Origin of the sequence: Arthrobacter sp. FW306-05-C (assembly GCF_021801725.1) — a bacterium.
In the GTDB taxonomy this organism is placed as follows: Bacteria; Actinomycetota; Actinomycetes; order Actinomycetales; family Micrococcaceae; genus Arthrobacter.
The window spans coordinates 1,131,317-1,188,832 of record NZ_CP084556.1 but is presented as its reverse complement, the minus strand read 5'-3'; the positions used below and the strand labels follow the sequence as shown (position 1 = coordinate 1,188,832).

Sequence of the window (57,516 nt, the reverse complement as noted above, 5' to 3'; positions counted from 1 at the left end):
GTCTTCCAGCCTTCCCAGTCGTTCTCGTCCAGCGGGTCCTCGATGGAAACCAGCGGGTACGCGTCCACGAGCTCGGCGTAGTAGGCGCTCATCTCGGTGGCGGACAGGGCCTTGCCTTCGAACTGGTAGGCACCGTCCTTGTAGAACTCGGAGGAGGCCACGTCCAGGGCCAGGGCGATGTCCTTGCCCGGGGTGTAGCCGGCGTTCTTGATGGCTTCCTGGATCAGGTCCAGCGCCGCGCGGTTGGACGGCAGGTTGGGGGCGAAGCCGCCTTCGTCGCCGAGGCCGGTGGACAGGCCCTTTTCCTTCAGGACGGACTTGAGGTTGTGGTAGACCTCGACGCCCCAGCGCAGGCCTTCGGAGAAGGTTTCAGCGCCGATGGGGGCGATCATGAATTCCTGGATGTCGACGTCGGAGTCGGCGTGCGATCCACCGTTGAGGATGTTCATGAGCGGCACGGGCAGGACGTGCGCGTTGGGACCGCCCAGGTACTTGTAGAGCGGCAGGTCAGCGGAGGCTGCGGCTGCGTTGGCGACGGCCAGGGAGACGCCCAGGATGGCGTTGGCGCCCAGCTTGCCCTTGTTGGGGGTGCCGTCCAGGTCCAGCATGGCCTGGTCGATGCTGCGCTGGTCCGTGGCGTCGAAGCCGGTCAGGGCGGGGGCAATCTGGTCGATGACGGCGTCGACGGCCTTCTGCACGCCTTTGCCCAGGTAGCGGCCCTTGTCGCCGTCGCGCAGTTCGACGGCCTCGTGCTCACCGGTGGAGGCGCCGGAGGGCACCGCCGCGCGGCCGATCTGGCCGTCGGACAGCAGGACTTCAACTTCTACGGTGGGGTTGCCGCGGGAATCGAGGATCTCGCGGGCGTGGATGGCATCGATAAGCGCCATGAATTTGCTCCTTATGGGCGATTAACGGGGGGAATCAGGCAGAAAACTCGACGTACTCGTCACCGACTAGCGTAGTCGAGAGTGCTCCGGGTTACTCAAACCGGTCAAGGGCCGGACGTCATGATGGCGCCGGGTCGCTCCGGTCGCCGTGCCCGCCCTCATCGCCCTGGCCGTCCTGATAGCGGCGGACGGCGCCACGCAGCGCGCGCTCGGCGTCCATGCCGTTCTCCCGCGCGGAACGGACGACGGCGAGCAGCAGGGTTCCGAGCCCGTCCTCGCTTTCGGGGACGGGCACTCCTGCGGGGAGCTCCAGGCCGGCACGGGCAGCGCGGTCCAGCGACTTTTGCGCCTTGGCCAGTGCAGGGAGGGCCTCCGGGATTCCTTCGAAGGCGCCACGCCGCTCCGGGCGTTCGGCCCGCTTGACCGCATCCCACTTCTGCTCGATCTCCGCCACTGTGGCGGGGAAGCTGTCCTGCAGGGAACCGTCCGGCCTGAAGACATGGGGGTTGCGGCGGACCATCTTGGCAGCCAAACCGCGCGCCACGTCGTCGAACGTGAACGCACCCCGCTCCTCTGCCAGGCGGGCATGGAGCACCACCTGGAGCAGGACGTCGCCAAGCTCGCCCTGGAGTTCGGCGTCCGGGTGGCCCTCCTCGATGGTTTCAGCCACCTCGTAGGCCTCCTCGAGGAGGTACTCCACCAGCGATGCGTGGGTGAGGGCGCCCATCCACGGGCAGTGCTCCCGCAGCTGCCCGATCACCTGGACGAGGCGTTCAACGGGTGTTTCAGCCAAGGTTGGCGTAGGCGTCGTTGATGTACTCCACCAGCGCTTCCTTTTCCTCCAGGGGCAGGAAGGACGCCTCGGCGGCGTTCAGGGTCAGTTCCAGCAGGTCGTCGAGGTCGTAGTCGAAGGTTTCCACCAGCAGGTTGAACTCGTCCGTGAGCGTGACGCCGCTCATCAGGCGGTTGTCCGTGTTGATGGTGACGTTGAAGCCCAGCTGGTAGAGCATGTCCAGCGGGTGGCTTTCGATCCCCTCACCAAATTGGGCGATCGCGCCGGTCTGGAGGTTGGAGGACGGGCAGATTTCGAGGGCGATGCCGCGGTCGCGCACCCAGCTGGAGAGGTCGCCGAGGGTGACCAGGCCAACGGTGTCGCCGGCTTCCTCGTCGTCGTCGAACTCCACCATGATGTCCTCGGCGATGCGGACGCCGTGTCCCAGCCGCAGGGCGCGGCCGTCCACCAGCGCGGACTGGATGCTTTCCAGCCCGGCTGCTTCACCGGCGTGCACCGTGGCGGGGAAGTTGTGCTGGGCAAGGTAGGTGAAGGCGTCCTTGAAGCGGCTGGGCAGGAACCCGTCCTCGGCGCCGGCGATGTCAAAGCCCACGGCACCCTTGTTGCGGTGGCGGACGGCAAGTTCGGCGATCTCCTGGCCGCGGTCGGCGTGGCGCATGGCAGTGATCAGCTGTCCCACCTGGATCTCGCGTCCCGTCTCGGACACAGCCTCGACGCCGGCCTCCAGGCCTTCCTGCACTGCTTCCACCACTTCATCCAGGCTGAGCCCCTTCTGGAGGTGCTGCTCGGGCGCCCACCGGACTTCGCCGTACACCACGCCGTCGTCAGCGAGGTCCTCGACGAACTCCTTGGCCACGCGGAACAGGCCGTCGTACGTCTGCATGACGGCTACCGTGTGGTCAAAGGTCTCCAGGTAGCGGACCAGTGATCCGGAGTCGGCTGATTCGCGGAACCACTGCCCCAGGGCCACCGGATCCGTTGAGGGGAGCGTGTGGCCAACGGCCTCCGCCAGCTCGATGATGGTGGCCGGACGGAGTCCTCCGTCCAGGTGGTCGTGAAGGGAGACCTTGGGCAGGCTCTTCAGGTCAAAATCGATGGCAGGGGCGGCGTCAACAATGGGCTCAGTCACGTTCCCACCTTAGGGTGGGGCGGAGTTCAAAGCCAGCGGGTCAAAGCCAGCCGTCCGAGGGCGGCCGGGGCCGCCTGCTACTTCACGACGGGACCGGCCTCTGCCGACGGCACCACGAAGGCCTGGGTGCCGGGGCGCCCCTCGTGGCCGGAGTCGGAGGATCCTTCGGTCCAGCCGTCCGGATCCGGCGTATCATCGCGGCCCAGCCGTTTGTGCCACCAGCGCAGCAGGTGGTCGATGACAACGCCCAGGACGATGGCGAACACCACCGCGATGCCCGCGCTGAGCAACGGGTTGTGGTGCAGCCACGGGAAGGAGCTGGCCAGCAGGCCGATGCCAAGGGAGTAACCCACCCAGGTCACGCAGGCGAAGGCGTCGAATACGAAGAACCTGCGGTGCGAGAAACCCGTGCTGCCGGCAACGTAGTTGACGGCCACCCGGCCCCAGGGGATGTAGCGGGCGGTGAAGATCAGCACGGCCCCGCGCTTCTCCAGTTCATAGCGTGCCCAGGCAAAGACTTTCCGGACCTTGGGCCGGCGCATCCACCCCCACCGCTCCAGGCCGATCTTGCGGCCGAGCATGTAGGCCATGTTGTCACCGGCAATGGCGCCTACCAGCGCCGTGACGCCGAGGATCCAGAGATTGGGTTCGCCGCTGTGCCGCGAGAAAGCGGCAAGCGCCACAATGAGGGTCTCGCTGGGGACCACCATGGCGAACCCGTCCACAAAGAAGAACACCAGCAGGACGGGGTAGATCCACCACTGGCCCGCTGCATGGAGCACGGCCTCATTAATAAACTCCACGCGGTGTTGCTCCTGTATGAAAAATGACACGGCCAGTGTGCCGCAGCCAAATGCGGAAATCGTTCCTAAGTGTCCCACGCGCCGGGGGTTTCCGCTACGCCCTGATGCCCGGAATTACCCACTAAACGCGCCGGTCAGGCCCCGGGTTCCCGGATCCGTTCCACCACGTTGGGCTTGCCCCGGAATTTGTTGATCACCAGGTCCACCACGATGCCCAGCGCCACGGCGCAGACGATGGCGATTGCTGCACCCAGGAGGTGGTTGTCCTCAAACCACTGGCCAAAGAAAAGCCCGATCGCCACCGAGTAGCCGGCCCACAGGCTGGCGGACAGGACGGTCAGGCCCACGAACCGCAGGTGGGGATATCGGGTGACCCCGGCGGTCAGGTTGACGGCCACCCTGCCGATCGGCACAAAGCGTGCCACGAGGATCAGTGACGCCGGCCGCTTCCGCAGCTCACGGCCTGCCCAGCGGAACGCGCTTTGCATCCGCGGCCCGCGCATCCACCCCCATCGCGTGGTACCCACGCGGCGGCCCAGGAGGTAGGCGATATTGTCGCCGGAGAAGGCCCCGGCTGCAGCCACCAGGGCCAGGAGCAACGGATTGGGAACGTCGGCGGTGGCCGCCACAGCCGCGAGGCCCACCACCACCGACTCGCTGGGGACCGGCGGAAAGAAGCCGTCGATGATGCAGCAGGCCAGCACCAGGACCAGCACCCACGGCTGTCCGGCTGCGGCGAGGATGAAGTCATTGATGGCCTGCATTGGTCACTATGCTATGCGGTCGATGATGAGCTGCTGGGCAGGCCGTGAACCTTCCGGAGCAATAACCACGGCGTGCTCCAGGGCTTCGCGGGCACGGGCGAACCGCTCCGGGGTATCGGTGAGCAGCGTCATCAGCGGCTCCCCGGCCCGGACTGTGGCACCGGGCTTGGCGTGCATGCGCACCCCCGCCCCGGCCTGGACGGGGTCCTCCTTCCGCGCACGGCCGGCACCCAGGCGCCACGCGGCCACGCCAACGGCGAGCGCGTCCAGTTCCACCAGCACCCCGTCGGCGGGGGCGTATACGACGTCGGATTCCCTGGCCTTTGGCAGCGCTGCCTGTGGGTCGCCGCCCTGGGCGGAGATCATCCGGTTCCAGACGTCCATGGCCCGGCCGTCCTTCAGCGCGGCAGCAGGATCGGCGTCGCGCACTCCTGCCGCGGCGAGCATTTCTTCGGCGAGCCTCACAGTCAGCTCCACCACGTCATCAGGACCGCCGCCCGCCAGGACCTCCAGCGATTCCTCGACCTCGATGGCATTGCCGGCGGTAAGGCCCAGCGGGGTGTCCATGTTGGTCAGCAGCGCAACAGTGTTGACTCCTGCGTCCTTGCCCAGCGCCACCATGGTTTCGGCGAGTTCGCGGGCTGTCGCTTCGTCTTTCATGAACGCCCCGCTGCCCACCTTGACGTCCAGGACCAGCGAGCCGGTGCCCTCTGCGATCTTCTTGCTCATGATCGATGAAGCGATCAGCGGGATGGCCTCCACTGTGCCGGTGACGTCCCGGAGCGCGTACAGCTTCTTGTCGGCGGGGGCAAGCCCGGCGCCGGCGGCGCAGATCACTGCGCCAACGTCCTGGAGTTGGGCCAGGATCTCGTCGTTGCTGAGGTTGGCCCGCCAGCCGGGAATCGACTCCAGCTTGTCCAGGGTGCCTCCGGTGTGCCCCAGGCCCCGACCGGACAGCTGGGGAACGGCGACCCCGAATACCGCCACCAGCGGGGCCAGCGGCAGGGTGATCTTGTCCCCCACCCCGCCCGTGGAATGCTTGTCCGTGGTGTACTTCAAGCCGCCGTCGGGACGCCGGAGGCTGGAGAAATCCATCCGCTCACCGGAGGCGATCATGGCCGCCGTCCAGCGGGCAATTTCGGTCCGGTCCATTCCGTTGAGCAGGATGGCCATGTTCAGGGCCGCCATCTGCTCGTCGGCCATGGCCCCGCGGGTGTACGCGTCGATGGTCCAGTCGATCTGTTCGGGGCTCAGCGTCCCTTTGTCCCGCTTGGTGCGGATGATGTCGACGGCGTCGAACGCTTCGGCGGTACTGTTCGGTGTTTGGTTCTCGGTCACCGGGTCTCCTCCAGATGTTCAGGACCAAAGGCGTCGGGCAGCACCTGGTCCATGGTCTTGATGCCCTGGGTAGTCATGAGCTGCATGTCCGGGGCACGGAATTCGTACAGCAACTGGCGGCAGCGGCCACAGGGCATAAGGATGTTTCCCGCCCCGTCGACGCAGTAGAACGCCCGCAGCAGCCCGCCACCGGTCATCTGCAGGTTTCCCACCAGGGCACATTCGGCGCAAAGCGTCAGCCCATAGCTGGCATTCTCCACATTGCAGCCGCTGACGATCCTGCCGTCCCCGGTGAGCGCCGCAGCGCCGACGGGAAACTTTGAGTATGGGGCGTACGCGTTCTTCATGGCTGCGACGGCGGCGGTTTCGAGGGCTGCCCAGTCCACGGCCTGTGCGTTGTCCAACTGTGCATTGTCCATGGCGGTCATCCCTTGACGTAGGGGATGCCGTCGGCCGCGGGCGGCCTGGAACGACCCACCAGGCCGGCGACGGCGAGCACGGTTACCAGGTAGGGCAGCATGGCCATGAACTGGCTGGGCACGGGCGTACCGATGATGGTGACAATGCTCTGGAGGTTATCGGCGAATCCGAACAGGAGTGCCGCGAAGAAGGCACCCACAGGGTTCCAGCGTCCGAAGATCAGGGCGGCCAGGGCAATGAAGCCGCGGCCTCCGGAGATTTCCTTGGTGAAGCTGTCGATGGCAACAAGGGTGAAGAACGAGCCGCCGATGCCGGCTACAGCACCGCCCAGGGTGACGTTCCAGAACCGGGTGGCGTTGACGTTGATGCCCAAGGTGTCCGCCGCCTGGGGGTGCTCCCCCACTGCGCGGACACGCAGGCCCCACCTGGTCTTGAACAGGCCCACCCAGACCACCGCGACAGCGACGTACATGAGGTATCCCACCAGCGACTGCCGGAACAGGATGGGCCCGATGATCGGGATGCTGGAGAGCACCGGGATGTCGATGACGTCCAGGCCGGGCGGCGAGTTGAACTGGGCCTTGTTGGCCTGCATCACGGTGCTGAAGAGGAAGCCGGTCACGCCGGAGACCAGCACATTCAGGACGACTCCGACAATGATCTGGTTAACCAGGTACTTGATGCTGAACAGCGCCAGGACCATGGACACCACCGCGCCCGCTATAGCGGCCGCCAGCAGCCCGACCAAAGCGCTCCTGGTCATGCTGGCAACAATGGCCGCGGTGAAGGCCCCGCCAAGGAGCTGCCCTTCGATGGCGATGTTCACCACTCCAGCGCGCTCGCACAGGACACCGGAAAGTGAACCGAACACGAGCGGGACGGCAAGCGTGACCGACCCGGCGATGAGACCCGCCAATGAGATGGCGGGAGTGCGGGCGCCGCCCACTACCCAGATAAGGAACGCGGCCACGAAGACCACGATGAACGTGACGGGGAGCCAGCCGGGAACCGCCTGGTTCCTTGTCTTCAAATAGACGGCGTAACCGGCCAGTGCAACAAGGAGTACCGACAGCGTGATGCCGCCGGCAAAGGCGTTGATTTCCAGTGCCGGGAGCTGGAAGAAATCACCCTCGGTGGAGATGCCGAAGCTTGCCGTCTGGTTGGGGGCCAGGAGGCCGAAAAACACCAGGGAGATCAACGCGAACACGGCGAGCAGGACCGGGGTTTTCCAGGTGGCCGGTTTGCCCGAAGGCGCCGCGGAGCGGGTGTCGGCCGCGGAGCCGCCGGGCTGGGGGTTGCCGGACCTGGACGATGAAAGTGTTGTGCTCATGCGGCACCTCCGGTTGTGGCTGCCTGCCCGGACTTGGCTGTGCGCGCGGGCTTCCTGCGCCTGGGGTTCAGGCCGAAGACGGCCCGGACCAGCGGCGGTGCGGCGATGAAAAGGACAATCAGGGACTGGACCACCAGGACGATGTCGATGGGGGTGCCGGTCTGGATCTGCATCTGGACCGCTCCGGCGCGGAAAGCGCCGAACAGCAGGCCGGCTGCGAAGGTGCCCCACGGCGTCGAACGTCCCAGCAGGGCAACCGTGATGGCGTCAAACCCGTACGTAGCGGCCACGCCGTCGGTGAGCACCTTTTCGGTGCCGGCAACCTGCGCCACGCCGGACATGCCGGCGAGGCCGCCTGCGATGGCCATGACCAGGATGGTGGAGCGGGAGACGTTGATGCCGGCGGTCTGCGCAGCCTTGGGGTTGGCGCCCACGGCCCGGAACTCGAAGCCCACCGTGGACCGGTTCAGGAGCCACCACACCACAAAGGTGGCGGCGATCGCCAGGAGGAAGCCCAGGTGCAGCCGGTACTGGCTGCCCAGGATCTGCGGGTATACAGCACTGGGGTCCAGGATGGGTGAAATGGGGTTGGACTCCCCCGGACGCTGGAACGCCGGGGTGTTCAGCAGGTAGCGCAGGAAGTAGAGCGCAATGTAGTTGAACATGATGGTCAGGATGACTTCATGGGCTCCGGTCCGGGCCTTGAGCAGGCCCACCAGTCCGGCCCAGAGGGCACCGCCGACGATGCCGGCCACGAGCACCAGCAGCAGATGCAGGCCAACCGGCAGGTGCAGTGCGAAGCCCACCCAGGCCGCCAGGATGCCTGCCACGATGATCTGGCCCTGCGCACCGATGTTGAACAGGCCAGCCCGGAATGCCAGCGCCACGCCCAGGCCGGCAGTGATCAGCGGCGTGGCGATGGTGAGGGTTTCCATGAAGGGGGCGAACTGCGCGGCCAGGCCGTTGCCCCGGGGGTTGAACACCGATCCTTGGAACAGTGCGATGTAGGACCGGGTGGCGGCATTCCATACCGCCGTCAGCATGTCCGTGGGCCTGGCAAAGAAGTAGCTGGAGGTGGCGGCCACCTGCTTGTCCGTGCTTGCGATGAGCAGGCCGCCGATGATCAGCGCCAGCAGCACCGCCAGGACCGAGACCACGCCGCTCCCGGTAAAGATCCGGCGCAGCACGGTATCGGGGCCACCCGGCAACTGTCCGCTTTGGGCCGTGGCCGGAACCGCGGAAGGCTGCATGGCTCCGCCGGCAGTGTCGACGGCTACCACCGCTGCGGTTTCCTCGGCGGCCGGAGGCACGGTAGCCTCCGGGGTGTCGGCCGCGTGCCGGCGCTTGTCAGCACCAGGGTTTTCTTCAACCGACTGGTTTTCAGCATGCTGGTTCTCTTGGGCATGTTTGGGGGAAGGCTGGTCAGGCATGGTCGGCTCCCTCGGCGTTGGAGGTGGGGGCCGGGGTACCGGCCTGCGGGGTGTGTGCGTGCTGCGGTGCGTGCTCTTCCGGCGGTATGCCCGCCATCATGAGACCCAGGACGTCCCGGCTGGTCCCGCCCGGAACGGTGCCCACCAGCCTGCCCTTGTAGAGCACTGCGATCCGGTCGGCCAGCTCCATGACTTCGTCCAGTTCGGTGGAAATAATCATCACCGGGGTTCCCTGGTCGCGCTCTGCCACAATCCGCCGGTGCAGGAACTCGATGGAACCCACGTCCACGCCGCGGGTGGGCTGGGAGGCGATGAACAGGCGCAAGGGACGGGAGAGTTCGCGGGCCATCACGAGCTTTTGCTGGTTGCCGCCGGAAAGTGTTCCGGCGGCAGCTGCAGCCGAGGGCGTCCGCACATCGAATTCACCGATGCGTGCCTTGGCGTTTTCCATGATCTTCGCCGGGCTCATGCTGATCCCCTTGGCGAACGGCGGCTTGTCATAAAGGTCCAGGATCAGGTTCTCGGCCACGGAGAAGGTGCCCACCAGCCCGTCCACTTTGCGGTCTTCCGGAACAAAGCCGACGCCCGCGTCGAGGACTTCCTTGACGGACCGGCCCACCAGTTCCTTGCCGTCCAGGACGATGGAGCCGGTAACCCGGTCCTGCAGGCCCAGGATCGCTTCGGTGAGTTCGGTCTGCCCGTTGCCCTGCACCCCGGCGATGGCCAGGATCTCCCCCCGCTTGATGTGGAAGCTGAGGTGGTCCACCACGTGCTGGCCGTTGGGTGCGACGACGGTGAGGTCGGTGACTTCGAACGTGGTTTCCTTGGGCTGGGCGGGGGCCTTGTCCAAATTCAGGCTGACCGCCCGGCCCACCATCATCGAGGCAAGCTCGGTGGTGGAAGCGGCAGGATCGGCGGTGCCCACCACCTTGCCGCGCCGGATAACAGTGATGGTGTCCGAAACTTCCTTGACCTCGCGCAGCTTGTGCGAAATGAACACGATGGAAGTGCCGCGCGACTTGAGCTGGCGCATGATGTCCAGGAGTTCGTCGGTCTCCTGCGGCGTCAGGACGGCCGTGGGTTCGTCGAGGATGAGGACCTTGGCGTTGCGGACCAGGGCTTTGATGATTTCGACCCTTTGCTGCACGCCCACCGGCAGGTCCTCCACCAGGGCGTCCGGGTCAACGTCAAAGCCGTACTGGTCCGAGATTTCCTTGATGCGCTGCCTGGTCTGGTCCAGGTTGAGGAAGCCGGCGGCTTTGGTGGGCTCGGCGCCCAGCGCCACGTTTTCCGCCACGCTGAACACCGGCACCAGCATGAAGTGCTGGTGCACCATGCCGATTCCCGCGGCCATGGCATCGCCTGGGCCGCGGAAGGCAACCGGCTTGTCATCGATGAGGATGTCGCCCTCGGTGGGCTCGTACAGCCCGTAAAGCACGTTCATCAAGGTGGACTTGCCGGCACCGTTTTCGCCGAGGAGGCAGTGGATCTGTCCCGGCTCAACCACCACATCGATGTGGTCGTTGGCCAGCAGCGCGCCAAAGCGTTTAGTGATCCCTCGAAGCTCAAGTTTCAAAACTCTGACCAATCTCGAAGCGTCCGGTGATCAGACCGGACGGGATATCTGGCTGCAGCACCAGCCTAGTGGCTGCAGTCCCGGGAGGAGCCGGCCGTGCGGGGTAAACGTTCGGCCAGCAAAAAGCGCCACCGCCCGGCCAGTGGGTGACGGGCCGGCGGCGGCGCTTCCTGTGGTGGATCAGGCCTTGGGGCTTGCTGCGGACTGAACCTTCAGCTTGCCGGCCACGATGTCCTTCTTGATCGTCTCGAGATCGGACTTCAGTTCCGCAGGGACCTGGGAATCGAGGTCGTGGAAGGGTGCCAGCTGCACGCCGTCGTTGGCAAGGGTGCCGACGTACGGGGTGTTGTTGAACTTGCCGTCCTTGTCCTCGGTGACCACGGTTTCCACGGCCTCGCCCATCTGCTTCATGACGGAGGAGAGCATGATGCCCTTGTAGTCCGGGGCGGTGAGGTAGCCGTCGGAGTCAACCCAGATGAGCTTGACGTCCTTGCCGGCGGCCTTGGCCTCGTTCAGCGCGGCGCCCGCGCCCTTGCCCACCGGGCCCGCCACGGGCATGACGATGTCCGCGCCCTGGTCCAGGAAGTTCTTGGTCAGCTGCTTGCCGACGTCCTGCTTTTCGAAGTCGCCGGTGAAGCTGCCGTCCTGGGCGTCCTTGTTCCAGCCGAGCAGCTTGACGTTCTTGCCCTTCTGCTGGTTGTAGTACTTCACGCCGTCGGCGTAACCGTCCATGAAGATGGTCACGGTGGGGATCTTGATTCCGCCGAAGGTGGCCACGGTGCCGGTCTTGGTGGTTCCTGCTGCCAGGTAGCCGGCCAGGAATGCGGCCTGTGCGGTGTCATAGATGATCGGCTTGACGTTGCTGATGGGCTGGTCGTAGCCGAAGTCGATGATGGCGAAGTGCTTGTCCGGGTTAGCGGTTGCCTGGGCCTTGGTGGCGTCACCGAGCAGGAAGCCCACGGTGATGGTGAGGTTGCAGCCGGCCGTGACCATGGCGCGCAGGTTGGGTTCGAAGTCGTTGTTGGTCTTGGACTCGATCTGGTTGACCTTGATGCCGAGGTCCTTCTCCGCTTTCTTCAGGCCCTCGTAGGAGGACTGGTTGAAGGACTGGTCGTCGAATCCGCCGGAGTCCGACACGATGCAGCCGACGTAGTCGCTGGCCCCTGCTGACGGGGTGCTTCCGGCTTCGGGGGCGGCACCGCAGGCAGTGAGCACAAGCGCGGACGCACCAAGGGTGGCCACGCCTGCCATTGAACCGCGCTTGAAGACGGCACGCAGTGATTTGTTCAATTTTCCTCCAGGGATGATGCGAGTGGCGCTACGGGCTGTAGTTCAATGAGTGTCCGTTTCGGCGCTGAAATTCTGTTTTCACTGAAGGCACGCAGCACTGCGCCGGAGCGCACTGATGGCACCCACTTTAGTGGCCTGCGCCACGTCCCCATAGCATGCCGGGAGCCCATCCGGAGGATTGTTTACAAGTTGTTACCAAGCAGTAGGGGCACCGCTGGATGCGGTGCCCCTACTGCTGATGGATAGCCCGGTGGCGCCTAGAGCCGGACGAGCATTTTTCCGGTGTTTGCGCCGTCCAGGAGGTCCATGAAGGCCTGCGGCGCGTTCTCGAGGCCATCGACGATCGTCTCGTCGTAGCGCACGGTGCCGTCGGCCAGCCAGCCGGCCATTTTCTCCGCGAACTCGGCGGCGTGCTGGCGCTGCCCGCCTACCAGGAATCCGCGCAAGGTGAGCTGCTTGCCGATTGCCTGCATCAGGTTGTGCGGTGCCGGGGTGGGCTCGGTGGAGTTGTACTGTGCGATGGCGCCGCACATGGCCACCCGGCCGCCCACGTTGAGGACCGCCAGGGCGGCCTCAAGGTGTTCGCCGCCCACGTTGTCGAAGTAGACGTCGATGCCGGCCGGGCCGGCAGCCTTCTCCAGCTGCTCCAGCACAGGACCGTCGTGGTAATCGAAGGCGGCGTCGAAGCCGAGTTCGAGGAGGCGCGCCACCTTGGCCGGGGACCCGGCAGAGCCGATGACCCGGGAGGCGCCCATGGCTTTGGCGATCTGGCCCACCAGGGAGCCGACCGCGCCGGCCGCCCCCGAGACGAAGACGACGTCCCCGGGCTTGAACTCCGCAACCTTCAACAGTCCGGTGTAGGCCGTGAGCCCGGTCATGCCCAGGGCGCCGAGGAAGGCGGAAGCAGGTGCCAGGTCGGTGCGGGCCGGGGTGGCAGCGCTGCCGTCCACCACGGCGTACTCGCGCCAGCCCAGGGAATGGACGACGACGTCGCCCTCCTTGTGTGCCGACGAACGGGATGCGACCACCTCACCCACCGCGCCGCCGTCGAGCGCCTTGCCGACGGCGAAGGGTGCGGAGTAGGACTTGACGTCGTTCATCCGGCCGCGCATGTACGGGTCTACCGACATGAAGAGGTTGCGTACCAGGACCTGGCCGTCTTCAAGTGCGGGCAGCGGTGACTCTGCCAGTTCGAAATTGTCGCCGGTGGGGCGCCCGACAGGGCGCGAGGCGAGCCGGATTTCACGGGTGGTGGTTGCCAGGGCTGTGCTCATGCTGCGTACTCCAGGATCTTGAGGTCGACGTTGATGTTGCCGCGGGTGGCGTTCGAATAGGGGCAGACCTGGTGCGCCTTGGCCACCAGGTCCTCCGCGGTGGCGAGGTCGAGGGCGGGGAGGGCGATTTCCAGTTCGGCGGCCAGCCCGAAGCCGGCTCCGCCGTCCAGTTGTCCCAGGTGGATCTTCGCTGCCACTGCCGAGTCCGTCAGGTCGGCACCCGCCTTGCGGCCCACCAGGCGCAGGGCTGAGTGGAAGCAGGCGGCGTATCCGGCGGCGAAGAGCTGTTCGGGATTGGTGCCCTGGCCGTTGCCGCCCAGTTCGACGGGGCTGGCCAGGTCCACTGCCAACCGGCCGTCGTTGCTGCGCGCGGTGCCGTCGCGCCCTTCGCCGGAGGCAAGTGCCTCGGCGGTGTAGAGAGTCTTCACGAAAGATGTCCGTCCTGTTGGTGGGATGGTGCAGGATTGGGCGCTCAGAGCGACTGATGCAGCGCGGCCGTGAGCTTGCCCAGGGTGGCCCGCAGTTGTTCAAGTTCGTCCAGGGACAGCCCTGCGGCGTCGGCCAGCCGCTGCGGGATGGCGCTGGCCGGCCCGCTGAGGCTTCGCCCGGCGGGCGTCAGGTGGATGGCGACGCGGCGCTCATCCTCGCCGGACCGCCGGCGCTCCACGAGCCCGAGCGCTTCCAGGCGCTTGAGCAGCGGGGACAGCGTGCCTGAGTCCAGGCCGAGTTCCCCGCCGAGTTCCTTCACGCCCCGTGGTTCGCGTTCCCACAGCACCAGCATCACCAGGTACTGCGGGTAGGTAAGTCCCAGTTGGTCGAGGACCGGCCGGTAGACCGCGGTGGCGGCCCGGGATGCTGAGTACAACGCAAAACATACTTGCCGGTCCAGGCGGGGCGCTTCGGTCATACCTCCACGGTAGCGCACAACTTAGTTGTGCACAACTTACCCGGGGGCGGGCGGCCGGGCGTGGACCGCCGTCGTGCTTTCCCGACGGCGGTCCGCACCTTCTTGTGGCAGGCCGGCGCAGGGCGGGCGGTGCTAGGGGATGGCGGGCTGCTCGAGGTCCCGGATGGTCCGCAGGGCCGCCGCGGTCAGCACCCGGATGCCCAGGCCCAGGGAACGTTCGTCCAGGATGTAGTCGCCACGGTGCAGGTCGTAGTCCTCGCCGCCGGGCGTCTTGGTGCCAAGGCGCATCATCGCCCCGGGAAGCTCGGCCAGGAACCAGGCAAAGTCCTCGCCGCCCATGGACTGCGGGGTGAGCACCACGGCGCTTTCGCCGATCTCGGCGCGGGCAGCGGCCTCGATCAAGGCCGTCTCGTGTTCGGAGTTCACCACCGGCGGCACTCCCCTGGTGTGCTCCAGGTGCACGTCCACCCCGTAGGGTGCCGCCACCTGGTGGACTACCTCGTCAAGGAGCTCGCCGGCGGCGTGCCAGGCTTCCCGGTCCAGGCAGCGCATGGTGCCGGCCATGTAGCCCGCACCCGGGATGGCGTTCGGCGCCGAGCCCGCGGTGATCTGCCCCCACACCACGGACACGCCGCTGCGCACGTCCACGCGGCGGGACAGCACGGCCGGGACATTGACCGCGATCTGGGCCAGTGCGAACACCAGGTCCTCGGTGAGGTGGGGGCGCGACGTGTGGCCCCCGCGTCCGGAAAGTTCAATACGGATCGTGTCGGAGGCAGACGTGATGGCACCGATCCGGGTTCCCACCTTGCCCACTTCGATCCGGGGGTCGCAGTGCAGTGCCAGAATCCGGGGCACGCCTTCCAGGACGCCCTGCTCAATGCAGGAGTGCGCGCCCCCGGGCATGGTCTCTTCCGCGGGCTGGAAGATGATCCGGACGGTGGCGCCGAGGGGTGTTTCCTGGTGCATCCGGTTCAGGACCAGGGCTATGCCCAGCATGGTGGTGGTGTGGACGTCGTGGCCGCAGGCGTGGGTGACGCCGTGGTTCTTCGACGCGAACGGCAGGCCCGTTTCCTCGATGATGGGCAGGGCATCGATATCGCCGCGCAGGGCGGTGGCGATGGGGCCTTCGCCCACGTCCACCGTCAGTCCGGTGCCTTCCAGGCGGCGAGGGCTCAGCCCGGCGGCTTCGAGCCGCTCGACAAGCTTGTCGGTGGTGCGGAACTCCTTGAAGGACAGTTCCGGGTGCGCATGGAGGTCCCGGCGGAATTCGATCAGTTCCGGCAGGAGCGGTTCGAGCCACGGAGCCACCAGGGCGGTGGGCTCGGCTTCAGTCGTGTAATTGCGCACTGCCTCACTCTAGCGACGGTAGAGGCTTAAGCACCCATTCACTGACGCCGCATTACATCCGGAACCTGGCGGCACCCGAAGGTGCCGGCAGGTTCCCAGGTCAGAGAACGTCCGTGTCCCCGCTTGCCTTGAGGGCATCCACGGCTGCTTTTACGCGCTGCGAGTTGGCCATGGTGGTCACCAGCAGGGCGTCGGGGGTATCGACGATGACGACGTCCTGGATCCCGATCAGGGCGATGACGCGCTTGGTGTCGGTGACCACGACGCCGCTTGAGTTCTCGGTGAACACGCGGGCACCTTCGCCCAGGACTGTGACGTCGTCCACTTCCTTGGCACTGTTAAGCCGGCCCACGGAGGCGAAGTCGCCAACGTCGTCCCAGCGGAAGGTACCAGGCACGACGGCGACGTCCCCGGCTTCGGCGGCGGGCTCGGCCACTGCGTAGTCAATGGCGATTTTCGGCAGGGTTGGCCAGACGCGCGCGGTGACCTCGTCGCGCTGCGGGGTGTCCCACGCCCGGGCGATTTCCTGCAGGCCCTGGAACAGCTCCGGCTGGTTGGCCTCGAGGTGCTTGAGCATCAGGGACACGGGCGCCACGAACATTCCGGCGTTCCATACGTAGTCACCGCTGTCCACGTACTGCTGGGCCACCATTTCGTCCGGCTTCTCGACGAACTCCACCACGTCATGGGCGCTGGGAGCGCCTTCGATGTTCAGCGCCTTGCCGGAACGGATGTAGCCGAAGCCGGTGGACGGGTGGGTGGGCTTGATGCCGATGGTCACGATCTTGCCCGCGGCGGCCGTGTGGATTGCCTCGCGGACGGCCTGCTGGAACAGGTGGTCCGGGCTGATCACCTGGTCGGCGGCGAAGGAACCCATGATGGTGTCGGGATCGCGTTCATGCAGGATTGCCGCCGCGAGGCCGATGGCCGCACCCGAGTCCTTGGGCTCCGACTCAAGGACGAGGTCGCCGTCGTTGACTTCCGGGAGCTGCCGGCACACGGCTTCACGGTGGGCCTTGCCAGTGACCACCAGCATCCGGTTGCCTGCCAGTGGCTGCAGCCGGTCATAGGTGGCGCGCAGCAAGGTGCTGCCCGATCCGGTGAGATCGTGAAGGAACTTGGGAGCTGCTGCTCGTGACAGTGGCCAGAGGCGGGTCCCCACTCCGCCTGCCGGAATCACCGCAATGAAGCGGTCAAGGGGTGAAACCGGGCTTGTCACTTTGTCTGTACTCATCACGGCTACTTTAGCCGAAGGGCCGCACAGGGCTCCTGCGGCAACGCAATCGTCCCGCATTTTGCCGCACTCCCCCGCCAACCACTTCCCAAAAAGCCCGCAAGCATGTGGCGTTGGTCTCATTTTGCCCGAAAATCCGCACCAGCACTGGGCACCAATAAACGCCTAAATTGAATAAGCTGTTAGCGGAGCCTAGATTTAGGCCTGAGCTACGAGTGCTCTCGCAGCAGGCGTTCCCCCCGCATGGATCTCATGCCAGCGCCGCTGTGTTGCAGGGAGGTTTATCAGTGCCGACAAAACCAGCTGGCACCTTGTACCGCGGCCGTGAAGGCATGTGGTCCTGGGTAGGACACCGCATTACCGGTGTAGTGATCTTTTTCTTCTTGTTGGTCCACGTCCTGGACACCTCCTTGGTGCGTGTGTCACCGGAGGCCTACACCGCCGTGATCGGCGCCTACAAGAACCCCCTGATGGCGCTGGGCGAGACCGGCCTCGTTGCCGCCATCGTTTTCCACGCCTTCAACGGCCTGCGGATCATTGCCGTCGACTTCTGGAAGAAGGGCGCCAAGTACCAGCGGCAGATGCTGTGGGCAGTCCTGGCCCTGTGGGTCGTGACCATGGTTGCCTTCTCCATCCGCCACCTGTCCCTCGCCCTCGGAGGTCACTAAGCCATGACTGCAACCATCGAGAGCCCCCGCAGCGGGCGGATCGCCCCCCAGTACCGCCGCAGCGGCGGCTCCAAGGGCAACTTCGAGATGATCGCCTGGCTGTTCATGCGCCTTTCCGGCGTGGTGCTGGTGGTCCTCATCTTCGGCCACCTGTTCGTGAACCTCATGGTCGGCGAAGGCATCCACGCCATCGACTTCGGCTTCGTGGCCGGCAAGTGGGCGGACCCGTTCTGGCAGTTCTGGGACCTGGCCATGCTGTGGCTGGCCATGCTGCACGGCACCAACGGCGTGCGGACCATCATCAACGACTACGCCGAGAAGACCTCCACCCGCCGCTGGCTGAAGACCGTGCTCTACGCAGCAGCCGTGGTCATCATCCTCCTGGGCACCCTGGTGATCTTCACGTTCAACCCGTGCCCCGTGGTGAACGGCGTTGCCCTTCCGGGCGGTTTCTGCCCTGCCTAGCACTGGCACAACCCCGGGGCCCGCGGGCTTTCCCGCGGGCCCCGTTTTGCGGAGCAGGCAAAGCCGCCCCGTTGTTTCATAGCGAATTTTGAGAGAAAGAGCATCTGGTATGCAGGTCCATAAGTACGACGTCGTCATCGTCGGTGCCGGTGGCGCTGGCATGCGCGCCGCGATCGAATCCGGTCAGCGCGCGCGCACAGCAGTACTGACCAAGCTCTACCCCACCCGCTCGCACACGGGTGCGGCACAGGGTGGCATGTGTGCCGCCCTTGCCAACGTCGAGGAAGACAACTGGGAATGGCACACCTTCGACACCGTCAAGGGCGGCGACTACCTGGTTGACCAGGACGCAGCCGAGGTCATGGCCAAGGAAGCCATTGACGCCGTGCTGGACCTGGAAAAGATGGGCTTGCCCTTCAACCGCACGCCTGAAGGCCGGATCGACCAGCGCCGCTTTGGCGGCCACACCCGGGACCACGGCAAGGCACCGGTCCGCCGCGCATGCTACGCCGCGGACCGCACCGGCCACATGATCCTGCAGACCCTGTACCAAAACTGCGTCAAGCACAACGTTGAGTTCTACAACGAGTACTACGTCCTGGACCTGCTGACGGTTGAAGAGGACGCCGTGCGCGCAGACGGCACCCCCTACAAGCAGAAGCGCGTTGCCGGCGTCGTCTCCTACGACCTGGCATCCGGTGAACTGCACGTCTTCCAGGCCAAGTCCGTGGTGTTCGCCTCCGGCGGCGCCGGCAAGGTCTTCAAGACCACCTCGAATGCACACACCCTCACCGGTGACGGCATGGGCATCGCGTTCCGCCGCGGGATCCCGCTGGAGGACATGGAGTTCTTCCAGTTCCACCCGACAGGCCTCGCGGGCCTGGGCATCCTCCTCTCCGAGGCCGCCCGCGGTGAAGGTGCCATCCTCCGCAACTCCGAGGGTGAGCGCTTCATGGAGCGCTACGCCCCCACCATCAAGGACCTCGCGCCGCGTGACATCGTGGCCCGTTCCATGGCCAACGAGGTGCGCGAAGGCCGCGGCTGCGGCCCGAACAAGGACTACGTCCTCCTGGATCTGACCCACCTGGAGCCGGCGCACATCGATGCCAAGCTTCCGGACATCACTGAGTTCGCCCGCACCTACCTGGGCGTGGAACCGTACACGGAGCCGGTACCGGTGTTCCCCACCGCGCACTACGCCATGGGCGGCATCCCCACGAACATCCAGACCGAGGTCCTGCAGGACAACGACACCGTGGTCCCCGGCCTCTACGCCGCCGGTGAAGTGGCCTGCGTGTCCGTCCACGGTTCCAACCGCCTGGGCACCAACTCGCTGCTGGACATCAACGTGTTCGGCAAGCGCGCCGGCATCGCCGCTGCCGAGTACGCCAAGACCGCGCAGTTCGTGGAACTGCCGGAGAACCCGCTGGCCTACACCACCGACCTGCTGGACATCGCCCGCAACGGCACCGGCGACGAGAAGGTGGCGCAGATCCGCAAGGAACTGCAGGACACGATGGACGCCAACATGCAGGTGTTCCGCACCGCGGACACCCTGAACCAGGTGCTGCGCGACATTGCTTCCTTCGAGGAGCGCTACAAGCGCATCAACGTCCAGGACAAGGGCAAGCGTTTCAACCTGGACCTGCTCGAGGCCGTTGAGCTCGGCTTCCTGCTGGAACTGGCCAAGGTGATGACCGTGGCCGCCCTGCACCGCGAGGAATCCCGCGGCGGACACTTCCGCGAGGACTTCCCCGAGCGTGACGACGAGAAATTCATGAAGCACTCCATGGCGTACAAGGATGACCACGCGCCGGCTGACGGATCGGCGGAATCAATCGCCGGTATCCGCCTCGCCACCAAGCCGGTTGTCTTTACCCGCTACGAGCCGATGGTGAGGAAGTACTAAGATGACCGCTGAAATCGCTGAGCCAGCCTCAAAGGTTGAACTTCCTGCCGGCGTTGGCGGAGGCGGGGAAATCCCCACGTTCGACGTCCACATGCGCGTCCGCCGGTACAACCCGGAGGTTTCCGAGGAAGCCACCTGGGATGACTTCCACCTGACCATGTACGGCACGGACCGTGTCCTGGACGCCCTGCACAAGGTGAAGTGGGAGATGGACGGCACGTTGTCCTTCCGCCGCTCCTGCGCCCACGGCGTGTGCGGCTCCGACGCCATGCGCATCAACGGCCGCAACCGCCTTGCCTGCAAGACGCTGCTGAAGGACCTGGACACGTCCAAGCCCATCACGGTGGAGCCCATCAAGGGCCTGCCGGTGGAGAAGGACCTCATCGTGGACATGGAACCCTTCTTCCAGTCGTACCGCGAAGTCATGCCCTTCCTGATCAACAAGGGCCACGAGCCCACCCGGGAACGCCTGCAGTCCGCTGAGGACCGTGAGCGCTTTGATGACACCACCAAGTGCATCCTGTGTGCCGCGTGCACGTCCTCCTGCCCGGTGTTCTGGACCGATGGCCAGTACTTCGGCCCGGCAGCGATCGTCAACGCGCACCGCTTCATCTTCGACTCCCGAGACGATGCCGGCGACATGCGCCTTGAGATCCTCAACGACAAGGAAGGCGTGTGGCGCTGCCGCACCACCTTCAACTGCTCGGAGGCCTGCCCCCGAGGCATCCAGGTCACCCAGGCCATCGCGGAAGTGAAGCAGGCCATCCTGGCCCGCAGGATCTAACCGCGTTCAACAACCTGGATAACGGCCGACGGCGTCGCTCACCACGTGTGGTGGCGGCGCCGTCGTCGTTCCAGCACCTAAGCACCCGGATGCTCTATCAGCTTTGGTCGCTAAACCTGGGGTTTGGGGACCAAACCTGATAGAGCAAGCTGTCCGCCCACAGAAAGGGTCCCCTTTTGTCCCGCTCCGAAAAAGTCACCTTCGCCGGTTCCACAGGCGAGCTGCTGTCCGGCATCATCGACGTCCCGGAAGGTCCCGTCAAGGGCTGGGGCGTCTTCTCGCACGGGTTCACCCTGGGCAAGGACAGCCCCTCCGCAGCCCGCATGTGCAAGGCGCTGGCGGACAGCGGCATCGGGATGCTGCGCTTCGACAACCTGGGCCTGGGCGGCTCCGCCGGTGAATGGTCCGCAGGTTCCTTCAGCCACAAGGTAGCCGACACGGTGAAGGCGGCAGAGTTCATGCGCAGCGAGGGGAAGGAGATTTCCCTGCTGGTGGGACACTCGTTTGGCGGTGCAGCAGTGCTTGCTGCGGCGCGGGACATTCCGGAACTCGACGCCGTTGCCACAGTGGGTGCGCCCTTCTCCCCCAAGCACGTGGCGCACGTCTTCGATGCTGCATTGGACAGGATCCTCAGCGAGGGCAGCGCCGAGGTGGACCTCGGCGGCAAGCGGGTGGAGATCCGACGGCACTTCGTGGAGGATCTGGAAAATGCGGACCTGACGGACTGCATCAAGCAGCTGCACAAGCCACTGATGGTGCTGCACTCCCCCACCGACAACACTGTGGGGATCGAGAACGCCAGCACCATCTTCCAGACCGCCAGGCACCCGCGGAATTTTGTGTCCCTTGAGGGCAGCGACCACCTGCTGACGGGGAAGGGCCAGGCTGCCCGTGCTGCGCGCATCATCGCAGCGTGGGCCGACCAGTACCTCGACGCCGCATCAGCCTAACGCCCTGCCCGGTGCCCCGCGGGTAACTACTTGCCGATCGCTGCCTTGCTCTCGCTGAGCCACTGCTCGGCGGCCTTCTCCGGCGTGAGCCGCTTGAACAGCACTTCGGTGTTGATCCGGGCGGTGATTTCGGAAACGGCGGTGGAACCGGTGGGGCCGATGTACGTGGGGGCGAAGTCCATCTTGCCGATTTGGTTGATGTACTCCGCTTCCACCTTGCCTTGGGGTGTGAGCAGGTCCTGGATGGCGGCGCGCATCTCGGAGTTGCCGGGGATGCCCCTGTCGCTCTTGATAATCTTGGCCGCGGCCTGGTTATTGACCAGGAAGTTCACAAGCTTTGCGGCGGCGTCCGTGTGCTTGCTGCGGGCCGAGATGGTGTAGAACTGCGAGGACTGGAGCCAGATCCCCGGGGTGGGTTTTTCGCCGGGGAGCTTGAGCAGTTTCAGGTCCGCGCCGGAGGCCTTGCTGAGGGCGGTCAGTGAATTGCTCCACGTGAGCATCATCCCCGCCTTGCCCATGCCCATCAGGGTCTGCTCCGTGCTGACGTTGAGCTTCTCCACCGTTTCCGACGCACTTGGAGCGGCTCCGGATTCGCTGAGCTTCAGCGAATAATCGAAGTAGTCCTGCACCGTCTGCTTGTCCAGCCCCAACTGGCCGTCCTGGGTGTAGAGGGATTTGCCGCGCTGGCGGGCGAAGGCATCCAAAGAGTCATGGGTGAGGACCGTGGCCGTCCCGTACGTCCCTTTGGGGCTCTTGGCCGTGATGTCGCCGGCGATCCTGGCGAAGTCATCCCAGCTCCAGCTGCTGTCATCCGGCAAAGGCACACCTGCCGCCGAGAAGACAGCGGGATTGACCACGATGGCCAGGGCGTTGGCACCTGTGGAGACACCGTACTGCTTGCCTTTGACCTGTCCGTTTTCCAGCGCACCCTGATCGATCCTGGACAGGTCCAGGGAGCCCTGCACCTTGGACAGGTCCAGCAGCGCCCCGCGGTTGGCGTACTCGGCGGGGTAGGCGCCGCCCATGGTGATGACGTCCGGAGCGTCATTGGCGGCCACCTGGGTTGCCAGCTTGTCGAAGTAGCCGCCGATGTCGCCGTATTCCGGCTTGACCTTGATGTTGGGGTTGGCGGCTTCAAACTCCGCAATCGCCTTGTTGGTCAGCTCGGCGCGGCCGGCATTGCCCCACCAGGAGAACCGGATTTCCACCGGCCCCTCCTCAGCCTTGTTGGAGGATGGACTGGAACAGCCGGTAGTCGCGGCCAGAAGGGCTGCGGCCGACAGGACGGCAAGGGATTGGCGGATTCTCCGGGCAGCGTGACGCGTCATTGGGCAGGCTTCTTCCGTAAGTGCGGGTGACGAGAAAGCGGTTTCGTGAAACGTATCAATTGGTGTGGCGGCCGTCAATAGGCCGACGATTACCCACTCAGGCCTTCCCGCACGCCGATAGTTTCGAACGCAGTGCCTTGCGCCAAGCGCCTTGACAGCATCCTCGAACCAGCAAAAGATAGAACTGCCGGAAACCGCTTTCTTCATCCTCCGCCGCTCTTCAGTCGCAGAGGCCAGCTATCCGTGCGTCCGGAAAATTCGCGGCGCCGGCAACAGATTCCCGTCAGGAGGGCGTCCACCATGCACAGCCGCAGCAGCACCGCAGGGCAGCAGGCCATGACCCAGGCACAACGGCCATCCGGCGCTATCGACCGGAAGGCGCTGGTGCAGCGCCATAACGTCCGGCAGTGCAGGCTTGATCCCCGAAGCCCCGTATCCGTAGGCAACGGCGAGTTCGCTTTCACCATTGACCTCACCGGGCTGCAGACCCTGCCGGCAGAGTTTCCGGTGGGGCCGCGCGAGGAAAAACTCCCGCCCGGAACCCTGCTGGGGACGCAGTCGAATTGGGGCTGGCACTCCACGCCCGGCGGCGACCGGTACACCCTGGCAGGGTCCACCGTCCTCTATGAATCACCACGGGGACCCGTCCCTTACGTGGACATGATGGGAGACATTGTCAATGACCGCGAGACGGGCACCTCCGCTGCGGAAACCTGGCTGCGGGCCAATCCGCACCGCCTTGACCTGGGACGCGTCGGTTTTCAGCTGCTGCAGCACGGGGCCAGCCGACTCATCAATTCCGCGGAACTCTCCGACAGCGGCCAGACACTGGATCTGTGGACTGGTGTTGTCGCCAGCTCCTTCACCATTGCCGGCCATCCAGTGCAGGTCACCACGGCCTGCCACCCCCACCGCGATGAGCTCGGGATCCGTGTGGAGTCCCGGGCGCTCCGGGAGGGCCTGGTGATTGCCATCGACTTCCCGTACGGGTCAGAGGCCTGGCACGATGCCGCCGATTGGGGCCAGTCCGCCGCCCATGCCACCAGTCTTCACGGACCCCACCCCGCCGAGCTCCACCCGGGGGCGCCCAGCTGGACTGTGGACCGCGCGCTGGACAACTCGCGGTACCAGGTGGTGGTCAGCGGTCACGGCCTTGTTGTGGAGCAGGCTGGAGCGCACTCGGTACGCATCTGCCTGGACACGCATTCCGGGCCGGACGTCCTGGACCTGTCCGTTGCCTTCGTGTCCGGGGGCGATGGTGACTGCATCCCCAGGGGCGGCGCCGGCCTTTCCCAGGTGGCAGGCAAGGCGTGCGCAGGCTGCGAGCCTCGTTCCGCCGTCGGGCCTTCCCCTGACGCCCCTCAGCCTCCTGGCGGAAGCCAGCCCGGCAGCAACGTTGCGGCTGCCTCAATGGAGCACTGGCCCAGGTTCTGGCGCTCCGGAGGTGCCATCGAACTGGCCGCCACTCCGGACGCGAGGGCGAAGGAGCTGGAACGACGCATCGTCCTCTCCCAGTACCTGACCGCCGTCAACTGCTCCGGGTCGCTGCCGCCGCAGGAAACGGGCCTGGTGTGCAACTCGTGGCGGGGACGTTTCCACCTGGAGATGCACTGGTGGCACGCCGCCCATTTTGCGCACTGGAACCGCGCGGAACTGCTCCTCCCCTCCCTGCGCTGGTATACAACGGTACTGGAGTCGTCCCGGCAGACGGCACGGGCGCAGGGGTTCGACGGCGCCCGCTGGCCAAAGCAGGTAGGTCCGGATGGAAGGGAGAGCCCCAGCCCGATCGGGACGTTCCTGATTTGGCAGCAACCACATCCCATCCACCTGGCGGAACTGGCGTATCGGGCCAACCCCGGCCGCGAGGTGCTGGAGGAGTTCGCGGACATCGTGTTCGAGTCCGCGGAGTTCATGGCCAGCTTCGCCCACCCCACGCCGCGCGGTTTCGAACTTGGTCCGCCGCTCATCCCCGCGCAGGAGAGCTATGGGTCCATGCGGGCCAAGGTCATGAATCCCACCTTCGAACTTGCCTACTGGCAGTGGGGCCTCCGGACCGCCGCCGCGTGGCGGGAACGGCTGGGCCTGGAACCTGTTCATGCCTGGCAGGCGGTGGCCGACGGGTTGGTGCGCCCGCGAGTGGTCAACGGTGTCTACGCAGCCATGGACGTGGAACCATTCACCATCAGGACGGACCATCCCTCCATGCTCTGCGCCCTCGGCGTCCTGCCGCTGACGGGACTGATTGATGAAGCAACCATGCGGGCAACGCTGGATGACGTCCTGGCCGACTGGGACTGGGGCAGCACGTGGGGCTGGGACTACCCGGTGATGGCCATGACGGCCGCGCGGCTGGGTGACCCGGAGGCCGCCGTGGACGCGCTCCTGCAGGACGCCGGCAAGAACACGGTCCTGCCGAACGGGCACAACCGCCAAACGGACTCCCTGCCCTTGTACCTTCCGGGCAACGGCGGTCTGCTTGCCGCGGCCGCGCTGATGGCCGCTGGCTGGGACCACGGCCCGGAGGGGCATGCGCCCGGTTTTCCACAGGGCTGGACAGTGGCCTGGGAGGGGCTGGTGCCGGCTCCCTGACTGTGAAAGGTGGCGTGGCGTGCATCCTGCCGGGCAGTATCAGGTCTGGGGTGTGGCGCGCTTTGCCCCGAGGATGGTCTTGCGGGGAGTGCCGCCGGACTCCAGGTCCGCCTCGCGTACGGCGGCCCACCCCGCCGAGACGAGGTAGACCTGGCTGACCAGGTTAAACCAGATCAAAAGCCCGATGATGACGGCAAACGAGGCCAGGAGGGGGTTGCGGCCGGCACCGCCCAGCAGCTCGGTGCTGAAGATCTGCAGGATGGTGGTGCCCAGGGCCGCGAGGATGGTGCTTTCAAGCAAAGCCCGCCGGGACAGCTTCAGGCCTGCGGCCAGCCGGAACATGATCAGCGCCGTGACCCAGTTGAGGACCAGCGGCACAGTGATCTTCACGGACGTGGTGAGGGGCCCGGCCAAGGCGTCAGTGAGGTGCAGGAAGTTGGAAACCCACCCGGCTGCCGTGCCGAAGACCAGCGAAGCGGCCGCGCTGATCACCAGGGACAGGCCCAGCAGCAGCAGGATTCCGGCGTCGCGCAGCTTCAGCAGGATGGGATTGACCATCAGCGGTGGCAGCTGCAGTACGCCCCGGAGGCCGTCGCGCATACCGTTGATCCAGCCGAGTGAGGTGACCACGGTGACCACGGCACCGATTACTGCAGTCCAGCCAAGGCCGCTGGGATCCAGCAGGTCCTTGGGGTCCACAAGGCCCTGGCCGCCGTTGATTTTGAGGAGGCCGGGGGCGCTGGCGGCCACGCTGCTGACGATGGTGTCGAGCAGGGCCGGTTGGCCGCTTAGCACCAGGCCGGCAATGGAAAAGCCGGTGGCCAGCAGGCCGGTGATGGAGAAAAACATGTTGAAGCCGATGCCGGCGCTCATCAACGGCCCGTAGTGGAGGGTGTAATGGCGAAAGGCCCTCATGGGCCGCAGGACGTTCAGGCGGGCGGTGAACCACTGCCCCAGGACCATCAGCGCTGCGAACTTCCCTCCGGACTTGCGGGCCCGGTTCCACTCCATCCGCTTTTCGATGACCGCCAGCTTCAACCGGTCAAGCTCGGTAGGCAGCGGCTGCTGGTTATCCTGCTTCGGTGGGGGCGTCCGCGGCAGCATCCGGAAGGCCGGTGCTGCCGTGGTTGTCAGTTTCGGTCCCAAAGTCCAGCTCTTCCCGTAGCTGCCAGATGCCGTCGGCATCATGCTCATAGAGTCCCATGCTAACCACGGGGAAGGTGGCCCTGTAGTTCTTTAGCACCGTTTCGGCCTCATCCAGGCTTTCCGGGGCGACGTCGTGGGCGATCGTGACGTGGGGATGGTAGGCAAAAGGCAGTTCGCGATGGAGCGGGCCCTGCTGAAGCTTGCGGTGCAGGTCCACGCAGTCATCGAACCCGTCCTCAACGTTGATGAAGACGACGGGCGAAACGGGCCGGAAGGTCCCCGTCCCGGCGATGGTGACCTTGAACGGACTCTGGCGCCGGGCAACCTCACGGACATGCCGGCGCGTGGCTTCCCAGTCCCGCGTGGGGGTGGTGGTGACCAGGGTGATGTGCGCCGGCACCACATCGGCCATGGGGTCACCGAAGGACGCGCGCCAGCGCTGCAGTTCCCCTGCTATCTCAGCCGGGAACCCCAGGATGACGCCCACGCTGATTTCTTCACTCCGTGCTTCATGCTCCGCAGCCGCATTCCTGCTGGATTGGTCTCCGAACCGGTCGGCCAGGGACTGCTCCACCTGTCCGGCGGCGCAGGCACCTCCCCTGGCGGTGACGTTTCTCGAAGACATGGTGCTAGCGGACTCCTGCGAGGCTGAGGGACGGCAGGAAGCCCATGCGCTGATACACCTGGCCCAGCGTGACCGAGGCGATCTCCCTGGCCCGTTCCGCACCAAGGGCCAGCAGCCGGTCGAGTTCCGCGGGGTCGGCCATCAGCTCGTTGGTCCGGTTGCGGAGCGGGGTGATGAAGTTTACCACCACCTCGGCGAGGTCCACTTTGAGGTGGCCGTACATCTTCCCCTGGTACTCGGCTTCGAGGTCCGCCACGGACTTGCCCGTCAGGGACGAGTAGATGGTCAGCAGGTTGGACACCCCGGGCTTCTCCTCAGGATCGAAGCGGATGTCCGTTCCGGCGTCGGTCACGGCCGACTTGATGCGCTTGGCCGCGATCTTGGGATCCTCCAACAGCTGGATGGCACCGTTGGGGGACTCCCCCGTCTTGGACATCTTGGCGCTGGGATTCTGGAGGTCGTAGATCTTGGCGCTTTCCTTGACGATCGTGGCCTCGGGGACGGTGAACGTGTGCCCGAACCGGGTGTTGAACCGCTGCGCCAGGTTCCGGGTCAGTTCAAGGTGCTGGCGCTGGTCCTCGCCCACGGGCACCAGGTCGCTCTGGTACAACAGGATGTCCGCGGCCATAAGTGTGGGGTAGGCGAACAGGCCCAGGGTTGCCGAATCTGCACCGGACTTCTGGGTTTTGTCCTTGAACTGCGTCATCCGGGAGGCCTCGCCGAAACCGGTGATGCAGTTCAGCGCCCAGGCAAGCTGTGCGTGCTCGGGAACGTGGGACTGGACGAAGAAAATGCTCTTGTCCGGGTCAATTCCGGCGGCGATGTACTGGGCCGCGACGATGCGGGTGCGCTTTGCCAGTTCGGCGGGGTCGAAGTCGACCGTGATGGCATGCAGGTCAGGGATGAAGAAGACGGCGTCGTAGTCCGCCTGCATGTCCACCCAGTTGCGCACAGCGCCGATGTAGTTGCCCAGGTGAAGGGAATCAGCCGTGGGCTTGGCGCCGGAAAGAATGCGCTTTTTGTCAGTGGAGGAAGTCTGGGTGGTCATGGAAAAACTTTCGGGCTTAGAGCTGGTAGTCCACTACCAGCGGGGCGTGGTCGGAGAAGCGGGTGTCCCAGGTGGCTGCACGGTCCACAACAGCCGAAATGGCGGACGCGGCAAGTTCCGGGGTGGCAATGTGGTAGTCGATGCGCCAGCCGGTGTCATTGTCGAACGCCTTGCCGCGCCAGGACCACCAGGTGTACGGCCCGTCGACGTCGCCGGCCAGGTTCCGGTGGACGTCATGCCAGCCGACCTCCTCGCCGAAGAAGCGGTCGAAGTACGCGCGTTCCTCCGGCAGGTGCCCGGCCTTCTTGAGGTTGCCCTTGGAGTTCCGGATGTCCCGGGGCGTGTGGGCGACGTTCAGGTCTCCCACCACCAGCGCATGGTCGCTGTGCTTGGTCAGCTCCGGAAGCCGGGTGTGCATGGCGTCAAGGAAGCGGTACTTGTCATCCTGCTTGGGAGTTCCCACTTCACCTGAATGCACGTAGGCGCTGGCGACGGTGAGCTGGACGGGGTTTCCTGCAGCGTCAGGGACGCGGAAATCCGCTTCCACCCAGCGTCCGGCGGTGGCGAAGTAGTCGTCGCCGATGCCGTTCCTGGTTTCCAGCGGTTCCAGCCGGGATGCGATGGCGACGCCGGCACGGCCTTTCGCCTCAGCCTCGGCGTGCAGGATATGCCAGCCATCCCCCAGCAGCTCCCGGACGATGGCGTCAGGGGCGCGCACTTCCTGCAGGCAAAGGATGTCCACTTCGCGCGGCTCCAGCCATGCCGCCATACCGTTTTTGTAGGCAGCCCGGAGGCCGTTGACGTTCACGGATGCGATGCGAAGGTGGTCCTTGTTCAATGCCGAGCTCACCCGCTCCACTCTAGTCGATGATGGTTCCGGTCACCGGCTCCCCGTTGCCCCCGGAGGACTTGATCATGTCCCGGGCATTGGCGGCTGTGATCTGGATGGTCTCGAGGGCGCGGTTGATGGTGTCGTGGTTCGCGGCGTCGCCCTTGGCACGCTCCTCCTCCACCACGCGGATTTGTACCTGGACGATCTTGAACGAATGGTCCAGCTTCAGGTCGCGCACCTCGTCAGCCTCGGTGCGTTCGTAGATCACCTGCGTCCCCCCGTGGTCGGCCGATACGCGGGCCGGACCACGTCCGGCTGCCGTCTGGAACGCGCTCTGGGCCTCTGACAGCTTCGCCCCGGCCTTCTTGGCGGCCCGCTGGATGCTGAAAACCACGAACGCAGCCAGCGCAAGCCAGAAGCCGGCGATGATGGCCACAACCCAGCCCACGACGTCGTTCTGGTTCGCTGCGAAGATAACCGCCACAACGAAAGCCGTCACCAGGACCATCAGCCCCGGTCCGCTGATCCGGAACATCGAAAAACCGCCCCGGGCGGGTTTGGAGGATGACGAGGAGCTGCCCAAAGTTCGCATGCAGCCATTGTCTCAAACGGAAGACTGTGCTTCCGCCGCCTTCCACCCCCGGCGAACAAACCCCCGCTCCCCCAACTGACTCGCAGTAGTTGTCGTTCTGACGGCTCAAAACGACAAGTAATGCGACCTAGTTGGACGCGGGCATCACTTCAGAAACAGGCTCCGCAGGCGCAGGGTGGTCAGCAGCATGCCGACGGCGGTCATCACCAGGTAGTAGCCCACGTGCAGGAGTGTGGCGGACGTGAAGCTTCCCACGCTGATCTGCCGCAGCAGCTCCACCCCGTGCCACAGCGGCATGGTCTGGATGAACCACTGGATGGGCTGCGGATACACGCTCAAGGGGTAGAAGGTGGCACTGAACAGGAACATGGGCAGCAGGATGAAGTTGATCCAGTCCATCTGCTGGAAGGTCTTGAGGAAACTGGTGATGCCCATGCCGAGGCTGGCGAACCCGAAGGCAATCAGCACGGACGCTGGAATCATGAGCAGCGCCCAAGGCGAAGTGATCAGCCCCATGACCCCCATGACCGCCGTGAATCCGGTGGCGTAGAGCATGCCCCGCAGCAAGGCCAGGAAGATCTCTCCCAGCGCGACATCCAGCGGGCCCAGCGACGTGTAGAGCATGCCCTGGTAGAGCTTGGCGAAGTTCATCTTGAAGAAGACGTTCCACGTGGAGTCATACACCGCACCGTTCATGGCCGAGACAGCCAGCAGGGCAGGGGCAATGTAGGCGGCGTAGCTGATGTGTGTACCGTCAGGCCCCTGGACCTCGCCCACGATGGCCCCGAGGCCCACGCCCATGGAGATGAGGAACAGGACCGGCTCGAAGAATCCGGACACCATCACCAGCCAGTTGGTGCTCCGCGTGGCCATAAGCCCGCGGGCAATTACTGCCCTGGCGTTGCGGGAGTACAGCGGCCCGAACGTCCGGCTGCGCGCCTGCGCGGGGGCGCTCACTGGCCCAGCCTCAGGGCGAAGCGGCGCCGCGTCAGCACCCATCCCAGGACAGCCAGCCCCGCCAGCACGGCGGCGTGGACAACCGTGAGGAGCAGCGGTTCACGGTAACCGAAACTGAACACCCGGCCCAGTTCCGTGCCGTGCCAGATGGGTGAGATCCACCCGATCCAGCGGACGGCCAGTGGCAGGTTCTCCAGCGGGAAGAACGTGCCGGAGAACAGGAACAGCGGCATCACAATGAACCTCATCACCAGCGCGAACTGGCCCTTGTCCTCAGTGATGGAGGCCGAGTAGGCCATCAGCGGCAACCCAAAGGCGAGCCCCGTCAGGGTGGCCACCAGGATGCCCACCCAGCCCCAACCCGACGGCGAAGCGCCGAACAGTGCCACGGCGGCAAAGTAGATGGCTGACTGCAGCAGCAGGCGCAGCGTCACGGCAATGATCTGGCCGGCGGCAATCTGCTGCGGTGTCAGCGGCGAGGCATGGGGGCCAAAGTAGATCCGCCGCCACTTGAACCCGTCCATGATGGGAAACGTGAACTCGTTGGCAGCAGTCATCACGGCGGCGGACACCAGCAGCGCCGGGGCGATGAAGGCCAGGTAGGAGACGCCGCCGAAGGCCTCGTTGCCGGTATCCACCAGGGTGGCCAGGCCCACACCCATGGCGAACAGGTACGCCACTGGCTGGCCGACGCTGTACATCACGATGGACCAGGTGTACCCCTTCATGACGCGGAGCACCTGCTCCGCATAGTAGAAGGCACCCCAACGCCGCGCCTTGGCCGCCGAGACCTCCGGCGCGTGCGCCCGCAGCGCGGGGCGCGGGCCAACCCCCGACACTGATTCAGCCAACCCGCCTGATTCAGTCAATCCCCCGGATTCAGTCAACGAGGCTCCGCCCGGTGAGCCGGAGGAACACGTCCTCCAGCGAGGACCTGCGGACCAGCGACGTCAGCGGCCTCAGGCCGCGGGCCGATACCTGCTCAAGCGCGGACTCGCCGTCGTGCGCGTACATCAGCACCCGGTCAGGCAGCACCTCAAGCCTTTCCCCGATGCCCTCCAGCTGCGACCCGATGGTGGCGTTGCGTTCCGAACCGAACCGCAGCTCCACCACTTCCCGGGTGGAGTGCTCACGGATCAGCTCCGCGGGCGAGCCCTCAGCCATGATCCGGCCCTTGTCCACCACGATCAGCCGGTCGCAGAGCTGCTCAGCCTCGTCCATATAGTGCGTGGTGAGGATCAGGGTGACGCCCTGCTCCTTCAGCCGGAACAGCCGGTCCCAGAGGATGTGGCGGGCCTGCGGGTCGAGTCCCGTGGTGGGCTCGTCCAGCAGCAGGATCCGCGGTTCGTTGATCAGGGACCGCGCGATGGTGAGGCGGCGCTTCATGCCGCCGGAGAGGGCGTCCACCCGGGATTTGGCCTTGTCCGTCAGCTGGGCGAATTCCAACAGTTCATCGGCCTTGGGCTTGAGGTAGCTCATGGGCAGGCCGAAATACCGACCGTAGACCAGGAGGTTGTCGCGTACGCGCAGTTCCTCGTCCAGGTTGTCCTGCTGCGGCACCACGCCCAGGTGCGCGCGCACCTCAGGGCCGTGGGTGTCCGGGTCCAGCCCCATAATGCTGAGCTGCCCCGCGGAGCGGCGGGTGACACCGCCGATCATCTTCATGGTGGTGGACTTGCCCGCGCCGTTGGGCCCGAGCAGCCCGAAGGACTCCCCCGCGGGCACGGCAAAGGAGATGCCGTCGACGGCGGCAACATCACCGTAGGTCTTGGTCAGGTTTTCGGCGGAGATGACGGTGCCGGACGGCGGGCCCGTGGTCAGAGTGCCGGCAGGCGTCAGGGCGTGGTTGTGCACCTGTGCAGACTAGTGGAGGCGGGGCGCATGTGGAAGGACGCTTGCAGTTTCGTTATTAAACGTCCGACGGCGGCACGGCGCCTTTCCTGGGAAAAGTGCCGTGCCGCCGTCGTACTTCTTCCTGCCGGAACTAGTCTGCAGTGCCTACTGGCCGATGCCCACCGCGCGTTCCGCGGCCTCCACCACGTTGGTCATCAGCAGAGCCACCGTCATGGGGCCCACGCCGCCAGGATTCGGTGAAATCCAGCCGGCCACCTCGGCGGCGGCGGGATCGATGTCGCCGTAGACGCGGCTCTTGCCCGTCTCCGGGTCGGTCTCGCGGGTGACGCCCACGTCCAGCAAAGCCGCACCACGCTTCACGTCCGCTGCCTTGACGATGTGCTTCACGCCGGCCGCACCCACGATTACGTCCGCCTGCTTCAGCAGTTCGGAGATGTTGGTGGTGCCGGTGTGGGTCAGGGTCACGGTGGCGTTGACGTCCCGCCGCGTGAGCAGCAGGCCGATGGAGCGGCCGATGGTGACGCCGCGGCCCACCACCACAACGTGCTTGCCGGCCAGGCTGTAGCCGTTGCGCTCCAGGAGCTCGATGACACCGCGGGGGGTGCACGGCAGCGGCGTGGTGATCTTGTTGTTGACGTTCAGCACCAGCCGGCCGAGGTTGGTGGGGTGCAGCCCGTCGGCGTCCTTGGCGGGGTCGATCCGTTCCAGGATGGCATCCGTGTCCAGGTGCTTGGGCAGCGGCAGCTGCACAATGTACCCGTGGCAGGCGGGGTCCGCATTGAGTTCGTCAATGAGGGCCTCCACCTGTTCCTGGGTGGCGTCGGCCGGAAGCTCGCGCTGGATGGAGTTCATCCCAATCTGCACGGACTGCTTGTGCTTCATGGAGACGTACAGCTGCGAGGCCGGGTCCGCGCCCACCAGCACAGTTGCGATGCCGGGAGTGACGCCCTTGGCCTTGAGTGCGGCCACGCGTTCGGTCAGCTCGGCCTTGATGGCAGCGGCGGTGGCCTTGCCGTCGAGGATCTGCGCGGTTGTGGTTTCAGTCATTGGTTACCACTGCTCGTGCTGCGGGTAGAGCGGGAAGTCGGCTGCCAGCTTGTCAACGCGTGCCTGCAGGGCCTCGACGTCGGCGCTGTTGCCTGCCTTGAGGGCGGTGGCGATGATCTCGGCGACCTCGGTGAACTCCGTGGCGCCGAAGCCGCGGGTGGCCAGGGCGGGGGTGCCGATGCGCAGGCCGGAGGTGACCATCGGCGGGCGGGGGTCGAACGGCACGGCGTTGCGGTTCACGGTGATGCCCACCGAGTGCAGGAGGTCCTCGGCCTGCTGGCCGTCCAGCTGGGAGTTGCGCAGGTCAACGAGCACCAGGTGGACGTCGGTGCCGCCGGTGAGAACGGAGACTCCGGCCTGGGCCACGTCGGCCTGGTTCAGGCGGTCGGCGATGATCTTGGCACCTTCCAGGACGCGCTCCTGGCGCTCCTTGAATTCCTGGGTGCCGGCGATCTTGAAGGCCACGGCCTTGGCGGCGATGACGTGCATCAGCGGGCCGCCCTGCTGGCCGGGGAAGACGTTGGAGTTCAGCTTCTTGCCCCACTGTTCCTTGGCCAGGATCACACCGGAGCGGGGACCGGCCAGGGTCTTGTGCACGGTGGAGGTGACGACGTCGGAGTGCGGCACCGGGCTGGGGTGCAGGCCTGCAGCCACGAGGCCGGCGAAGTGTGCCATGTCGGTCCAGAGCAGTGCGCCCACTTCATCGGCGATGGAGCGGAAGGCGGCGAAGTCCAGGTGGCGCGGGTAGGCGGACCAGCCGGCGATGATCACCTGGGGCTTTTCCTTGATGGCCTGCTCGCGGAGCTTGTCCATGTCCACCCGGAAGGTGTCTTCCTCCACCTGGTAGGCGGCAACTTCGTAAAGCTTGCCGGAGAAGTTCAGCTTCATGCCGTGGGTCAGGTGGCCGCCGTGGGCCAGGGACAGGCCCAGGATCTTGTCGCCGGGGGTGATCATGGCGGAGAGGGCCGCGGCGTTGGCCTGTGCACCGGAGTGCGGCTGGACGTTGGCGAACTCGGCGCCAAACAGTGCCTTGACCCGGTCGATGGCCAACTGCTCTGCAACGTCAACATATTCGCAGCCGCCGTAGTAGCGGCGGCCCGGGTAGCCCTCGGCGTACTTGTTGGTGAGGACGGAGCCCTGGGCCTCCATCACGGCGCGGGGCGCGAAGTTCTCGGAGGCAATCATTTCCAGGGTGCCGCGCTGGCGGCCCAGCTCCTGCTCAAGGACTTTGGCGATTTCGGGGTCGAGCTCAGCCAGCGGCTGGTTGCTGACGGCTGTGGTTGAGGTGGCTGTAGTAGTCACGAAGAACTCCTGGCTAGGGATACGGGCACTGCTTAGGTCAGGCTACCGGCTGGCGCGCTTCCGCACCGTGTTGATGACAGGGCGTGAAAGCTCGGCATGGCGCTGCTGCGCTGACGCGGGCGCAACCCCACTTTCCGGCAAAACATGACCCTCGGCCCAGGCGTACGATCCGTGGTCTTCGTGATTGCCGCTCCCTGGTGGTTAGCCACCCAACGCCAGTTGCGACCGTCCCAGCCTACCAAAACCGGCGCCCGCGGCGCGGGTAAGCTATTACGCGTGAATGAACAGCTGCTGAACCAAGCGTATGTAGTAACCCTGTCCTGCCCGGACCGTCCCGGAATCGTCCACGCGGTGGCCGGAGCACTCCTGGTGGCGGGGTGCAACATTATGGATTCACAGCAGTACGGCAGCCCCACGACCGGCAACTTTTTCATGCGGGTGGAGGTGACCACGGCCGCCCCCAAGTCGGAGCTGCGCGCCGCGCTGGAGCCGGTGGCAGAGGCCTTCTCGATGCAGTGGAGCCTGGATACTGTGGGCGACAAAGTGCGCACCCTGGTGATGTGCAGCACCTCGGCCCACTGCCTCAACGACTTGCTCTTCCAGCAGCGTTCCGGCACGCTTCCCATCGAAATCCCGGCCATCGTGTCGAACCACCAGGACCTGGCCGGGCTGGCCGAGTTCTACGGCATCCCGTTCCACTACATCCCCGTGACCAAGGACACCAAGGTGCAGGCGGAGGACAAGCTGCGCGCGCTCATCGCCGAGCACGACATCGAGCTGACCGTCCTGGCCCGCTACATGCAGATCCTGTCCGATGAACTCTGCGCCGACCTCACGGGCAAGGCCATCAACATCCACCACTCGTTCCTGCCGTCCTTCAAGGGCGCCAAGCCCTACCACCAGGCGCACGCGCGCGGCGTGAAACTGATCGGCGCCACGGCCCACTACGTCACCGCAGCCCTGGACGAGGGGCCCATCATCGAGCAGGAAGTCATCCGGGTGGACCACGCCCGCACCGCCGAGCAGTTCGTGCAGATGGGCCGCGACGTGGAGGGCCGCACGCTGGTCCAGGCCGTGCAGTGGCACGCCGAGCACCGGGTGCTGCTGGACGGCAACCGCACGGTGGTCTTCAACTAGGCCACTCCCCCTCAGCTACCCAACTGGCTGGCATTAGTTGTCGTTTTCGACCCGCAAAACGACAACTAATGCGAGTCAGTTGGGTGGCGGGGGTGGCTTAGGGTGAAGCCATGGCTCCTCTTTACCCTTTCGCCGGCAACGCCCCGGCCATCCATGAAACAGCGTTCGTGGCCCCGTCGGCCTCCATCATCGGCAACGCCACCCTGGGCCCGGACTCCAGCGCCTTCTACGGCGTCTCCGTCCGTGCCGACACCGCCCCCATTTCGGTAGGCGCGGGGAGCAACCTGCAGGACAACGTGGTGCTGCACGCCGACCCTGGCTTCCCCTGCACGGTGGGCGAACGCGTCAGCGTGGGGCACGCCGCCGTCGTCCATGGCTGCACCGTGGAGGACGACTGCCTGATCGGGATGGGCGCCACGGTCCTCAACGGCGCAGTGATCGGCGCCGGCTCGCTGGTGGCGGCCGGCGCCGTGGTGCTCGAAGGAACGGTGGTTCCACCCCGCTCGCTGGTGGCGGGCGTGCCCGCCAAGGTGCGCCGCGAACTCACCGATGAGGAGTTCGACGGCGTCCGCGCCAATGCGACGCGTTACGTGGAGCTCGCGGCGCAACACCGCGAGCTCTCCCCACCCACTCCCTAACCTCGCAAGCTCGGCCAGGGAACCCGGCGGGCGTGGGCCCACGCTAGTCCAGGCTGATCGGTTAATCCAGGCTGATCGGACCGAACTCGTCCAGCAGGTCGCCCGGACCCGGGTTGCCCTGCGCGGATGACCCGCCCAGGTGCTTCACCACGCCCCACACGGCGTTCAATCCGGTGGTCACGGCACCTTCAGCCCAGCCGGCGGTGAAGGAGACGTCGTCGCCGGCAAGGAAGATGCCGCGCTGGGATTCGGGCAGCTTGTCCTGCTTGAAGTGCGTGAACAGCCGCTGCTGGTAGCGGTAGTGCCCGGGCAGGTTGGCCTTGAAGGCGCCCATGAAGTTGGGGTCCGCCTCCCAGGACACGGTGATCGGCTGGCCCACGATGTGCCCGGCGATGTCCACGCCCGGATAGATCTGCTCGAGGGAGTGCAGCATCAGCTCCACGCGTTCGTCCGCGTCCAGGGCCAGCCACTTCAGGGCGTCGTCGTTCCACGTGTAGGACAGCAGGATCACGGCCGGCTGGTCCGGACCGTTGTCCAGCAGGTACGTGGCGCGGTTCAGCCGGTCGGTCAGGGTCATGGACAGGACCTCATTGCCGGTTTCGGGGTCGGTGTCCTTCCAGAACGGCCGGTCCACCATCACAAACGTCTTCGAGGACTGCATGTAGTGCGATTTCTCCATGGCGGTCCACAGTTCGGCCGGGAACAGTGCCTCCTCGGTGTGGATCCGGGTGGACAGCAGCCATGACTGGCAGGTGGTGACCACAGCCGGGTAGCTGGCCTCGCGGCCCCACCGTTCGCGGACGCGCAGATTGCCGTCCGGGTCCCGGCTGATCTTCCCCACGGCGCCGCGGGGCGAACCGGAGTGCAGCGAGGCCAAGGAGGTGCCGGCGGGCCAGTGCACCAGGTCCGACGGCGCGTGCTGCCACAGTGCCTCGGGGAGCCGTTGCGCTCCCCCGCGGATGAGCCGGTGCTGGTCGTCCGCGTCCGTGTACACCACGCGGAGGATCTCGAGGATGGAGTTGGGGAAGTCGGTGTCCCAGCCGCCGGTGCCGAAACCCACCTGGCCGAAGGCTTCCCGGTGTGCGAACCCTGCCTTCTTAAAGGATTCACTGGCGGCGATGAAGCCGTAGAAGGTCTGCTCGTCCATGAGCGGGAGCAGTTCGTTCCACAGTTCCTTGATGCGGGCCATGTCGCGCGCCTTGATGGCCTCCTGCATCTCCACGAACTTGGCGCCGTCGTTGACCGCGGCCTTCCAGGCGTCGGCCACCTCGCGGAAGAAAGGTGGCAGGTCGCCGGACTTTTCCGCGTAGTACTTTTTGCCGGCCAGCTCGATCACGGTGCTGGAGGTGGCCTCGGCAAGGGGGTTGGGGAAGTCCTGGGTCTCCAGGCCCAGCAGGTCCACGTAGTGGTAGAAGGCCCTGCCAGAGACCGGGAACCGCATGCCGCCCAGGTCCGCCACCACTCCGGGCGCTGCCGGGAAAGCCGCTGTGCGGAGCCTTCCGCCGATCTGGTCCGCTTCATAGACCACGGGCCGCAGGCCGAGTTTCATGAGTTCATAGGCGGTCACCAGCCCGGAGAGGCCGGCGCCGATGACGGCCACCTCCGTGCCGTCCAGCTCCCGCGGAACCGAGCCCAGCCCGTCCGGGTGGGCCAGGTAGTGGTCGTAGCTGAACGGGAAATCGGGGTTCAGCATGGTGATGGGCGCTGCCTGTCCCGCAGCGCCGCGTCCGGCTGCATCCGCCGGCGGCGTGGATGTGCTGGAGGGGTCGAAGGCGGGCAGTTCGGTGGCGATGGTCATGAGTGTGCTGCTTTCACAGGTTCCTGGCTGGGGGCCTTGGCGGTCAGTTCACGGTAGTCGAGCTCGCTGAGAGCCGCTACCTTCGAGTTCCGGCGTCCATAGCCGAAGTAGATGGCAATGCCCACGAGCATCCAGGCACCGAAGACCAGCCAGGTCTCGGCACCGAGGTTGGCCATGAGGTAGGCGCACATCAGCGTGCCCAGCACGGGGGTCATGGGGTAGAGCGGCACCCGGAAGCTGCGCTTCAGGTCAGGGCGGTGGCGGCGCAGGTAGATGACGGCCACGTTGACCAGCGCGAATGCGAACAGGGTGCCGATGCTGGTGGCGTCCGCCAGGGCGCCGAGCGGCACCAGCCCTGCGGTGAGCGCGACGGCGGTGCCCACGATGAGGGTGCCGGCGGCCGGGGTGCCGGTGCGGGGAGAGACGCGTCCGAAGATCTTGGGCACCAGCCCGTCCCGCGACATGGACAACAGGATGCGGGTCTGCCCGTAGAGGACGGTGAGCACGATGCTGGCGATGGCCAGGACGGCACCGACGGAAAAGAGCAGGGCGATCCAGGGCTGGTTGGTGGTCTCCTCCAGGATCTGGACCAGGGCGGCCTCGGTGCCGTCGAACCAGCCCCAGGGCCGGGCACCGATGGCGGCGACGGCCACCAGGACGTAGATGCTGGTGACGATCACCATGGACAGCAGGATGGCGCGGGGAAGGTCGCGTTTGGGGTTCCTGGCTTCTTCACCGGCGGTGGAGGCCGCATCAAAGCCAATGTAAGAAAAGAACACCCGCGAAGCTGCGGCTGAGACGCCGGCGGCACCCATGGGCATCAGCGGCTCGAAGTTTCCGGCGTTGAACGCGGTGAAGGCAACGGCGCAGAAGAACAGCAGGATGCCCACCTTGATGATGACGATGGCGGTGTTGATCCAGGCGCTTTCCCGTGCACCGCGCACCAGCAGGACCATGGCCAGCACTACGATGGCCACCGCGGGAATGTTCACCACCCCGCCGTCACCCGGGGGCTGGGACATGGCATCGGGAAGGACCTGCCCGAAGGCGGCCAGCGCCTCGCTAACATACTGCCCGGCGCCCACAGCTACTGCTGCCACGGAGACGGCGTATTCAAGGACGAGGCACCAGCCACAGATCCACGCCATGCCCTCGCCCATGGTGGCGTAGGAGTAGGAGTAGCTTGAGCCGGCCACCGGAACCAGCCCGGCCATTTCAGCGTAGGAGACGGCGGAGAGCAGGGCGGCCAGGCCCGCGATGACGAAGGAGATCCAGATGGCCGGGCCGGCCAGCGGCACGGATTCCCCGAGGATCACCAGGATGCCGGTCCCCAGGGTGGCACCTACGCTGATCATGGTGAGCTGGAGGACGCCGAAGCTGCGCACCAGCCCGCCGCCGCCCCCGCCGCTTCCGGCTTCGCTGATCATCTGGCCGATCGGTTTACGGCGCAGCAGTTGGGCCCGGAGCCCGGGCCGTCCTACGCGCGGCGCAATGGTTTTTTCGGTGGTTACAGGCACAGTCACCGTTGACGTCCCTTCAGAGTAGTTTTCGGTTTCCCCTCCCCAAGGTTGGCATGTGAGGCAACTCTCAACCCGGTGCAAAATGACTTATAGTGATCCACCATGAGACTTAATGCACACACCGAACAGTCCGCGCCGGCGGTGTTGTCCGGGCAGGTCAACGTCGACCTGTCCGCCATTTCAGACAATGTCCGGGTCTTGAGAGAACGCAGCGCGGCACCCTTTTTCATGGCTGTGGTCAAGGGGAACGGCTACGGCCACGGCCTGGTTGAAGTGGCCAAGGCCGCGGTCGCGGCCGGCGCAGACTGGCTGGGCACGGCACAGCTCGCTGAAGCCATCACACTCCGCAGGGCGGGCATCACCGCGCCGATCCTTTCCTGGCTCTATCTGGCATCCCAGACGAGTGAAGCCATCACCGAGGCCCTCGAAAACGACGTCGATCTGTCCCTTGGCAGCGTCTCCCAACTGGAGGTGCTGGCAGCCGCCGCACAGCGGCTGGGACGCCCCGGCGTCGTACATCTTGAACTCGACAGCGGACTTAGCCGGGGTGGCGCCCGCATGGAGGACTGGGCCGGGCTGGTTGCCCGGGCCCGCCGGGCCGAACTCGACGGTGCCCTGCGGGTGCGCGGCATCTGGACCCACCTGGCGTGGGCGGATGTCCCGGCCCATCCCGGGAACAGTGCCGCAGTAGCGGAATTCGAGGAAGCGGTCCGGCTGGCGAAAGTCGCCGGACTTGACCCTGAACTCCGGCACGTGTCCAGTTCGGCCAACATCCTTGACCGCCCCGGATTCCATTTCGACATGGTGCGCGCCGGGCTGGCCATTTACGGCCTGGCCCCTGCCGACTACCTGGCTCCCGCGGACTTCGGGTTGCGTCCCGCGCTCAGCGTGACCGCTCCGCTGGTGATGATCAAGAAGGTTCCGGCCGGCACCGGGATCAGTTACGAACACCAGGCCATCACGCATGAGGCGCGCTACCTGGGCCTGATTCCCCTGGGTTACGCGGACGGTATTCCAAAAGGCATCAGCGGCCGCCCGGTGGTGAGCGTCGGGGGCCGCCGGGTGCCCGTGATCGGCAAGGTGTGCATGGACCAGTTCATGGTGGACCTGGGGCCGGACCGCACCGGCTTTGAGGTGGGTGATACCGCTGTATTGTTTGGCGACCCCGCGTCCGGTGCCGCCAGCGCCGACGACTGGGGTGCCGCCATTGGCAGCCATGGGGACGAAATCATCAACCGGATCGCACCGCGCCTGCCGCGCTCCTATGCGGGGGCGGCCGCCCACGAGTGCCCCGACTACCAGGAGCCGGATCCCGCCGGCGTCGGCCATGCCGGCTGAGCCCGCCGCAACCGGGCGGCTGAGCTTCGTCACCCTCCAGCAGTTCCTTGACCAGCTGCCGCCGGTACTGAAGACGCTTCACGACGGCGGCAGTGGCGGGCAGCTGCTGCGGTGGGTGGAGCCCAGCGAGCTGGAGGACCCCACGCCCTACCTTCCCGAGGGCGAGTTCCTGCTCACCGCCGGCCTGCCCTTCCTCGGCGAGGGTGGCTCCCCCGCGAAGGTGGATGCCTACGTCCGGCGGCTGGTGGAGGCAAAGGTGGCCGCCCTCGGCTTCGGCATCAGGCCCTACTTCGACGCCGCCCCCGACGTGGTGGTGGACGCCTGCCGCAGGCACAACCTCACCTTGTTCGAGGTGCCGGAGTCGCTGCCGTTCGCTGCCATCGGCCTCGAATTCTCGCAGCTCCTGGAAACTGACAATGCCAGGGTTTTCCGGCAGCTGGCAGAGACCAACCGGCAGCTCATGCGGGCCGTCCTCTCCCCCAAGCCCGAACACGAACTGCTGGCCGCCTTGGTCCAGCGGGTGCCCGTGTGGGCGGTCATGGTGGGGGCGGACGGCAGGGTCCGGGCCCGCGGCACCGGCGCCGGCGGCAGCACCGCCGTCGACCTTTCCCTGTTGGAACCGATGCTGGAACGGCTGCTGTCCGGCCGCGGCCCGCGGGTGGAAATGGACGGATTCGACCAGCCGGGCTCTGCCCTGGTGGTGGGCCACCCCCTCCGCAGCACCAAGGACGCCAACCTGGGCGCACTGATCCTCGGCTCCGACGTTCCGCTGACGCCCGCGCAGAACAACGTGGTCCAGTCCGCCGTCGGACTGCTCGAGCTGCTGGTACGGCAGCGCACCAGCGGGTCGCTGGCTCCCAGCCAGCTGGCCACCGCCGTCCTGCTGCATCCCGAAAGCCTCACCACGGGCGGCACCAAGCACCTGAACGGACTCAAGGACCTGCTGGCCCAAAGCCTGTCCTCCACGCGCTCCGCACCGATGCGCGTGGTGCAGGGCATCAAGGTGGAAGCGCCCGAATGGCCGGCCGGCGACAGTCCCGTGCGGGAACTCCTGCAGTGGCGGCGGATGTTCGACACCAAGCTGGTGGAGATCACGGACTACGGATTTGCGGCCGTGACCCGGCTCAAGGTTGATGATGCATTGCTTGCGGATGTGGAGAAGCTCGGGTGGCGCCTGGTGATCGGCGAACCCACTGAGCTCACCGCCCTACCGGCGGCGTACCAGCGCGCCACCTCGCTGCGCAGCCAGGTCCAGAGAAGCGGGACCAGTGTACGCGCCGATGAAGTGTCCTGGTCCGTTACCGGGCTGCTGGGCCGTGAGGCAGGGACCCTGCTGGCCGAAAGGCTGCTGCGGCCGATCCTGGCGCTGGAACCGGACCGGCGGGACCCGCTGCTGGCCGTCTTGCAGGGGTGGCTTAGCGAAAACGGCAGCTGGGACGGGTCGGCCAAACGGCTGGGGCTGCACCGGAACAGCGTGCGGCGCCAGATCGGCCTCCTTGGTGAGCTGCTGCAGATGGACCTGAACCAGGCACAGGTGCGGGCCGAGCTGTGGATTGCGCTGCAGTACGGGACGCCTTGACCGCTGACGCTGTCTAACGGTCTAGGCACCGTCCGCGGTATCGGCACCCTCGGCCAGGCGCCCCTCCCACTCCCGGTACAGCTCAGGCCGGCGCTCCCTCAGGTATGGCACCTCTTCCCGTGCTGCGTGTACGGTCTCGGTGCCCACCTGGGCAAACAGCAGTTCCGGGCCGCCGCCACCGGAGGCGAGGACCGCGCCGTCGGGGCCGGCCACGACGCTTCCGCCCCCGAACGTGTAGGCGTCCTCGATTCCGCAGTGGTTGGCATAGGCCACGTTCAGCTGGCTTTCCAAGGCGCGGGCACGGATCAGCACCTGCGGCACGGCGTCGAAGCCTGTGGACAGGGCGGTAGGCACCAGGAGCAGTTCGGCGCCCCGGGCAGCTGCCGCCCTGGCGGCCTCCGGGAATTCAATGTCGTAGCAGATCAGCAGGGAGGTGCGCACGCCCTTGAAGGTGACGACGGCGGGGGGTTCAGCGGCTGCCACGAAGGCCTTGCGCTCCTCGCCGCCGAAGAGGTGCACCTTGGCGTAGGACAGGAGCTCGGTGCCGGTAGCGTCGACCAAGGTTGCGGAAATGTGCCAGTCGCGGCCTTGGGCGGAGGCGCCGGCTTCGCCGCCGGCGACGGAGGGCAGGCTGTAGACGAGCGCAATTCCGTTCCGGCGGGCGATGTCGGCCAGCTGCGCACGGATGGCGGGAAGGCTTGCCGGGTCCAGTTCGGATCGCAGCCTGAGCGGGGCGTAGCCCACCGGAAACAACTCCGGCGTGAGCAGCAGGTCCGCCCCAGCTGTGGCAGCCCGGCGTGCGGCATCATCCACCGTCCGGAGATTGGCCTCGACGTCCAGGACCGCGGCATTCGCCTGCAGGACGGACAGCAGCATCGTTACCACCTTCTGTATGCCTCTCCGCGGGGAATGGCTGTTCGTAAGTGTTCTGCCTTCCAGCCTAGACAGCCCTTCCGGGAGTCCGCCGGGTCGTTTGGACCCGCCAGCCTGGCGTCCGGGACAGAATGCACGGGGGCCCCGCTTGCCTTGGGCCGGGTGCTTGTCCACTACTGCACAGGCGGCCATGCGTTAACTTCTTGACTACAAGCGCAGCAATAGGGCAATGTTCTTAGCATGTCCGCACCCCCGCGCTCAACGAAGAGCAAGCCCAAGAATCCCGGGTCCCAGTCCGCGCTGCGGCAGCTGAACCAGCAGCGGATTATCGAGACTCTGATGGGCGGCCCCTCCACGCAGGCGGAGCTCGCCCGGCAAACTGGGCTGTCCACCGCCACCGTCTCGAACATTGTCAAAATCATGCTCGACTCCGGCCTGGCATCCACTGAACCCATCACCAGTTCGGGCCGGCGTGCTCTGAACGTGCGGCTGAACAGCAACGGCGCCGTCGCCGTCGGAATCGACTTCGGCCGGCGCCACCTAAGGGTGGTCCTGGCCTCGCTCAGCTACCACGTCATCGCCGAGGAATCGGTGATGCTCCCGCTGGGCCACCAAGCGGATGACGGCATCCAGGCGGCCGTGGCCCTGCTGGAGAAACTCCTGCGCGAAAGCGGCGTGGACCGGTCCTCTGTGGTGGGTGCCGGCGTCGGTATTCCCGGCCCTATCGACCGCCGGACCGGGACGGTGGCGCAGGGGGCCATCCTTCCCGAATGGGTGGGCATCAACATCCTTCAGCATCTTGAGGAAACCTTGAGAATCCCCGTCTTTGTTGACAATGACGCCAATCTGGGCGCGTGGTCCGAGGTGACCTGGGGGCAGCATTCCGGGGTCAGTAACCTGCTGTTCCTGAAGATCGGATCCGGCATCGGCGCGGGCCTGATCCTCAACGGGGCCCCCTATTACGGCAACGTGGGGATCACCGGCGAAATCGGCCATGCCACCATTCATGAGCAGGGCCTGGTGTGCCGCTGCGGCAACCGCGGCTGCCTGGAAACTATTGCATCCACCACCACCATGATCGAGCTCCTCAGCCGCGGCGACGACCCTCCCCTGACGCCCGCTGACATCGTCCGCAAGGCCCTGAACCGGGACTCCGCCACCCTCCGCGTGGTCGACGATGCGGGCCTGGCCGTGGGCCGCGCGCTGGGCAATGTGGCCAACCTGATCAACCCCGAGGTCATCGTGGTGGGCGGTCCCCTGGCCGGCCTCGGGGACCTCCTGTTGGACCCTATCCGGAGGGGCCTGATCCGGCATGCAGTGCCCGTGATCGGCGAAACCACCACCCTGACCATGTCCTCGCTCGGCGACCGCGCGGAGGCCCTCGGGGCAGCAGCGCTGGTCTTCCAGCATGCGGGGATCCGGAAGTCCTAGACCATTTCGTTATCCGGCAATTGCGTTAAAGACTTGACGACAATGGCTGTGATCCAGTTTACTTTTGGTTCAGACGGCCCTGCGCTTTGCCGGCCGGACAAAGAAGTCATTGCATTGGAGGGTTAGGGCTCATGACGTCCCAGACCACGCACACGGACCCGGTCATCCTCGAGATGCGGTCCATCACCAAGGAATTCCCCGGCGTTAAAGCCTTGTCGGACGTAAGCCTTCGGGTAAAGGCCGGCGAGGTCCACGCTATTTGCGGCGAAAACGGGGCCGGCAAGTCCACCCTCATGAAGGTCCTGTCCGGTGTGTACCCGTACGGAAGCTACGACGGCGACATCGTCTATCAGGGGCAGGTCCAGCAGTTCCGGGACATCCGGGCCAGCGAGCACGCCGGCATCGTGATCATCCACCAGGAACTGGCGCTGATCCCCGAGCTGTCCATCATGGAAAACATCTTCCTGGGCAATGAACCCACCAAGCGGGGCGTCATCAACTGGGCCGAGGCCCGCCTGCGGTCGCTGGACCTCCTGGCACGCGTCGGCCTGCGGGAAGACCCCGACACCCCCATCAAGGAAATCGGCGTCGGCAAGCAGCAGCTGGTGGAAATTGCCAAGGCGCTGAACAAGTCCGTGAAGATCCTCATCCTGGACGAGCCCACGGCCGCGCTGAACGAATCTGATTCGCAGCACCTGCTGGACCTCATCCTTGGGCTCAAGGCAAAGGGCATCACCTCGATCATCATTTCGCACAAGCTCAACGAGATCGAGCAAATTGCCGATTCCATCACGATCATCCGTGACGGCAAGTCGATCGAGACGCTGGATGTGAAGAAGGATGGCGTAGACGAGGACCGCATCATCAAGGGCATGGTGGGCCGCACCCTGGAATCCCGCTTCCCGGAACACACCCCCAAGATCGGGGAAGTGTTCTTCGAGGTCAAGAACTGGACCGTTGGCCACCCCGCAGTCCAGGACAGGTTGGTCTGCAAGAACTCCAGCTTCTACGTCCGCCGCGGGGAAATCGTGGGCTTCGCAGGGCTCATGGGCGCCGGCCGCACCGAGCTGGCCCGTTCTGTCTTCGGCCGCTCCTACGGACGCTTCATCGACGGCCACATCTACAAGGACGGCAAGGAGATCGTCCTTAAGAACGTCCGCCAGGCCATCGACGCCGGACTGGGATACGTCACCGAGGACCGCAAGTCGCTGGGTTTGAACCTCCTTGACGACATCAAGACCACCACCGTGTCAGCCGCCCTGAAGAAGATCAGCCACAACTCGGTAGTGGACCCCAACCAGGAGTTCACCGTGGCCGAGCAGTACCGCAAGTCGCTGCGTACCAAGACGCCGTCCGTGGAGGAAGGCGTGGCCAAGCTGTCCGGCGGCAACCAGCAGAAGGTTGTGCTGGCCAAGTGGATGTTCACCGACCCGGACCTGCTGATCCTCGACGAACCCACCCGCGGCATTGACGTCGGGGCCAAGTACGAGATCTACGGGATCATCCAGCAACTGGCAAACCAGGGCAAGGGAGTCATCGTCATCTCCTCCGAGCTGCCCGAACTCCTGGGCCTGTCCGACCGCATCTACACCATCTTCGAAGGCGCCATCACCGGTGTCCTGACCAAAGAAGAGGCCAGCCAGGAAAGCCTGATGAAGCTGATGACCTCCGCCACCCGAAAAGCCGCCTGACCCTCTGGCCCATCCAGAACCTTCCGGACACAAGGACTGACACCATGAACGCCCTCAAAAAGCTGTTTGGCGGAAACACCCGCCAATTCGGCATGATCTTCGCCCTCGTGGCCCTGATCATCTTCTTCCAGTTCGCCACCGAAGGCCGGACCCTGACTCCCGGCAACGTCATCAACCTCTTCAACGGCAACTCCTACATCCTGATCCTGGCCATCGGCATGGTGCTGGTGATCATCGCCGGCCATATCGACCTCTCCGTCGGTTCGGTCGCCGCATTCGTCGGCGTCACCGTCGCCCTGGCCCTCCGCGACTGGGGAATCCCCTGGTGGGCCGGGATCCTCCTGGGCCTGGTCCTCGGTGCCGTCATCGGCGCCTGGCAAGGCTGGTGGACAGCTTATGTTGGCATCCCGGCCTTCATCGTGACCCTGGCCGGCATGCTCCTCTTCCGCGGCTTCAACCAGTTCGTGGGCAAGTCCAACACCATCCCGGTACCCACCGACTTCCAGTACATCGGTTCCGGCTACCTTCCAGAGGTGGGACCCGACACCGGGTTCAACAACCTGACACTCCTGCTGGGCATCGCCGCCGTAGTCTTCGTGGTGTGGGGCGAACTGCGCTCCCGTGCCCGGGCCAGAGCGCTGGGCGCCGAAGTACCCGAGATGTGGGTGACCGTGCTGAAGCTGGTGCTCATCTGCGCCGCCATCCTCTACGCCACGTACCTGTTCGCCACCGGCCGTCCGGGCACATCCTTCCCCATCCCCGGCTTGATCCTGGCCGTCCTGGTGCTGATTTACGGCTTCATCTCGTCCCGCACCATCCTGGGCCGCCACGTTTACGCCGTCGGTGGCAACCGCCACGCAGCCGAACTCTCCGGTGTCCAGTCCAAGAAGGTCAACTTCCTGGTCATGATGAACATGTCCATCCTGGCCGGCCTGGCCGGCATGATCTTCGTGGGCCGCTCCACCGCCTCGGGCCCGTTCGACGGCGTCGGCTGGGAACTGGACGCCATCGCGGCAGTCTTCATCGGCGGCGCGGCCGTGACCGGCGGCGTGGGCACCGTGGTCGGCTCCATCATCGGTGGCCTGGTCATGGCAGTGCTCAACAACGGCCTGCAGCTCCTGGGCGTCGGTGCCGACCTCACCCAGATCATCAAGGGCCTGGTGCTCCTGATCGCCGTAGCCTTCGACGTCTACAACAAGACCCAGGGCAAGCGGTCCATCATCGGCATGCTGACCCGGAACATGAACCGCCCCACTTCCGGGCCCAGCAACCCCATCCAGCCCGACGAAACCACCTCCACCAAGGAAGCGATCGCCAGGGAAGCCTGAAGTTTGCAGCCTGAATACCGTTCCATCACACAAAGAAAGAGAACCAACAATGCAAATGTTTGGTAAAGCAGGAAAGGCCGCAGCGGTTGCTGCCATCGCAGCACTGGCGCTGACGGGCTGCGGCCGCTCGGAGCCCAGCGGCGGCTCCAGCGGCAGCGCCGCAGGATTCGACCAGAATTCCTCCATCGGTGTCGCCCTTCCGCAGAAGACCAGTGAAAACTGGGTCCTGGCCGAGAAGCTGTTCAACGACGGCCTCAGTGGCGCCGGGTTCAAGGCTGACGTCCAGTTCGCCAACGGCGGCGTTTCGGAGCAGCAGAACCAGATCAGCGCCATGGTCACCAAGGGTGCCAAGGTCATCATCGTGGGCGCCATCGACGGCTCCCAGCTGGGCACCCAGCTCAAGCAGGCCAAGGACTCCGGCGCCACCGTGATCGCCTACGACCGCCTCCTGCTAAACACCGACAACGTGGACTACTACGTGGCCTACGACAACTACAAGGTCGGTGTGCTCCAGGGCCAGGCACTGCTGGACGGAATGAAGGCAAAGAAGCCCACCGGTCCGTACAACATCGAACTGTTCGCCGGTTCGCCTGACGATGCCAACGCCAAGGTGTTCTTCAACGGCGCCATGAGCGTGCTGAAGCCCAAGATCGACGACGGCACCCTCAAGGTTGTCTCCGGACAGACCAGCTTCGAGCAGGCCGTTACCCAGGGCTGGAAGGCAGAGAACGCCCAGCGCCGCATGGACACCCTGCTCAGCGGCAGCTACACCACCGCTAACGTGGACGGCGTCCTGTCCCCCAACGACACCCTGGCCCGTGCGATCCTGACCTCCGTCAAGGCCGCCGGCAAGCCGATCCCGGTAGTCACCGGCCAGGACTCCGAGGTTGAGTCGGTCAAGTCCATCCTGGCAGGCGAGCAGTACTCCACCATCAACAAGGACACCCGCAAGCTCGTTGAGCACGCGATCACCATGGTCAAGGACCTGCAGGCAGGCAAGAAGCCTGAGGTCAACGACGACAAGTCCTACAACAACGGCAACAAGGTGGTTCCCGCCTACCTGCTGGAGCCGGTTATCGTGACCTCCGCCAACGTCAAGACGGCCTACAAGGACGATCCCGTACTCGGCCCGATCACCAAGTAACTCCCTCGTTCCGGAAACAGCCCGGTCCCCTAACGGGGGCCGGGCTGTTCCCTTGTAAGCCTTTTCGTTCCCTTACTACTTCACAGCGAGCACGCCCGGTCCGGTGAACTGCAGGGCGTGGTTTTTGACGGCCTGCGCGGTGGAGAAGGCTTTGTAGGCGTAGACATCGGCTGGGTTCCAGCCCACGTCGGTGGTGAACTCCCAGCCTGTCCAGTCAGAAGCGGGTGAACCGCTGGCCTCGGCTTCGGCGAGCGCCTTTTCCCGGTTCTGTTCGAATGACGCCTGGGCGATAGCGTCAAGGTCCGCCGCTTGGCCGTTGTACCAGGAGCCGATATCGCTGAATCGGTGGCCGTTGTAGCTGGTGACCATGATTGACGGGTCGGCGCCCGGCCCTGTGAATTCGAAGGCATTGCGTTCGGAGAAGATCCTGGACTCGTAGCCCGCTCCAAGGAAGTAGCTGCTTCCGCCTTGGGCTTCGCTGACGAGCGGGTAACGGGGATCATCCGTGCTTCCGGTGAAGTAATTGTTGACCACGTGGACCTGGCCGAACCGGACGCGGGGCGAGCGCTGTTGCAGGTTCTCGAAATAGTTGCCGATATAGCTCACCCGCAGCTTGCCGCCGTCCTTGTCTACGTGTTCGTCGCCTGAACCAAGCAGCATGGTTTTGTCATGGTTGGAGAGCGTGCTGTTGGAGATGGTCACAAAGTCCGTGCCGTCTTTGAGGTCCAACAAGCCGTCGTGCCGGTTCGCATGTTTGCCCCGAAACCCCATGGGCGCCTCGCTATCAGGGAAACGGCCATCGGAAAGGCTGACGTGGTCGATCCACACGTGGTCCGAGGTTACTGAAGACAGCGCGTCGAACCGTGCATTCCACGCGCCCTCGCCGTCGTCCGGGGACCAGGTGGTGAAGAAATCAACTGGGGCTTCGACGCTGATGTTCCGCACCACGACGTTGGTGGCGTTCAGGATCACAATATTGGCGCCGAGAAACCCGGAGTCAGCCCCTAGCCCAATAAGGGTCGTGTTGCTGGGCAGGCTCACCTCGATCTGCCGCTTCATGTTATTGCTGCCGGTTTGCCGTAACTGGCGCTGTTTTTTGCAGTAGTCGAAGGTTTGGTCGCTCCACACCTTTCCTTCCGGCCCAAAGCAGGACATGTATTTATTGATGTCATATCCGGGCGCATAATCCTGCTCACCCAAGACTCGCCCATCTGGGGACTGGTTTCCATCGATGGAGCCGTTCACGTAGATAATTTTCGGCTCGGACGGACGCCCTTGGTTCGCCAATGCCGTTTTCAGCTCTGCGAGGGTGGATACCTGGTAGCGGCTTTCGTCGGGGGCGCCAGCGCCGCCGTTCGTGCCAGGACCGACGGAGGCCCAACCGGTAGGTGCCGCGTCGTCGGGCTTGATTATGCCCCCTCCGGTAGGCGCAGGGCTGGCGGGGGCCGGAGCTGCCAAGACAAGTCCGGCAGCGAGAGCAGTGGCCACGGAGACTGCGATTACGCCGCCCCGGCGGAGGCGACGGCTGGCAGGTGCGGAGGTTGGAAACTTCACTTCGGACTTCATCGGCCTGATTTCCGGCATGCCAAACAGACCACATGCCTTGGTATGTGCTGCGTCGGGTAGAAGGCGCCGCTCTTGAGAAAACGGTTTCTCGAGTCGGCAGTTAATTTCTACTTTGTTCGTGACAAGCCTGTCAAGAGCCCCTCACAGCCCAAACACAGCTTCGGCCGGATGCCTGCACAGGATGCCCGGCGAGGGTTGATGCGAAGCCGGCCTTCCGCGCCGGCACCTGAGTCATAGGAGTAACGTGAGCGTCCTTGCCCGAAGCGTAGGCAATGCCTTCAGAAACAAGGTCCGCACCGCAGCCGTTGTTGCAGTGCTGGCCGTCGCCATTGGCCTGGCCCTGGCCATGCTGGTGGCCAACCAGGCGGTCGGAGCGAAAGTCCAGGAGCTCAATGCCTCTGTCGGCACCGTCCTGACCGTCAACCCTGCCGGCGGGCAGGGCTTCGAAGGCGGTGGCGAGCCGCTCACCGCCGCCCAGGCAACCACCGCGGCCGGCGTTACCAACGTCAGTGCCGTCGTCGGAACCTCCTCACTGCGTTTGCGGAACGCGGCCGCTGCTGCTGCGCAGTCAGCCAGTCAGGCGGGACAAACTGGCCAGGCCGGTCAAGGAGGACAGGCCGGCCAGGGCGGCCCCGGCGGTCAGGCAGCCGCCACCCTCACCACCAGCCTCACAGCCGCAGTCGATGCAGGCACCCTGGGCAGCCGCAACCAGCAGGCCAACGGAACCACGGGATCCACCGGGACCGGCCAGCAGCCCAGGTCGCTGCCGATCACCGCCACCGGCATCGGGGCCGAGGTGGACACCACGGGCAAGGCACTGAACATCACCCAGGGATCCGGTCTTGGTGACTATGCGGCAGCATCCACGGGCGCGCTGCTCGGCACCTCGCTGGCCGAGAAGAACAATCTCACCGTAGGGTCCACCTTCACCATCAACGACCAGACCTATACGGTTTCCGGTTTGTTCGACGCCGGCACCGCCTTTGGCAATAACGCTGTGTACGTGACCCTCCCCACCGCCCAGACCCTTGCGGGCACGCCCGGTGAACTCTCCAGCATGATCGTTACGGTGAACTCCATGGACAACGTCGCCTCCACCAAGACGGCGCTGCAGGCCGCCCTGGGCACCGACAAGGCTGACGTCACCCAGGGCCAGAACCTGCAGACCGCCGTCAGCTCCCTGGACAGCGTCAAGAACATCTCCTTCATCGCCTTCATCGCCGCCCTGGGCACCGCCGGCCTGATCATCCTGCTCATCATGGTGATGCTGGTCCGCGAGCGCCGCCGCGAAATCGGTGTGCTGAAGGCCATCGGGGCGCCGAACCGGACCATCGGGCTGCAGTTCGTCCTCGAAGCCCTGGTCCTGGCGGCCCTGGGCAGCGCAGTGGGCGCAGCGATGGCATCCTTCGCCAGTGGCGGCATCGCCTCCGCCCTGATCAGCAGCAACAGCACCACGGCTTCTGCCACCGCCGGCCGCGGCTTCCCGGGCGAGGCCGCCGGTGCAGGGGGCTTCCGCGGCGGACAGGGTGGGCCCTTCGGCGGCGCTTCCCAGCTGCTGAACTCCGTAACCGCCAGCGCGTCGCCCGGCGTCATCGCCGGCGGCATCGCGGCCGTGTTTGCCGTCGCCGTCATCGGCGCCCTGGTGCCCGCGCTGCTCACGGCGCGAATCCGTCCCATCGAAGTCCTGCGAGGAGAATAGCGATGATTGAAGTCAAGAACCTGGTCCGCACCTTTAACTCCGGTGACCGCACCATCAAGCCGGTGAATGATGTCAGCTTCGTCCTGGAGCAAGGAACGCTCGCCTCGATCGTGGGCAAGAGCGGCAGCGGCAAAAGCACCCTGTTGTCCCTCCTGGGCGCGCTGGACAAGCCCACCAGCGGAGACGTCGTCGTCAACGGCGTCAGCCTGGCCAGCCTGCCGGACAGCAAGCTGACCGAGTACCGCCGCCGGGACATCGGATTCGTGTTCCAGCAGTTCAACCTGATCCCCAACCTCTCCGCCGTGGACAACGTTATGCTCCCCATGGAGTTTGCCGGGGTCCGGAAGGGTGCCAGGCTCCAGCGGGCGCAGGAACTGCTGGAGCAGGTGCAGCTGGATCCGTCCAAGCACGAACGGCGCATCAACCGGCTCTCAGGCGGCGAGCAGCAGCGCGTGGCCATCGCCCGTGCCCTGGCCAACGAGCCTAAGCTGATCCTCGCCGACGAGCCCACGGGCAACCTGGACGAGCAGACCGGCGATCACATCATCGAGCTCCTCAGTTCCCTAAGCCGCGACCACAACACCACCATTCTGGTAGTCACCCACGACAGGGTCCTGGCCAACAAGACCGACCGCCGCTTCCGCCTGCAGCAGGGCAAGCTGACGGAAGAGCCGGTACGGGGCCGGGCGGTGGCCGCCACCGCCTGACGCGATCGAAAGGGGCCAGAGGGGTGCACGCGCTTCCATCTTTGGCCCCTTTTTCGTTTCCTTCTCCGGGCGGCCGGAACTTCCCCATTCCTTCCACGCCCCTGTGACAGGATGGCAGCTATGACTGCTCCCATCGCCACGCCGTGGCTGTCCAGCCAGCCCAACCAGGATCCACGCTCCGCAACCGGGGCTCCGCTGCGCTGGGGAATCATTGCAACCGGCAGCATCGCCCGCGCGGTCTCACAGGATCTGGCACTGCTGGAAGACGCCGAGCTGTACGCGGTCAGTTCCAGGACCCAGGACACGGCCGACGCTTTCGCCGTGGCCTACGACTTCGCCAAGGCGTACGGGGACGACGGCGGTGTGCCCGGCTACCAGCGGCTGCTGGCTGATGACGCCGTGGATGTGGTGTACGTTGCCACGCCGCACGCACAGCACCATGAGATAGTCCTCGCCGCCCTCAACGCCGGCAAGCATGTGCTCTGCGAGAAGGCTTTCACCATCAATGCGCGCGAAGCAGCCGAGCTCATCGACGTTGCGCGCAGCAGGAAGCTGTTCCTGATGGAGGCGGTCTGGAGCCGGTTCCTGCCGTCGATGCAACGGGCTTTCCAGATCGCCGCCTCTGGAGAACTCGGCGAGATCCACTGGGTCACCGCAGACCTCGGCTTTCCGGCTCCGTACTCCCCCACTGCCAGGCTGTGGGCCCGCAAGGACGGCGGCGGGGCCCTGCTGGATCTGTCCGTGTACCCGCTCTTGTGGGCGCTGGGCACGCTCGGCTTCCCGCAAACTGTCAGCGCCACGGGTGTGGTCAATGACGACGGCGTTGATGCGCAGAACGTCATGACGCTCGGCTATGACCACGCCGCCCAGGTCCAGCTCACCTCCTCGCTCCTGGCCCACGGCCCGCGCACGGCTACCGTGGCGGGAAGCCTTGGCTTCCTGCAGAGCGTGGGCTCCATCAACAATCCGGGCGAGCTCCTCATCGCCAAGGGCTGGGAGGACCGCCGGACGGAAACCTTCGACGTTGTGGGCAAGGGGTACGCCTACGAGCTGCGCGAGGTGATGAGGTGCGTCCAGCAGGGATTGACCGAGAGCCCGGTAATGCCGCTTGAGGACACGCTGAACACCATGCGCCTTTTCGACGGTGTGCGCGCCCAGCTTGGAGTCACCTACCCCAATGACAGGCATTAGAGAGCTTCAGAAAGGGAAGTACGACGTCGGTGTTGCAGCTTGCGGAGTCCGTGTCAGCTACGTGACCGGTTGTCTTGGCTCTTGACGCCTTTCGAGCGTGTGCCCTCCATTTGTAAAGTCCCTTTAGGCTGCCTCTGGACTTCCGCCAATAAGCAGTCTTAGTATTTAGGGGCATCGATTGCACCGGTCACTGGGGGGTGGTACGCATGGCTCATATGAGTTCGCCATGGCGTGCCCTGCGCCCGGCGCTTCTTGCCGGAGCCGCCGCAGTGACCTGGCTGACGCTTTCTTCCACGGCTGCTTCCGCTGACGCCGGCCCCGACTCTTCGTCCCTTATCGGCGGGGTCACCAGCTCGGTTTCATCCTTGACCCATGATCTGGCGGACGCCGCTTCACCGGCTCCTTTGAGTTCCCCGGCCGGCCCGGCGGCAACCCCCGGGCTGTTGCAGCCCATGGTGACCCAGGTTTCCGGACTTGCGGACAACCTCATCGCCTCCGTTCCGGCGGTGGACCAAGTGCTTCCTGCGGGAACCGTCTCCACTGTTTCGGCTCCCCTTGTTGACGTCGCCGACGGCGTGACGTCCGGCGTCGTGCAGGTTGTCGTAGAGCCTGCTGCCGAGGCTGTTCCTGCGCTCGAACCGGTACTCCAGCCCGTTTCCGATCTTCTGACCGGCGTCGCTCCGCTGCCCGTTCCGCTTCCCCAACAGGGGGTTGAGCTCCAGCAGCCACTTGAAGCGGTCCAGGCAGGGCTTCCGGCTACGGAAACTCCTGCCCCTGCTGCGGCGGAAGCATCAGCTGGCGCCCTGCAGGCAGCAACCGACGTTGATCAGGACGCTCTGGCTTTGGCCGATATATCGTCAGCAGCCAGCGGCGCAATCCCGGAAGCCCGCGGGGCTGCTGGACTCGCTGGAACTTCCGTTCTGCAAGCTGATTTAGCGGGCCTTGGTGACTCCGTCGCGGATGAGTATCTTCCCGCTGGGCCGGCGCCGCTGACTACAAACGTTCCTGCCGCCCCGGGATCCGGCACGGGCAGCGGTACGTCGTCAAGCGGCCCGTCCAGTGCCGCCGCATGGCTGAGCACCTTCGACGTCGATTTCATACTTCCCTGCGCGGTCCTTGCCGGGGATACCTCTGAGCACTTTCCTGCGCCGGTGTCCTTCGACCCCGGTTCTTCTCCTGACTAGTTGATGCCTCCTGCCCGTTCATGGGCAGCACGTGGCTATGCCGGCAGCTGACCAGCGCCGGACAACATCAACTTTCAGGAGTAAGCATCATGAACTGCACCCTTCGCAGGGGGCTGCTTAGCACCCTCTTTGCCGGCGGTCTTCTGGCCCTCGGCTGCGCTGCGGCAGAGGCCGCGGACACCACCACCAGCGGGACGGACTTGTCCGCTTCCGCCCTCATCTCGGCGGCGGCACCCGCTGACTCGTCGTCGTTGGGCCTGCTGGGTGACCCAACGCCGGCCGGTCCAACCGGTGTCGCCGCCGCAGTGGACGTCAGCCTCGGCCTCGGCGGCATCACTAACGGTACGGCTCCAGCAACAGGCACGACCGACGGCACCACGGCGAACCTCGCCGTCGACGCCAACGTGGACCTCGGCCTGGGTGGCATCACCACCGCCCCTGCAACTGCGGGAACCACCGACGTGGCAGCCGCAGCCAACGTCAACCTCGGCCTCGGCGGCATCACCACCGGAACGGCCCCTGCAACAGGCACGACTGACGGCACCACGGCGAACCTCGCCGTCGACGCCAACGTGGACCTCGGCCTGGGTGGCATCACCACCGCCCCTGCAACCGCAGAAACCACCGACGTGGCAGCCGCAGCCAACGTCAACCTCGGCCTCGGCGGCATCACCGATCCCGGCACCAGTACAGGGGCGACGGACGGCACCACGGCGAATCTCGCCGTCGACGCCAACGTGGACCTCGGCCTGGGTGGCATCACCACCGCCCCTGCAACCGCGGGAACCACCGACGTGGCAGCCGCAGCCAACGTCAACCTCGGCCTCGGCGGCAACACCACCGGAACGGCCCCTGCAACAGGCACGACTGACGGCACCACGGCGAACCTCGCCGTCGACGCCAACGTGGACCTCGGCCTGGGTGGCATCACCACCGCCCCTGCAACCGCAGAAACCACCGACGTGGCAGCCGCAGCCAACGTCAACCTCGGCCTCGGCGGCATCACCAACGACGGTACCACCGCGGGCACCGCCGATGTGGCAGCCGCAGCCGACGTCAACCTTGGCCTCGGCGGCCTCACCGATCCCGCATCCACCGGCACCACTGACGTGGCAGCCGCAGCCGACATCAACCTCGGCCTCGGCGGCCTCACCGATCCGGGCACCGGAACCACCGACGGCACCACCGCCGACCTCGCCGTCGACGCAGCCGTGAACCTTGGCGTCGGCGGCCTCACTACCGGTGACACGGCAGCCGGAGTTGACGCGGTTGTAGACCTTGGCGCTGATTCGGGCACCGGAACCGTTGGCAACGGCGGGTTGGACGCTGTAATCGACCTCGGCATTGGCCTGGGACTCGGGGGCGCCACCAGCACAGGCACTCCCGGCACCACCGACCCTGGTACCACCACCCCGGGTGACGGCACCACCGGTGACACCGGGACGCTTGATCCCGGAACCGCAGATCCCGGTGCCAGCACCCCGGGTTCGGACAACACCGCAGGCAACGGTGGCGCCGGCAACGGCGGAACGGCCACGGGTGATGATTCCACCGGCATGAATGGCGGCACCGGTAACGGCGGCTTCTCGGCGGCACCGGCAGGCTCCACGGCAGTCAGCGGCACCATCGCCACTGTTACGGCTCCCCGCAGCACCCCGGCGAACGGCAATTCCGCCCTTGCCGCCACGGCCACGGGCCATACCGGCCTCGCCAACACGGGCTGGGACGGAACGCTGGTTCCCCTGGCGCTGCTGCTCCTGGCCGGCGGATTCCTGATGCTCCGCAGGCGGAAGGTGTCGTAAAGCGCTTCAAAGACAGCACAGAAAACGCCCGCACCCGTGCGCTTGAAGTGGCAGCACTCCGCGGGCTGACGGAAGGAGGACAACGACCCGGAAACGAAGGAACAGTACAAAACACGTCTTCAGCACACGTGTCCTTGTAGCCAATGGTCCGGTGGCGGAAGTGATTCAAACCGCCGCCGGACCGTCGGCGTGTCGCAACGTGAAAGCCTAGGTCAATCGCTGGTTCGGCGGTCCCGCCCGTATAATTTGAGGTACATCAGTGCCGCAGC

The 57,516-nt window shown here is 65.6% G+C and carries 50 protein-coding genes and 1 riboswitch (1 of these 51 running past the window's edge); of the genes, 19 read left to right on the top strand and 31 right to left on the bottom strand.

What is annotated here, in order from left to right:
* The 16 genes from eno to LFT44_RS05500 all read right to left on the bottom strand — a co-directional run.
* Positions 1 to 887, bottom strand: partial view of a phosphopyruvate hydratase gene (eno, locus tag LFT44_RS05575; protein ID WP_236801544.1) — the 5' portion only. It extends 394 nt beyond the left edge of the window; the window shows 887 of its 1,281 coding nt (coding positions 1-887); the start codon lies at positions 885 to 887; its stop codon lies off the left edge, out of view.
* A 118-nt stretch (positions 888 to 1,005) separates the two neighbouring features.
* Positions 1,006 to 1,614, bottom strand: a complete 609-nt coding sequence (locus LFT44_RS05570) for a MazG nucleotide pyrophosphohydrolase domain-containing protein (protein WP_236802802.1) — start codon at positions 1,612 to 1,614, stop codon at positions 1,006 to 1,008.
* 58 nt (positions 1,615 to 1,672) lie between these two features.
* Positions 1,673 to 2,809: an adenosine deaminase gene (locus LFT44_RS05565; protein WP_236801543.1), complete on the bottom strand. Its 1,137-nt coding sequence runs from the start codon at positions 2,807 to 2,809 to the stop codon at positions 1,673 to 1,675.
* Positions 2,810 to 2,886: 77 nt separating this feature from the next.
* Positions 2,887 to 3,612, bottom strand: a complete 726-nt coding sequence (locus LFT44_RS05560) for a DedA family protein (protein ID WP_236801542.1) — start codon at positions 3,610 to 3,612, stop codon at positions 2,887 to 2,889.
* A 134-nt stretch (positions 3,613 to 3,746) separates the two neighbouring features.
* Positions 3,747 to 4,376: a DedA family protein gene (locus tag LFT44_RS05555; RefSeq protein WP_236801541.1), complete on the bottom strand. Its 630-nt coding sequence runs from the start codon at positions 4,374 to 4,376 to the stop codon at positions 3,747 to 3,749.
* Between the two features lie 6 nt (positions 4,377 to 4,382).
* Positions 4,383 to 5,714 (bottom strand): thymidine phosphorylase, encoded by a 1,332-nt coding sequence (locus LFT44_RS05550; RefSeq protein WP_236801540.1) that lies wholly within the window; start codon positions 5,712 to 5,714, stop codon positions 4,383 to 4,385.
* The gene (locus LFT44_RS05545; RefSeq protein WP_236801539.1) at positions 5,711 to 6,133 is read right to left on the bottom strand and encodes a cytidine deaminase; all 423 of its coding nucleotides are present in this window, start codon (positions 6,131 to 6,133) and stop codon (positions 5,711 to 5,713) included. Before LFT44_RS05545 ends, LFT44_RS05550 begins: the two co-directional genes overlap by 4 nt.
* Before the next feature lie 5 nt (positions 6,134 to 6,138).
* Positions 6,139 to 7,464 (bottom strand): ABC transporter permease, encoded by a 1,326-nt coding sequence (locus tag LFT44_RS05540; RefSeq protein WP_236801537.1) that lies wholly within the window; start codon positions 7,462 to 7,464, stop codon positions 6,139 to 6,141.
* Positions 7,461 to 8,894: an ABC transporter permease gene (locus LFT44_RS05535; RefSeq protein ID WP_236801536.1), complete on the bottom strand. Its 1,434-nt coding sequence runs from the start codon at positions 8,892 to 8,894 to the stop codon at positions 7,461 to 7,463. The genes LFT44_RS05540 and LFT44_RS05535 overlap by 4 nt, the downstream gene beginning before the upstream one ends.
* Positions 8,887 to 10,470 carry an ABC transporter ATP-binding protein gene (locus LFT44_RS05530; protein WP_236801535.1) on the bottom strand — a complete coding sequence of 528 codons (1,584 nt, stop codon included), beginning with the start codon at positions 10,468 to 10,470 and terminating at the stop codon, positions 8,887 to 8,889. Before LFT44_RS05530 ends, LFT44_RS05535 begins: the two co-directional genes overlap by 8 nt.
* 180 nt (positions 10,471 to 10,650) lie before the next feature.
* On the bottom strand, positions 10,651 to 11,760 hold the full coding sequence (locus LFT44_RS05525; protein ID WP_442863769.1) for a BMP family lipoprotein: 1,110 nt from the start codon (positions 11,758 to 11,760) through the stop codon (positions 10,651 to 10,653).
* Positions 11,761 to 12,017: 257 nt separating this feature from the next.
* Positions 12,018 to 13,034 carry an NADP-dependent oxidoreductase gene (locus LFT44_RS05520; RefSeq protein WP_236801534.1) on the bottom strand — a complete coding sequence of 339 codons (1,017 nt, stop codon included), beginning with the start codon at positions 13,032 to 13,034 and terminating at the stop codon, positions 12,018 to 12,020.
* Complete coding sequence (locus LFT44_RS05515) at positions 13,031 to 13,462, bottom strand: organic hydroperoxide resistance protein (RefSeq protein ID WP_142130706.1); 432 nt, start codon at positions 13,460 to 13,462, stop codon at positions 13,031 to 13,033. The genes LFT44_RS05520 and LFT44_RS05515 overlap by 4 nt, the downstream gene beginning before the upstream one ends.
* Before the next feature lie 44 nt (positions 13,463 to 13,506).
* Entirely contained in the window at positions 13,507 to 13,941 is a 435-nt protein-coding gene (locus LFT44_RS05510; RefSeq protein WP_236801533.1) for a MarR family winged helix-turn-helix transcriptional regulator, read from the bottom strand.
* A gap of 132 nt (positions 13,942 to 14,073) precedes the next feature.
* Positions 14,074 to 15,291, bottom strand: coding sequence for an amidohydrolase (locus LFT44_RS05505; RefSeq protein WP_236801532.1), 1,218 nt, complete (start codon positions 15,289 to 15,291; stop codon positions 14,074 to 14,076).
* Positions 15,292 to 15,391: 100 nt separating this feature from the next.
* Positions 15,392 to 16,525, bottom strand: coding sequence for a mannose-1-phosphate guanylyltransferase (locus LFT44_RS05500; RefSeq protein ID WP_236801531.1), 1,134 nt, complete (start codon positions 16,523 to 16,525; stop codon positions 15,392 to 15,394).
* 332 nt (positions 16,526 to 16,857) lie between these two features.
* On the opposite strand from LFT44_RS05500, the gene sdhC reads away from it, so the two are divergent.
* The 5 genes from sdhC (at position 16,858) to LFT44_RS05475 (ending at position 21,301) form a co-directional block, all read left to right on the top strand.
* A complete protein-coding gene (gene sdhC, locus LFT44_RS05495) occupies positions 16,858 to 17,193 on the top strand; it encodes a succinate dehydrogenase, cytochrome b556 subunit (protein WP_026265921.1) in 336 nt (111 codons plus the stop codon).
* A gap of 3 nt (positions 17,194 to 17,196) precedes the next feature.
* Positions 17,197 to 17,658 carry a succinate dehydrogenase hydrophobic membrane anchor subunit gene (locus tag LFT44_RS05490; protein ID WP_142130710.1) on the top strand — a complete coding sequence of 154 codons (462 nt, stop codon included), beginning with the start codon at positions 17,197 to 17,199 and terminating at the stop codon, positions 17,656 to 17,658.
* Between the two features lie 109 nt (positions 17,659 to 17,767).
* On the top strand, positions 17,768 to 19,567 hold the full coding sequence (gene sdhA, locus LFT44_RS05485; protein ID WP_236801530.1) for a succinate dehydrogenase flavoprotein subunit: 1,800 nt from the start codon (positions 17,768 to 17,770) through the stop codon (positions 19,565 to 19,567).
* Between the two features lies 1 nt (position 19,568).
* On the top strand, positions 19,569 to 20,351 hold the full coding sequence (locus LFT44_RS05480; RefSeq protein ID WP_142130712.1) for a succinate dehydrogenase iron-sulfur subunit: 783 nt from the start codon (positions 19,569 to 19,571) through the stop codon (positions 20,349 to 20,351).
* A gap of 176 nt (positions 20,352 to 20,527) precedes the next feature.
* Positions 20,528 to 21,301: an alpha/beta hydrolase gene (locus LFT44_RS05475; RefSeq protein WP_236801529.1), complete on the top strand. Its 774-nt coding sequence runs from the start codon at positions 20,528 to 20,530 to the stop codon at positions 21,299 to 21,301.
* Between the two features lie 26 nt (positions 21,302 to 21,327).
* On the opposite strand, the gene LFT44_RS05470 is transcribed toward LFT44_RS05475, so the two are convergent.
* Positions 21,328 to 22,629: an ABC transporter substrate-binding protein gene (locus LFT44_RS05470; protein ID WP_236801528.1), complete on the bottom strand. Its 1,302-nt coding sequence runs from the start codon at positions 22,627 to 22,629 to the stop codon at positions 21,328 to 21,330.
* 300 nt (positions 22,630 to 22,929) lie between these two features.
* Here LFT44_RS05470 and LFT44_RS05465 point away from each other — a divergent pair, with 300 nt between their 5' ends.
* The gene (locus tag LFT44_RS05465) at positions 22,930 to 25,218 is read left to right on the top strand and encodes a hypothetical protein (protein ID WP_236801527.1); all 2,289 of its coding nucleotides are present in this window, start codon (positions 22,930 to 22,932) and stop codon (positions 25,216 to 25,218) included.
* Positions 25,219 to 25,257: 39 nt separating this feature from the next.
* Here LFT44_RS05465 and LFT44_RS05460 read toward each other — a convergent pair whose 3' ends face one another.
* From LFT44_RS05460 to glyA, 10 genes are all read right to left on the bottom strand, one after another.
* Positions 25,258 to 26,229, bottom strand: a complete 972-nt coding sequence (locus LFT44_RS05460; RefSeq protein ID WP_236802800.1) for a YihY/virulence factor BrkB family protein — start codon at positions 26,227 to 26,229, stop codon at positions 25,258 to 25,260.
* Between the two features lie 58 nt (positions 26,230 to 26,287).
* Entirely contained in the window at positions 26,288 to 26,989 is a 702-nt protein-coding gene (locus LFT44_RS05455) for a 2'-5' RNA ligase family protein (RefSeq protein ID WP_236801526.1), read from the bottom strand.
* Positions 26,990 to 26,993: 4 nt separating this feature from the next.
* The gene (gene trpS / locus LFT44_RS05450) at positions 26,994 to 28,037 is read right to left on the bottom strand and encodes a tryptophan--tRNA ligase (protein WP_236801524.1); all 1,044 of its coding nucleotides are present in this window, start codon (positions 28,035 to 28,037) and stop codon (positions 26,994 to 26,996) included.
* A gap of 16 nt (positions 28,038 to 28,053) precedes the next feature.
* Positions 28,054 to 28,887, bottom strand: a complete 834-nt coding sequence (locus LFT44_RS05445; protein WP_236801523.1) for an exodeoxyribonuclease III — start codon at positions 28,885 to 28,887, stop codon at positions 28,054 to 28,056.
* 10 nt (positions 28,888 to 28,897) lie between these two features.
* Positions 28,898 to 29,461 carry a hypothetical protein gene (locus LFT44_RS05440; RefSeq protein WP_236801521.1) on the bottom strand — a complete coding sequence of 188 codons (564 nt, stop codon included), beginning with the start codon at positions 29,459 to 29,461 and terminating at the stop codon, positions 28,898 to 28,900.
* 144 nt (positions 29,462 to 29,605) lie between these two features.
* Positions 29,606 to 30,460, bottom strand: coding sequence for an ABC transporter permease (locus LFT44_RS05435; protein ID WP_442863768.1), 855 nt, complete (start codon positions 30,458 to 30,460; stop codon positions 29,606 to 29,608).
* Positions 30,415 to 31,269: an ABC transporter permease gene (locus LFT44_RS05430; RefSeq protein ID WP_236801519.1), complete on the bottom strand. Its 855-nt coding sequence runs from the start codon at positions 31,267 to 31,269 to the stop codon at positions 30,415 to 30,417. Before LFT44_RS05430 ends, LFT44_RS05435 begins: the two co-directional genes overlap by 46 nt.
* A gap of 28 nt (positions 31,270 to 31,297) precedes the next feature.
* Entirely contained in the window at positions 31,298 to 32,272 is a 975-nt protein-coding gene (locus LFT44_RS05425; protein WP_236801518.1) for an ABC transporter ATP-binding protein, read from the bottom strand.
* 144 nt (positions 32,273 to 32,416) lie between these two features.
* Positions 32,417 to 33,319 (bottom strand): bifunctional methylenetetrahydrofolate dehydrogenase/methenyltetrahydrofolate cyclohydrolase, encoded by a 903-nt coding sequence (locus LFT44_RS05420; RefSeq protein WP_236801517.1) that lies wholly within the window; start codon positions 33,317 to 33,319, stop codon positions 32,417 to 32,419.
* A 3-nt stretch (positions 33,320 to 33,322) separates the two neighbouring features.
* Positions 33,323 to 34,621 carry a serine hydroxymethyltransferase gene (gene glyA, locus LFT44_RS05415; protein ID WP_236801516.1) on the bottom strand — a complete coding sequence of 433 codons (1,299 nt, stop codon included), beginning with the start codon at positions 34,619 to 34,621 and terminating at the stop codon, positions 33,323 to 33,325.
* A gap of 147 nt (positions 34,622 to 34,768) precedes the next feature.
* Positions 34,769 to 34,854, bottom strand: a riboswitch (ZMP/ZTP riboswitch).
* Between the two features lie 43 nt (positions 34,855 to 34,897).
* Here glyA and purU point away from each other — a divergent pair.
* Positions 34,898 to 35,758 carry a formyltetrahydrofolate deformylase gene (gene purU / locus LFT44_RS05410; RefSeq protein WP_236801514.1) on the top strand — a complete coding sequence of 287 codons (861 nt, stop codon included), beginning with the start codon at positions 34,898 to 34,900 and terminating at the stop codon, positions 35,756 to 35,758.
* A 110-nt stretch (positions 35,759 to 35,868) separates the two neighbouring features.
* Complete coding sequence (locus LFT44_RS05405; RefSeq protein WP_236801513.1) at positions 35,869 to 36,396, top strand: gamma carbonic anhydrase family protein; 528 nt, start codon at positions 35,869 to 35,871, stop codon at positions 36,394 to 36,396.
* A 61-nt stretch (positions 36,397 to 36,457) separates the two neighbouring features.
* Here the strand turns inward: LFT44_RS05405 and LFT44_RS05400 are convergent, their stop codons facing one another.
* Positions 36,458 to 38,194, bottom strand: coding sequence for a flavin monoamine oxidase family protein (locus tag LFT44_RS05400; protein WP_236801512.1), 1,737 nt, complete (start codon positions 38,192 to 38,194; stop codon positions 36,458 to 36,460).
* Positions 38,191 to 39,717: an amino acid permease gene (locus LFT44_RS05395; RefSeq protein ID WP_442863767.1), complete on the bottom strand. Its 1,527-nt coding sequence runs from the start codon at positions 39,715 to 39,717 to the stop codon at positions 38,191 to 38,193. Before LFT44_RS05395 ends, LFT44_RS05400 begins: the two co-directional genes overlap by 4 nt.
* Positions 39,718 to 39,816: 99 nt before the next feature.
* On the opposite strand from LFT44_RS05395, the gene alr reads away from it, so the two are divergent.
* Together alr and LFT44_RS05385 are read left to right on the top strand one after the other, a co-directional pair.
* On the top strand, positions 39,817 to 41,052 hold the full coding sequence (gene alr / locus LFT44_RS05390) for an alanine racemase (protein ID WP_236801511.1): 1,236 nt from the start codon (positions 39,817 to 39,819) through the stop codon (positions 41,050 to 41,052).
* Entirely contained in the window at positions 41,042 to 42,631 is a 1,590-nt protein-coding gene (locus LFT44_RS05385; protein WP_236801510.1) for a PucR family transcriptional regulator, read from the top strand. The genes alr and LFT44_RS05385 overlap by 11 nt, the downstream gene beginning before the upstream one ends.
* Before the next feature lie 21 nt (positions 42,632 to 42,652).
* Here LFT44_RS05385 and LFT44_RS05380 read toward each other — a convergent pair whose 3' ends face one another.
* Entirely contained in the window at positions 42,653 to 43,507 is an 855-nt protein-coding gene (locus tag LFT44_RS05380) for a nitrilase-related carbon-nitrogen hydrolase (RefSeq protein WP_236801508.1), read from the bottom strand.
* A 237-nt stretch (positions 43,508 to 43,744) separates the two neighbouring features.
* Here LFT44_RS05380 and LFT44_RS05375 point away from each other — a divergent pair, with 237 nt between their 5' ends.
* The 4 genes from LFT44_RS05375 (at position 43,745) to LFT44_RS05360 (ending at position 49,098) form a co-directional block, all read left to right on the top strand.
* Entirely contained in the window at positions 43,745 to 44,935 is a 1,191-nt protein-coding gene (locus LFT44_RS05375; protein ID WP_142130729.1) for an ROK family transcriptional regulator, read from the top strand.
* Positions 44,936 to 45,066: 131 nt separating this feature from the next.
* A complete protein-coding gene (gene mmsA / locus LFT44_RS05370) occupies positions 45,067 to 46,626 on the top strand; it encodes a multiple monosaccharide ABC transporter ATP-binding protein (protein WP_236801506.1) in 1,560 nt (519 codons plus the stop codon).
* A 44-nt stretch (positions 46,627 to 46,670) separates the two neighbouring features.
* A complete protein-coding gene (gene mmsB / locus LFT44_RS05365; protein WP_236801505.1) occupies positions 46,671 to 47,954 on the top strand; it encodes a multiple monosaccharide ABC transporter permease in 1,284 nt (427 codons plus the stop codon).
* A 49-nt stretch (positions 47,955 to 48,003) separates the two neighbouring features.
* The gene (locus LFT44_RS05360) at positions 48,004 to 49,098 is read left to right on the top strand and encodes a substrate-binding domain-containing protein (RefSeq protein WP_236801504.1); all 1,095 of its coding nucleotides are present in this window, start codon (positions 48,004 to 48,006) and stop codon (positions 49,096 to 49,098) included.
* Between the two features lie 75 nt (positions 49,099 to 49,173).
* Here LFT44_RS05360 and LFT44_RS05355 read toward each other — a convergent pair whose 3' ends face one another.
* On the bottom strand, positions 49,174 to 50,343 hold the full coding sequence (locus tag LFT44_RS05355) for a pectate lyase family protein (protein WP_236801503.1): 1,170 nt from the start codon (positions 50,341 to 50,343) through the stop codon (positions 49,174 to 49,176).
* A gap of 565 nt (positions 50,344 to 50,908) precedes the next feature.
* On the opposite strand from LFT44_RS05355, the gene LFT44_RS05350 reads away from it, so the two are divergent.
* The 5 genes from LFT44_RS05350 to LFT44_RS05330 all read left to right on the top strand — a co-directional run bounded on the left by LFT44_RS05350 (position 50,909) and on the right by LFT44_RS05330 (position 57,247).
* Positions 50,909 to 52,363 (top strand): ABC transporter permease, encoded by a 1,455-nt coding sequence (locus tag LFT44_RS05350; protein WP_236801502.1) that lies wholly within the window; start codon positions 50,909 to 50,911, stop codon positions 52,361 to 52,363.
* A gap of 2 nt (positions 52,364 to 52,365) precedes the next feature.
* Complete coding sequence (locus tag LFT44_RS05345; RefSeq protein WP_236801501.1) at positions 52,366 to 53,070, top strand: ABC transporter ATP-binding protein; 705 nt, start codon at positions 52,366 to 52,368, stop codon at positions 53,068 to 53,070.
* A 120-nt stretch (positions 53,071 to 53,190) separates the two neighbouring features.
* Positions 53,191 to 54,261: a Gfo/Idh/MocA family protein gene (locus LFT44_RS05340; protein ID WP_236801500.1), complete on the top strand. Its 1,071-nt coding sequence runs from the start codon at positions 53,191 to 53,193 to the stop codon at positions 54,259 to 54,261.
* Between the two features lie 206 nt (positions 54,262 to 54,467).
* Positions 54,468 to 55,445 (top strand): hypothetical protein, encoded by a 978-nt coding sequence (locus tag LFT44_RS05335; protein WP_236801499.1) that lies wholly within the window; start codon positions 54,468 to 54,470, stop codon positions 55,443 to 55,445.
* Positions 55,446 to 55,534: 89 nt separating this feature from the next.
* Positions 55,535 to 57,247, top strand: a complete 1,713-nt coding sequence (locus tag LFT44_RS05330; protein WP_236801498.1) for a hypothetical protein — start codon at positions 55,535 to 55,537, stop codon at positions 57,245 to 57,247.
* The last annotated feature ends 269 nt before the right edge of the window (positions 57,248 to 57,516 follow it).

Excerpts from the sequence above, each read along its gene's own strand:
- LFT44_RS05570 (WP_236802802.1), bottom strand. The coding sequence starts at position 1,614 with ATGGGCGCCCTCACCCACGCATCGCTGGTGGAGTACCTCCTCGAGGAG.
- LFT44_RS05555 (WP_236801541.1), bottom strand. The coding sequence starts at position 4,376 with ATGCAGGCCATCAATGACTTCATCCTCGCCGCAGCCGGACAGCCGTGG.
- LFT44_RS05545 (WP_236801539.1), bottom strand. The coding sequence starts at position 6,133 with ATGGACAATGCACAGTTGGACAACGCACAGGCCGTGGACTGGGCAGCC.
- LFT44_RS05540 (WP_236801537.1), bottom strand. The coding sequence starts at position 7,464 with ATGAGCACAACACTTTCATCGTCCAGGTCCGGCAACCCCCAGCCCGGC.
- LFT44_RS05535 (WP_236801536.1), bottom strand. The coding sequence starts at position 8,894 with ATGCCTGACCAGCCTTCCCCCAAACATGCCCAAGAGAACCAGCATGCT.
- LFT44_RS05520 (WP_236801534.1), bottom strand. The coding sequence starts at position 13,034 with ATGAGCACAGCCCTGGCAACCACCACCCGTGAAATCCGGCTCGCCTCG.
- LFT44_RS05510 (WP_236801533.1), bottom strand. The coding sequence starts at position 13,941 with ATGACCGAAGCGCCCCGCCTGGACCGGCAAGTATGTTTTGCGTTGTAC.
- LFT44_RS05500 (WP_236801531.1), bottom strand. The coding sequence starts at position 16,525 with ATGAGTACAGACAAAGTGACAAGCCCGGTTTCACCCCTTGACCGCTTC.
- sdhC (WP_026265921.1), top strand. The coding sequence starts at position 16,858 with ATGTGGTCCTGGGTAGGACACCGCATTACCGGTGTAGTGATCTTTTTC.
- LFT44_RS05490 (WP_142130710.1), top strand. The coding sequence starts at position 17,197 with ATGACTGCAACCATCGAGAGCCCCCGCAGCGGGCGGATCGCCCCCCAG.
- sdhA (WP_236801530.1), top strand. The coding sequence starts at position 17,768 with ATGCAGGTCCATAAGTACGACGTCGTCATCGTCGGTGCCGGTGGCGCT.
- LFT44_RS05480 (WP_142130712.1), top strand. The coding sequence starts at position 19,569 with ATGACCGCTGAAATCGCTGAGCCAGCCTCAAAGGTTGAACTTCCTGCC.
- LFT44_RS05470 (WP_236801528.1), bottom strand. The coding sequence starts at position 22,629 with ATGACGCGTCACGCTGCCCGGAGAATCCGCCAATCCCTTGCCGTCCTG.
- LFT44_RS05465 (WP_236801527.1), top strand. The coding sequence starts at position 22,930 with ATGCACAGCCGCAGCAGCACCGCAGGGCAGCAGGCCATGACCCAGGCA.
- LFT44_RS05460 (WP_236802800.1), bottom strand. The coding sequence starts at position 26,229 with ATGGAGTGGAACCGGGCCCGCAAGTCCGGAGGGAAGTTCGCAGCGCTG.
- LFT44_RS05455 (WP_236801526.1), bottom strand. The coding sequence starts at position 26,989 with ATGTCTTCGAGAAACGTCACCGCCAGGGGAGGTGCCTGCGCCGCCGGA.
- trpS (WP_236801524.1), bottom strand. The coding sequence starts at position 28,037 with ATGACCACCCAGACTTCCTCCACTGACAAAAAGCGCATTCTTTCCGGC.
- LFT44_RS05440 (WP_236801521.1), bottom strand. The coding sequence starts at position 29,461 with ATGCGAACTTTGGGCAGCTCCTCGTCATCCTCCAAACCCGCCCGGGGC.
- LFT44_RS05435 (WP_442863768.1), bottom strand. The coding sequence starts at position 30,460 with ATGGGTGCTGACGCGGCGCCGCTTCGCCCTGAGGCTGGGCCAGTGAGC.
- LFT44_RS05420 (WP_236801517.1), bottom strand. The coding sequence starts at position 33,319 with ATGACTGAAACCACAACCGCGCAGATCCTCGACGGCAAGGCCACCGCC.
- LFT44_RS05405 (WP_236801513.1), top strand. The coding sequence starts at position 35,869 with ATGGCTCCTCTTTACCCTTTCGCCGGCAACGCCCCGGCCATCCATGAA.
- LFT44_RS05400 (WP_236801512.1), bottom strand. The coding sequence starts at position 38,194 with ATGACCATCGCCACCGAACTGCCCGCCTTCGACCCCTCCAGCACATCC.
- alr (WP_236801511.1), top strand. The coding sequence starts at position 39,817 with ATGAGACTTAATGCACACACCGAACAGTCCGCGCCGGCGGTGTTGTCC.
- LFT44_RS05385 (WP_236801510.1), top strand. The coding sequence starts at position 41,042 with ATGCCGGCTGAGCCCGCCGCAACCGGGCGGCTGAGCTTCGTCACCCTC.
- LFT44_RS05380 (WP_236801508.1), bottom strand. The coding sequence starts at position 43,507 with ATGCTGCTGTCCGTCCTGCAGGCGAATGCCGCGGTCCTGGACGTCGAG.
- LFT44_RS05375 (WP_142130729.1), top strand. The coding sequence starts at position 43,745 with ATGTCCGCACCCCCGCGCTCAACGAAGAGCAAGCCCAAGAATCCCGGG.
- mmsA (WP_236801506.1), top strand. The coding sequence starts at position 45,067 with ATGACGTCCCAGACCACGCACACGGACCCGGTCATCCTCGAGATGCGG.
- mmsB (WP_236801505.1), top strand. The coding sequence starts at position 46,671 with ATGAACGCCCTCAAAAAGCTGTTTGGCGGAAACACCCGCCAATTCGGC.
- LFT44_RS05360 (WP_236801504.1), top strand. The coding sequence starts at position 48,004 with ATGCAAATGTTTGGTAAAGCAGGAAAGGCCGCAGCGGTTGCTGCCATC.
- LFT44_RS05345 (WP_236801501.1), top strand. The coding sequence starts at position 52,366 with ATGATTGAAGTCAAGAACCTGGTCCGCACCTTTAACTCCGGTGACCGC.
- LFT44_RS05340 (WP_236801500.1), top strand. The coding sequence starts at position 53,191 with ATGACTGCTCCCATCGCCACGCCGTGGCTGTCCAGCCAGCCCAACCAG.
- LFT44_RS05335 (WP_236801499.1), top strand. The coding sequence starts at position 54,468 with ATGGCTCATATGAGTTCGCCATGGCGTGCCCTGCGCCCGGCGCTTCTT.
- LFT44_RS05330 (WP_236801498.1), top strand. The coding sequence starts at position 55,535 with ATGAACTGCACCCTTCGCAGGGGGCTGCTTAGCACCCTCTTTGCCGGC.